The sequence below is a fragment of the Frigoribacterium sp. Leaf44 genome (assembly GCF_001421865.1).
Lineage (GTDB): Bacteria > Actinomycetota > Actinomycetes > Actinomycetales > Microbacteriaceae > Frigoribacterium.
In genome coordinates, this window is record NZ_LMLG01000001.1 from 133652 (window position 1) to 188784 (window position 55133).

The window sequence follows — 55133 nt, forward strand, 5'->3', positions numbered from 1 at the left end:
GGCCTAGCGTCGCAGCGGGGCGATCGTGCCGCGGTCACCGGTCGGTGACCGGCGGTCGTCCCGGAGGGCGGTACCGATGGACGTGTTCGTCACCGTGGTGCTGGTGATCGTGATCGCGCTGGTCTTCGACTTCACGAACGGTTTCCACGACACGGCCAACGCCATGGCGACCTCGGTCGCCACCGGCGCCCTGAAGCCGAAGGTCGCCGTCCTCATCTCGGCCGTCCTCAACCTGGTGGGCGCCTTCCTCTCGACCGAGGTCGCGAGCACCGTCTCGAACGGCATCATCCGCGAGGGAGACGGCGGGGTCCAGGTGACACCGGTCATGATCTTCGCGGGTCTCGTGGGTGCCGTCATCTGGAACCTCGCCACCTGGTACCTCGGGCTGCCCTCCAGCTCGTCGCACGCCCTCTTCGGCGGCCTCATCGGTGCGGCGGTGATCGGTGCCGGCGTGGGCGCCGTCGACTTCGGCGTGGTCCTGTCGAAGGTCGTGCTGCCGGCCCTCATCTCGCCCGTCGTGGCCGGCGTGGTCGCGCTCGTCGCCACGTACGCGGCCTACCGGGTCACCCGGCAGGCCACCCTGCGGGGGTCGACGGCGGGATTCCGGCACGGTCAGACGGTCAGCGCCTCCCTGGTCTCGCTGGCCCACGGCACGAACGACGCCCAGAAGACGATGGGTGTCATCACGCTGACCCTGATCGCCGCGGGCTACCAGGGAGCCGGCACCGCCCCGCCCCTCTGGGTGGTCCTCGCCTGCGGCCTCGCCATCGCACTCGGCACCTATCTCGGAGGCTGGCGCATCATGCGGACCGTGGGCAAGCGGATCACCGACGTCCAGGCTCCCCAGGGGTTCGCGGCCGAGACGAGCTCGGCCGCGACCATCCTGATCTCGTCCCACCTCGGGTTCGCCCTGTCGACGACCCAGGTGACGTCGGGGTCCATCGTCGGGGCAGGGCTGGGCAAGAAGCTCGCCACGGTGCACTGGGGCGTCGTGGGCAAGATCGCCTCGGCCTGGCTGGTGACCCTGCCGGCCGCCGCGCTGGTCGGAGGGGTCTCGGCCTGGCTCGCCAGTTCGAGCACGGCGGGCCTGGTGGTCGTCGCGGTGCTCGCCCTGGCCGGCGGACTCGCCTTCGCCCTTCTCGCCCGGCGGCACCCCGTGACCCACGAGACCGTCAACGACAGCGACGAGGCCCCGGCCGCCGAACAGGTCGGCGCGAGCCGCGGAAGAGGGGAGTGACCATGTTCTTGGGAGTCGACTGGGGCGCCTTCGTGGTGGTGTTCGCGACCGCGCTCGCCGCCACCGCCGTCATCGTCACCTCGTTCGCGCTGGGCATCCGTCTGTTCGCCGACGGCGCCGTCGAGTCCGACGGCGGGTCCGGGGCCGTCGCCGCGGGCGCGAGCGCGAGCGCGAGCGCGAGGCGATCGAGGCCGTTGGCGGCGACGGTCGCCGGCGGGCTGTGTTTCGCCGTGGGGACGGCTGCCGTGCTCTTCGGACTGTGGATGATCGTTCCCCAGTTCCACTGACGGTCCGGACGGCGGGCTCGGCGAGTAGCGTGCGGGCATGACCAACGACAACGGCATCCCCGACGGCTCGACCGACATCACCGAGGACGACAAGAAGTACACCGAAGACCTGGCCGACGGGTCGAAGCAGGGCCTCGTCGACGACTCCGAGCAGAGCGACGACAGCGAGGTCTCGGACGGCAAGGACAGCTAGTCGCCAGGGCTCCGGCCCCGACAGGTCACGACATGCCGCTCACGTGCGAACGTGGGCGGCATGTCGCGTTTCCCCGACACGATCCGTCCCGATCACGACCCTTCCGGCCGGCCCGTGTCAACCCCCCGTCGCGTTTTCACCATGTGCGATCACCGCCCCCCCCGAGAGGGGGACAGAGTGACAGGTCCTACCCCGATCACGACCGTCACCCGGACGGTCGCCGACGATCCGAGAGGCACGACATGAGCGACGACAAGCGGTACGACGGAGATCCGTCCACCCCGGTCTACGACACCACCTCCGAGGGGCAGCCGCTTCGTGGCGCCGCCTCCGGGCACGACCACCTGCGCCGCGACGACGCCGTGACCGACCTGGGCGACCAGGTCGGCGCGTACGCCGACATCACCGACCCCGACGCGACGGCGAGCGACTTCAGCGCGACCGCGGCCCCGGTCGTCGAGGAGCACCTCGGGCACGACCACGCTGGCACCGGCACCGGCACCGGCACCGGCATCGGCTCGGGCGCCGACGCCGGTTCCGGCACCGGCGCGGCCGACACCGCGAAGGCCAAGGCCGGCGCCGCGAAGGACGAGGCGGCAGGCGTCGCGGACGACGCGAAGTCCGCGGCCTCCGACGTCGCCGGCAGCGCCAAGGAGCAGGCCTCGAAGGTCGCCTCCGAGGCCACCGGCCAGGCCAAGCAGCTCTTCGGCCAGGCGACCGGCGAGCTCAAGGAGCAGGCCGGCGCCCAGCAGGAGAAGGCCGCGGCCGGCCTCCGCCAGGTCGGCGAGCAGCTCGGCACGATGGCCGACTCGGCCGACAGCGGTGTCGCGGGCGAGCTCGTCCGCAACCTGCCCGGTCGCGCCCACGGCGTCGCCGGCTGGCTCGAGGGTCGCGACCCGGGCAGCCTGCTCGACGACGTGAAGTCGTACGCCGCCCGCAAACCCGGCACCTCATCGCCATCGCCGCGATCTCGGGCCTGCTCGCCGGACGCGTCGTGAAGTCGCTGACGGCCGAGGCCAAGGACGAGCACGCCGCCACGACCGAGACGGCAGGAGGCGCGGCGAGCCGGCCCGCGCCTCCTGCGTCCGATCCCGTGCCGAGCCGGCCCGCGCCTCCTGCGTCCGATCCCGTGCCGAGCCGTCTCGTCGGTGACGTCATTCCCGTGGCCGGTGAGTACGACGTCGTCACCGAGGGCGACGTCCCCGGCTTCGGCGGGCAGACGCCGGACGCCGGCGTGCCCACCACGTGGCCCGACACCTCGGGGACGCGCGCGTGAGCGACCCGTTCCGCGAGCCCGGGTCGACGCCGCCCGCACCGGAGGAGAAGGCCGCGACGACGTCGCTCGGCGACCTGCTCACCGGCGTGACCGGCGACATCTCGACGCTGTTCCGCCAGGAGGTCGAGCTGGCCAATGCCGAGCTGACCGAGTCGGCCAAGAAGGCCGGCAAGGGTGCGGGCATGTTCGGCGGGGCCGGGCTCACCGCCCTCTTCGCCCTGCTGTTCGTCTCGCTGGCCGCCATGTGGGGCCTCGGCGAGCTGATCGGCCTCGGCTGGTCGTCGTTGATCCTCGCGGTCGTCTACGCGATCGTCGCCCTCGTGCTGTTCCTGCGCGGGCGGAAGGAACTGAAGAGCATCAAGGGGGCGCCGAAGACGGTCGACTCCCTCAAGAAGATCCCCGAGACCGTCACGCCTGGAGGCACCGCATGAGCACCACCGACCAGAACGGCAGCAGCCGCACGCCCGACGAGATCCGCGCCGAGATCGAGCGCACGCGCGCCGGCCTCGGCTACGACGTCGACGCGCTCGCCGACAAGGTGAACCCGTCGAGCATCGCCCACCGCCAGACCGAGAAGGTGAAGAGCCGCTTCTCGGGCGTCAAGGAGTCCGTCATGGGTGCGGCGCACGACGCGGCCTCGAACACCCAGGGTGCCGGCCACGACGCCGCGGGCAGCGTCTCGGACGCCTCGTCGGCGGCCGTGCGGAAGGCGAAGGGCAACCCGCTCGCCGTCGGCCTGATCGCCTTCGGCGCCGGCTGGCTCGTGTCGTCGCTGATCCCCGCCTCGGACAAGGAGAAGGAGCTCGTCGCCGACGCCAAGGACGCGGCGGGCCCGGCACTCGACTCGGTCAAGGGTGCGGCGCAGGACGTGGCGTCGAACCTGAAGGAGCCCGCCCAGGAGGCGTTCGCCTCGGTCAAGGGCACGGCGCAGGACGCCGCCTCGACCGTGAAGGACGACGCCTCGAGCGCCGCGGGCGACGTGAAGGACAGCGCCCAGCAGTCGAAGGAGAACGTGCAGGGGGCCTGACCTCACCCCGCACGCGTCGGCCCGGACGCAGGAAGGCCCGCCCCGACGAGAGTCGGGGCGGGCCTTCGCACGTGACGGGTCGGCGGAGCTCCCTCCCGACGGGGCGATCGTGCGACTCGAACCCCCGCCGACCGGGACCGGCGTGGCCTGGATCGGCTCGAGCAGGTCAGGATGGTCGGATGCCCTCGTCACCCCGCGCCCGTCTCGTGCGTCGATCGGCCGGAACGGCCACGCAGACCGCCACGCCCCCCAGCCCGATGCAGCGCCCCGGCGCCTTCCGGTTCGGCCTCATCGCGACCCTCGGCGGAGGGCTCGGCGTCGGCATCATCGTCGCCCTCATGGCCCTGTCGACGATCCTCGTCTACATCGGCCTGGCGTTCTTCCTCGCACTGGCCTTCGAACCGGTCGTCCGACGCCTCGCACGCGCCGGTGCCCCGCGCTGGGTCGGCGTCATCGTCGCCGTCGTGCTGGTCGTCGGGGTCGTCGTGGGCATCGTCGCCGCCGTGGTGCCCGCGCTGATCGAGCAGATCGGACACGTCGTGCGGACGGCACCCGCCACCCTGCAGGAGCTCTCGCGCCAGCCCTGGGTGCAGCAGGCCGTCGAGACCGTCGGGTTCGACGTCGACGTCGACGACGCGGTCGGTGCCGTCACCTCGTACCTGCTCGACCCCGACCAGCTGCTCGCCCTCGGGGGTGGCCTGCTCGCCGTCGGTCAGGGGATCACCAACGCCATCACCGCGGTGATCGTGGTCGCGATCCTCACCCTCTACTTCGCGATCACCCTCCCGCAGATGCTGCGCTCGCTCAGCCGCGCCGTGCCCCGCAGCCACCGCGAGAACGTCATGAGCATCTCGGACGAGATCTTCCTGGCGGTCGGCCGCTACGTCGCCGGGCAGGTGGCGCTCGCCGCCGTCAACGCCGTGTTCGTCTTCGTCGTGCTGACGATCGCCGGCGGGCCGGTGCCCGTGCTCTTCGCGACCCTCGCCTTCCTGGGCGCACTGATCCCCGTGGTCGGCACGGTCGTGGCCTACGCGATCATCATCGCCGCGACGATCACCGTCTCGCCGGTCACCGCGATCGTCGTCGGCATCGTGCTGCTCGTCTACGCGCAGGTCGAGGCCTACGTGCTGACCCCACGGGTGATGTCCAAGGCCGTGGCGGTGCCCGGCGCCCTCGTCATCGTGGCCGCCTTCGGGGGCGGGGCGCTCGGCGGCGTCCTGGGTGCCCTCGTGGCGATCCCGATCGCGACGGCCGGGGTGGTCGTCTTCGAGCGGGTCGTCGTGCCGCGGCAGCAGCGGGTCTAGACGGTCCGGGTCTAGACCGTCCGGGTCGTCCGGGTCGTCCGGGCCGTCGGGCCGTCAGGTCGTCCGAGCGGCGGCACGCGGGTCTGGGCAACGGCACGGCGGGGCGCTACCGTGGCCGACATGAGCGGCGAACGCGCGGACGTGACCTTGTCGGACGGCACCGCCCTGGCGGCCACCCGGTGGCGGGGCGACGGCCCGACCGTGGTGCTGTTGCACGCCGGCGTCGCCGACCGCCGGAGCTGGACGGGCGTCGCCGACGAACTCGCGGCCGACGGGCTCGACCTGGTGGCCCACGACCGCCGGGGGTTCGGCGAGAGCCCGGCCTCCGCGGCCGACGGCGACGCCACGCACCTGGCCGACCTCGTCGAGCTGCTCGACCGACTGGGCGTCGGGCGGGCGTTCGTCGTCGGGAACTCGATGGGCGGTGCGCTCGCCCTCGACCTGGCCGTGACCGCACCCGAGCGCGTGGCGGGCGTGCTGCTGATCGGTGCCGCGGTCAGCGGCATGACCGACGACGACACTCCGTTCGACTGGACCCCCGACCCGGCGTCGGGCCCGCTGATGGAGGCCCTTGACGAGGCGTCCGGCAGCGGCGACGTCGAGGCGCAGGTCCGTCTGCTGGCCCACCTCTGGCTCGACGGTCCTGCGGCGCGGAGCGGCCGAGTCACGGGTGCCCCCCGCGAACTCTTCGAGCGGATGAACGCCCGCATCCTCGAGGTCGCCGCACCGGACGGGGCCGGAGACGCCGGGCTCGACACGTGGAGCCGCCTCGGCGAGGTCGCGACGCCGGTCCTGGCGACCTGGGGCGAGCTCGACATCCCCGCCGACGAGCCGTTCTACGCCGAGACGGCTCGACGTCTCGGGCAGGGACCGGGCCGGGTGCTGCCGGGCGTCGCCCATCTGCCGGGTCTCGAACGGCCCGGGCTGGTGGCCGACCTCGTCCGCGAGGTCGTCGCGGGCGTCGGGAACTGAACCCGCGCCTCCTGGTCGTCAGATCGCGGGACCGCCGGGTGCCGGCGGGCCTGCCGGGTCGTCGTCACCGGCGAGCAGCAGGTCGATGCGGAGTTCTCGTTCTCGCGTGTAGGCCGCCAGTGCCCGGATCACCCAGAGCAGGGTCCTGATCAGGAGAACGCCCAGCGTGACGGCCAGGGCGAACACGACCACGAAGAAGACGGGGTAGAGGACGCCGACGAGGGAGAAGCCGTTGGAGTACATCCCTCGACGCTAGGTCACGACCGGGGCCGGAGGGCTCCACCTCGCGATGGAGCCCCGGGACTCACTCCTCGGCGTCTGCCGGGCTCTCGTCGGCCTGTGCGGTCTCGTCCATGCGGTCGCGGAGGTGGTCGGCCATCGAGGCCGCGCCCTCGTCGCCGTGGTCGGCCTCGACCTGTTCGATCAGGCCACTCAGCTTCTCGTGGTCGGTCGCCTCGGTGGCCCCGTCCATGACGGGTTCGGTCTGCTTCTCGTCGCTCATGCACCGGACGCTACGCCCACGGGGTCCGCGACGGCTGGACCCGCGCCTCCGCTCGTGACGGGCGGCGCGGGGCCGGTCCGCGGGAGGTGCGACGGGAGGCGCGACGGGAGGCGCGACGGACGGCGCGACGGGCCCACCGAGGGGTACCATGCGCGACCCGCGGCGGGTGGGGTACGCAGGGCCGGGCATCGCCTGGCAGCCCTGCGCGTGTCGCCCCGCACGCGCCTGGGATGGACCTCTGCCCCACCGGAACGAGGACCACATGAGCACGACGACGCGCCCCGCACGCACCCGCACGAGCACCGCCCGCACGAGCACCGCTCGCACCGACGACATCACCCGTGCCGCCGCCGACCTCTTCGGTTGGACCGACCTGCACCCCGCCCAGCTCGGGGCCCTGGAGGCGGTGGTCGCCGGCCGGGACACCCTCGCGGTCATGCCCACCGGCTTCGGCAAGTCCGCGATCTACCAGGTGGCCGGTGCCGTGCTCGACGGGCCGACGGTCGTCGTCTCGCCCCTGATCGCGTTGCAGGCGGACCAGGTCGCGGGACTCGTCGGACGCCCCGACGCCCCGCCCGCCGTCGCGATCAATTCGGGCCACACCGACGCCGAGAACGACGAGGGCTGGGGGCGCCTCGCCGCCGGAGAGGTCACGTACGTCTTCCTCGCCCCCGAGCAGCTCGCCCGGGACGAGACCGTCGACCGCCTGCGCGACGCCGGGGTCGCCCTCGTCGTCGTCGACGAGGCGCACTGCGTGTCGTCGTGGGGGCACGACTTCCGGCCCGACTACCTGCACCTCGGCGAGGTCGTCGAGCGCCTGGGCGGCCCGACCGTGCTGGCGCTGACGGCGACCGGGTCGGGTCCGGTGCGCGACGAGATCGTCGAGCGCCTGCGCCTCGACGACCCGCTCGTCCTGAGCCACGGCTTCGACCGGCCGAACCTCTCCCTCGAGGTCGTGCGGCACGAGGACGACGACGAGAAGGCCCGTGCCGTGGTCGAGCAGGTGGCCGCCTCGACGACCCCCGGCATCGTCTACGTCGCCACCCGCAAGGCGACCGAGGACTACGCCGCCGCGATCGCCGAGCGCTGCCCCGACCGCACCGTCGTCGGCTACCACGGCGGCCAGCGGTCGGCCGAGCGGGGTGAGCTGCACGAGCGGTTCCACGCGGGCGAGGTCGACGTGGTCGTGGCGACGAGCGCGTTCGGCATGGGCATCGACAAGCCCGACGTCCGGTTCGTCGTGCACGCCGACGTGCCCGACTCGCTCGACTCGTACTACCAGGAGATCGGTCGGGCCGGGCGGGACGGCGACCCCGCCACCGCGACCCTGCACTACCGGCCCGAGGATCTCTCCCTGCGGTCGTTCTTCGCGTCGGGCCTGCCCGGGCGAGCAGACCTGCGAGGCGTCTTCACCGCGCTCTCGGCCGCGGGCCGGCCGGTCCGGCGATCGGAGGTGTCGGACCAGCTGGCCCTCGGCGCCCGGACGGTCTCGCGCCTCATCGACCTGCTGCTCGAGGGCGGTGCGCTGTCCGAGTCGTCGAAGGGGTTCGAGCCGGTCGACGGCTTCGACGCCCGCAGCGCGGCCGAGGCGGCGCGCGGGGTCGCCGAGACGCGTGACCGGGTCGAGCGCTCGCGCATCGAGATGATGTGCACCTTCGCCGAGGCTCCCGGCTGCCGACGGCACTTCCTGCTCGGCTACTTCGGCGAGGAGTCGCCCGAACGCTGCGGCAACTGCGACGGCTGCCGGACCGCCGAGAAGGCCGGGGAACCCCAGGAGGCGCGCGAAGGCGCGCAGGACGGCGTCACCGACACCGCGCCTCCTGCGTTCGCGCCCGACGCCCGCGTCGTGCACGCGACCTGGGGTGAGGGCACCGTGATGAGCACGGACGCCGACCGCATGACGGTGTTCTTCGAGAGCGAGGGCTACAAGGTGTTGGCCGTCGCCGACGTGCTCGCGCGCGAACTGCTCACACCGGCCTGACCGGCTCGACGGGCTCGCCCGCGGCGGCGAGCACGGTCGCGATCGTGCGGGGGTGGGCCAGCACCCGGAAGTGCCCGCCCGCGTGGAGGCGGACGTTCACGGCGCCGGGCAGTTCGCTGCCCTCGGGGATGTGCGGATCGAACTCGCCGAAGACCGAGGTGATGCGGCCGTTGACCGATTCGTCGCGGGCGAGCAGCATCGTCGTCGCGTCCCGGGGCGAGAAGGCCCGGAGGGCGGGCAGCACCAGCCAGGTGGCGTAGCGCGACCCCGAGAACGGCGAGCAGACGGCCACCATCGACCGCACGCGGTGGGTCTCGTCGAGCAGCGCCATGACGTACTTGCCGATCAGGCCGCCCTTGCTGTGGGCGACGATCACGACGTCGGTGAGTCCGTGGGTGAGAAGGTACGCGGCGACGTCGCGCGCGGTGGCCTCGACCGGACGGCTGTTCCACCGCAGGTCGTCCAGCACGTGCACGGGATGGCCCTCGGCGTGCAGGCGTTCGATCATCGGTCGCAGGAACGACCAGGTCTCCCATACGCCCGGGATCACCAGCACGGGGCGACCCGTGCCGCCGAGGTAGCGATCGGGGTCTCGCGGACTCGTGACGGCGCGCACCTGCCAGACGGCGGCGTAGGCGTAGTCCTGCACCCACCACACGGCGTGACGGACGAGCCGGCCGGGGGCGAGGTGGGGTCTCACCACTCGACCCTAGGCGTCGCCGTGCGGGACGTCCCGGGTCAGACGCTGTCGGGGTCGAGGACGAGCGTCGTGCCCTCGAACAGGTGCTGCGCGTCGTCGATGACCTGGAGGCCCTGGTTCATGTAGAGGAGCGCCGAGACCGAGATGCCGAAGCGCTGGGCGACGACGTCGATGAGGTCGTCGGGTGCGACGGTGTACCGCTTGGGGGCCCCGGACGCCGTGGTCGCCTCGAGTGCCCCCGAGGCGAAGGCCACCGCACCCGAGTCGACCGGGACGATGTTCGTCTGCCGCGGCGGCACCGACCACGCGACCGGGGCGACGGCGAGCACCTTGCCGGCCGAGATCTCGACGGGGACGTCCGAGGAGGTGCTGGTCGAGTGGACGACGAGCGTCGAGAGGTACGAGGGCTGGCTGATCGAGCCGAAGCTGCCCGAGGCCGCCGTCGGGGTCGTGACGGACGCCCCGAGCTCGACGCCCCCGTCGCCGCCGTACGTCACGCCGTCGCCGACGGACGGGGCCACCTGGTAGAACGCGACGCCCACCGGGACGGGCAGGCTCGAGGTGGCGTCTGTTAGCTCGGTCGCGTAGGTGTCGTCACCCCCGGCCACCACGCGGTAGTGCAGGTGGATGCTGCCCTTGGGCGAGGCGAGGTCGCCCTCGGCGACCACCGTGCCGGCCGCGACCGGGGTGATGAAGGGCGCCGGCACGGCGGCGTCCTGCGGCGGAGGGGTGGCCGCCCGGGGCGAGGGCGTCGCGGGGGCGGTCGGCGTCGGCGACGGGGTCGCGCTGGGGGTGGGCGTCGAGGTGCGGGTGACCGTGGTCGGGCTCGCGGACTCGGTCGGGGCACCGGCCGCGAGCGGGGCCGAACCGCTCGTGAAGAGGACCGCGCTCACGACGACGGAGACGAGGGCCGTGGCGGCGACGACGCCACCGACGATCGCGAGGCGGCGACGGCCGGACCGGGGTGCGGGTTCGTCGTCGGCCTCGTCGGCCTCGGTCGCGCTCGCCGGGTCGGCCGATGCCGCGGCACCGGCCGTGCCTGCGGCGCCGCGGTGCGACCACGCGACGAGCCGGGGCTCGGTGCCGTCGGGCGCGACCTCCGCCGCGGGGGCGTCGCCGGTGTCGGACGCGCGGGGCGCGAAGGGTTCGTGACCGGGCGTGACGTCGTCGCCGCCCGCCCCTGGTGCGTGTCGTGCCATGGTGCCCCCTCGGCGTTGATCCTAGGGGACGGCGTGGGTCGGGTCGAGACCGATCGGTCCGGTCCCGGTCCGGGTACGAACCTGGAACAGCCTGTGAACCCCGGCGGCCCGCCGACACCCGGCCTACCGTCACAGACGTACCGGGTCAGTCCGGTCGACCCACAACCAGGAGGTACGTCATGTCCGTTGGTGACAAGGCAAAAGATTTCGTCCAGAAGGCTGCAGGCAAGGCCGAAGAGGCCGTCGGCAAGCGCACGGACGACGAAGAGCTCACGAAGCAGGGCCACAAGGACCAGCACATGAGCGAAGAGCGTCTCGAGACCGAGAAGGCCAAGGACGACCTCGGCCAGAGCTGATCGTCCCGTCGACCTCGGTCGGCACCCCGGAGGGCCCGGCATCCGCGGATGTCGGGCCCTTCGTCGTCCGGTCGGAGGCCGCGGAACGAGCGACCAACGGTGCAGACTGTGCAAAAACCTAGCCGGGCGTGATTCGGTGGAGGCGTGAAGCGTCCGTTCCGTTCCCTCGTCCCCGCCGCGGTCGTCGTGGCGTCCTTCGCCGTCGTGCTCTCGGGCTGTTCGGCCTCGGACGGCCCCGAGACGACGGCGGCCCCCACCGTCACCGTCACGGCCTCACCGACGTCCGGCTCGTCGGTGACCGACTCGCCGACCAGCGCCTCCTCTGCCACGGCGACGCCGGGTCCCGACGGGGCGTCCGGCGGCGGTGGCGACCTGGGCGACGGTGCCCCGGGCGACGCCTCCTCGCGGTGCACGGTGGGCGAGCTCACCGCCGAGATCGCCGACGGAGGCGGGGGTGCGGCCGGCAGCTACGGCGTCGCCATCATCCTGACCAACGGCGGTCAGCGCTCGTGCACCCTCCAGGGCTGGCCCGGCGTCTCGTTCGTCGGCGACGGGAACGGAACCCAGATCGGCGCCTCGGCCGCGCTCGATCGCTCGTCGCCGCACGAGGCCCACACGCTCGCCCCCGGTGCCGAGGTGCAGACGATCGTTCAGATCGCCCAGACGGGGAACTACGACGCCGCCGAGTGCCGGCCGCAGGCGACCGACGGGTTCCGCGTCTACCCGCCCGGCTCGCTCGAGTCGATCTTCGTGCCCGCCTCGGGGTCCAGCTTCGAGGCGTGTGCGAACGCCCGGGTGCAGCAGATGACGGTCAGCGCGCTCGCCACCTTCTGACGGCGCGCGGGTCCGGCCGGCGTCCCGGTTCGACGGGCGAGGTGGGCGAGGTCATCCTCGGGGGGCACGGGCTGCGACCCGCGGAGGACGCGTGACGACGCCGGTCGTTCGTACGCTGGCACCTCCTCGAAGGAGAGCTGCCATGACCGAGACCCGACTCGACCGCCCCACCACGCCGGCCGCCCGACGGCAGGGGTCCCGGGCCGTGACGATCGTCCTCGGCGCCGGTCGGGTCGCCGTGGTGGCTGCCGGAGCACTGGTGCTCGGCGGCCTGACGAGCCCGGCGCAAGGCTTCCTGCCCGAGTGGCTCGGAGGGTTCGCGAACTCGTCCGGTGGCTGGTCGGTCCTCGTCTTCGCGCTCGTCCTGGCCGTGCGCGCCCGCCCGGCCCTGTCGGCCGTCCTGGGCGCCGTGGCGTTCGTGCTGCTGGTCGAGGGCTACCGGATCGTGTCGGGGTGGCGCGGCTTCCCCTACGACGAGCCGTTCCAGAACGTCTTCACGATCCTCGGGCTCCTCGTGGGGCCGGTCATCGGTGTCAGCGCCGCACTCCTCCGTGCGTCGTCGCCGACCTGGCGGACCCTGGCGGTCGTGCCGCTCTCGACGGTGCTCGTGGGGGAGGGGCTCTACGGGCTCGTCGTCCTCGACCAGGGACCGGGCGACGTCTACTGGGTGCTCCAGATGGTCCTCGGCGCGGCGTTCCTCGCCTGGGGCACGATGCGCACCCGGTCGTCCGCCCGGACATGGGTGCCCGTCGTCACGGCGGGGTCGGTGGTCGCCCTGTCGATCGTGTTCGTCGTCGCGTACACGGCCCTCCCTGGCCTGCTGATGTGACCGGCCGGGTCGTTCCTCCGCCGGGACTCGATCCGCCCGTCCGGGCCGGCCGACGACGCCGAGGCCCGGGTTCCATGCCGATGCCGATGCCGATGCCGGTGCCGAGGCCGACGCCGGTGCGGATGCCGGTCTCGTTCCGTGTTCGGTGCCGGTGCCGGCAATTCCTGGCCGGTGCGGCGGTGGGGTGCCGTGATCGGCGTGGGACGGGTGCGGCGGTGACGGGAGTCAGGACTTGCCGACAGGGGGTGACGCCGACCCCGGGGCGGGGCGGGGCGGCGCGGGGCGGGGTGGGCTCGCGACCACGCTGCGCCACGTGGTCCGACCGGCACGGCCCGCGGCCTAGAGGCGGGCCTCGGTGCGTCTCGGCTTCAGCCGGGCCGGCGCGTCGGATGCGGCGACCCACTCGCAGGTGAAGGTGCCGCGGTAGCCGAAGAGGAACCCGAAGCGCTGGTTGTGCACCTCGAGGTCGACGTGGAACGACTCGTCGTCGTCGGACCACCACTCGTGCAGCTCGGCCCGACCGCTGAACAGCATCGGGAAGCGGAACGAGACGGGGCCCTCGTGGAAGCGCTGCGCCTCCGAGCGGAGCACGAGGCCGCCGCGGTCGTCGACCGTCAGGTCGAGGTCGACCGCGAGGTGCTGGTGGGTGCCGAGGTAGTCGAGCACCCGCCCGCGGTCGAGCACCATCGTCGCGTCGAAGCGGACCGGGCGTCGGCCCACCCGGCGGTGTCGCACGGTGTACGAGCGGACGAAGGTGACGGTCTCGCGTCCGAGCCCGTCGCGGTACGGATAGTTCTCGATGACGAAGGGCACGTCGTCACCGACGTCGGGCACCAGGATGTTGCGCAACCGCCCGATCTGCAAGAACGGCACGGTCCACCACGGGCCCCGCCGGATCGACGACATGACGCCCCGGCCCACGCAGGCCTCGCCCGAGTCCAGACCGACGCCGAAGCGGCGCTGCATCATCGGGTGCAGGCGGACGAACTCGTCGCCGAGGGCCTGCTCGAAGATCGACGTCATCGGGGTGACCGCCTCGCGGGGTCGGGCAGCGCGGCCAGGGTGACCGGCGCCTCCTGCAGGTGGTCGCCCGCCCGCGTGCCGCCCGCGGGCGCGCGGAGGGTGCGGGAGGCGCGGGGCCGGTCCGGACGCCAGAACGCGAGGGCGCTGGTGAGCGGCCACCGCTCGGGTTCGCGGCCGGTCTCGAGCCAGAGGCGCAGGCGGTCGAAGCTGAACGCCGTCGCCCACCCGAGCAGCGGACGCACGACCAGGTCGAGCGGACCCCAGCCCGAGACGTAGTCGTAGCCGGTCACGAAGCGCGTCCGTCCGTCGGCGGTGGGCAGGTAGCGCCAGTACCCGCGCCCGGCCCGGATCGGTGAGAGGGCGTCGTCGGTCGCGAAGCGCAGGGCGGACGTGCGCGAACCGTCCTGGCCGTGGCGCTCGCCGATGCTGACGCCCGTGCCCTCGACGGTGTGGACGGGCGTGCGACGGACGTAGCGGAACGGTGTCGACCCGTCGGCGTCCGGCGGCCCGGGGGTGATGCGCGAGAAGCGGACGTCCCAGCGGACGTGCTGGGCGGGGTCCTGCGTGGCGGCCCACACCCGATCGAGGTCGGCGTCGATGACGGTCTCGACGTAGATCTGACGTTTCCCCACGACGGCGAGGCTAGGGCATGGTGGCGGCCGACGGAACGCCCCGGAACGCGGGTCGTCGCCGGATCTAGGCTCACCCCATGGACGAGAACTTCCGGACGGTCCGCGACGCGTTCGGGGCCGCGGCGCGGTGGTTCGCCGAGACGGTGCACGAGCTCGACCGGCCGCCGGCCCCCTGGGAGGCCCCGGCGCTCGGCGAGTGGAGCCGTCGTGACCTCGTCGGCCACACGTCGAGGGCCCTGCTCACGGTCGAGCAGTACCTGCGGCCGGGGCCGTCGGATTCTGACCGCCGCACCGTCGACTACTACCGGGCGGTCAGGGGCGGCCGCGCCGATCCGGACGAGGTCGCCGAGCGGGGGCGGCAAGCGGGACGGGACCTCGGTGCCGACCTGCCCGAGAGCGTCGACATCGTCGTGCGACGGGTGACCGGCATGGTGGCCGGACGGACCGCGGACGCACGGGTGGAGACTCCGGTCGGCGAGTGGCGGCTCGAGGCGTACCTGCCGACGCGCGTCGTCGAGCTCGTCGTCCACACCGGCGACCTGCGGACGGCCGGCGGGCTCGACGGGCAGGCGCCCGAGACCGCGGTTCGTCAGGCGCTGGTCGTGCTCGGCGCCCTCGTGGCCGACGCTCCGTCGGATGATGCGCCGCACCTCCTGACGGCCCTGACGGGGCGCTCGGCGCTCGACGCCGGGTACACGGTGCTCTGACGGGGTTGCCGGTCTGCCGCGGGTGCCTGTCATCCCTTCCGACCACGCCCCCGGGCCCCGCCGGCTCTGGCTCTGGCTCTGCCTCTGGCTCTGGCTCTGGTGTCGGCAATTCCGGGCTGGTGCTGCGGCGGGGTGCCGGGATCACTGGGGGAGGAGAGCGACCACGGCAGGAGTCAGGACTTGCCGACGGGGGTCGGCGCCGGTGCCGGTGTCGGCAACTGCGGGCCGGTGTCGCGGCGGGTGTCCGGATCGACGGGATGGCGGGGTCACACCCTCGAAGGGACCGGCTCGGCCAGACCTGGACGGATCACCGTCCGGTCGAGTCGTCGATCCGCTGGAAGAGGACGTGGTCCTGCCAGCGGCCCGCGATCTCGAGGTAGGACGGGGCGATGCCGTACTGCTCGAAGCCGGCCTTCACGAGAACCCGTTGCGAGGCGACGTTGTGGCGGAGCGTCCCCGCCTGGACGCGGTGGAGGCCGGCCTCGCCGAACGCCCAGTCGACGGCCTCGCCGACGGCCGACGTCATGATGCCGCGCCCGTTGCGGTCCTCCGACAGCCAGTAGCCGAGGTCGCAGGACCGGAAGGGGCCACGGGCGATCCCGCTGAGGGTCAGCCGGCCCACCACGGCACCCTCGTCGACGATGACGAACGGCTGCGCCTCGCCGCGTGACCGTTGTGCCAGCAGCGACGAGATCACCGACAGCTGCCCCTCGGGCGTGAAGTAGGCGTCACCGCGCACGGGGTCCCAGGGAGCCAGGAACTCGCGGTTCCGCGTCAACGCCCGTGCCAGCTCGGGGGCGTCTCGCGGCTCGATCAGGCGGAGATGGGAGGACACGGGTTCACGGTACCGCCGGAGATGCCCCTCGAAGCCGTCGTGGTCGTCGCGCTACGAGCGTTCGTCAGGCCACGGCCCCACGGCATCCAGTCGGGCGAGGAACTCCTCGAACCGGGCCGGCTCCGTGCGACCGCTCAGCGTCTCGCCGAACCACGCGGTCCAGATCGCGTCGACCTGGTCGCCGGTGATGCCCCCGGCCCGGATCAGTTCACGCACCATCGGGACGGCTTCGAGTTCGTACTCGTCCCAGGGGGCGCCGTCCTCGGTGCCGGGCTCCAGTCCATAGGGGTCGAGGGCGTTGAGCTCGACCAGCACCCGGTCGACGAGATCCCGCCAGGCCTGGCTGCGGCGTGGTTCGCCGACGTTCGCCTCTCGTCGACGGAGGAATCCGCCGACGTGCCTCACCGTGCCTCCGGACGCCCGGCCTCGTCGAGCGCGCGCAGCAGCGCCTCGCCGTCGCGCACGTCCACGAAGGTCATCGGCAGCGGGGCCATGACGCCGTCGAGGCCCGTGTTGGTCAGGCCACGCTGCCGTGCGCCGAACGGGGTGTTCCCCGTGATCGAGTCGGTCCAGTCGACGCTGACGTGGGTGCGGTCCCGGGACCACGACACCTCTTGGTTCTGCTGCTTCGCCGGCGCCTGGTGGACGGTCGACCCGACGACCAGGAACGACCGCTGGTCGGTGACCGCGTAACCCGTCTTCGCCTTCCGTGCCCGCTTGAGCAGGAATCGGCCGACCACGAAGAAGAGGCCGATCGCCACGAAGACCCCACCGAAGGCGACGAAGAACCACGATGCCCCGTCGCGCAGGGCGGAGACCTCCCAGAAGATCGCGAACCCGCACCACAGCAGGCTGAACGGCACGAGGAACAGGTCGTTGCGACCGAAGGTCACGCTCTCGTCCGGGCCGCCCGACCAGAGCAGGCGCTCGCCGGGGCGTAGCTCCGGCTGGACGAGGGCACGTCGGTCGTCGGGCACGCGGGCGTCGGGAGCGCTCATGGTCGAGAAACTACCGTGACGCGTCCGCCGCCGTCACCGCGTTCGGACTGGTGTGCCGTCACGCCCTCGGTCGGTCGAAGCGGGCACCGCCGGGCTTCGGGCCGAGCAGCGACAGGATGAAGATGACGAATGCGCCGAGGTACGGGAACAGGTTGATCAGCAGCAACCACCCGCTGAGGTCGATGTCGTGGAGTCGCCGCGCTCCGAGGGAGAGGAACGGGACGATCGTCCCGAAGAGCAAGACCGCGAGAACGAAGCCGAAGGGGATGAAGCCCGGTCCGGGCTCGAGGGTGCCGTCGTAGTCCGTCGTACTCCCCGGGAGGCCCGCGAGGAACCCGACGATGCTGAGCACGAACCAGACCACCGTGTTCGCGAGGACCACCCACCAGTACTCGCTGCGGCTCGCGCGCCCCGTGAAGTCGGCGTACTTGAGGAAGAACCGCTTCACCGCGACGACCGGACCCGCCCCGTACAGAGGCGCCCAGAGGGGGACCGGTCCACCTGGGGCGAAGGGCGACCCCTGCGGCGGCTGGCCGTACGAGGGCTGTGCATACGAGGGCTGTGCATACGAGGGTTGCCCGAACGAGGGCTGTCCGTACGAGGGCTGCCCGTACCCGGGCTGCGGCTGCGGGTGGCCGGAGGGCTGCTGCCCGTACGGCGGCGGCATGGGCGACCCGTACGGCGCCTGCTGCCCGTACGGCGAAGGCGTCGGCTGCCCGGCGGACGGCTGCTGGGGCTGCCCACCCTGGGGCTGTCCGCCCTGGGGCTGCCCACCCTGGGGCTGTCCGCCCTGCGCCTGCTGCCCGTACGGTGGCACCGCCCCGCCCTGCTGGTCCGCCCCGTCGTTCCGGTCTGTCATGAGATCCCCCTCGTCCGCGCCGCCCACCGCGACCCCGCCACCCTACCGAGGCACCACCAGGCCCCGCCCTCCGGACGACGACGGCATGCCAGAGGACCAGGAGGCGCGGTCCGGCACCGAGGACGGCCCCCGTCGTACGATCGGACCGTGCAGACCCCGGCCGTCCTCCGCGACCACTCGCCCGAGGCCGCCGCGCTCCTCGGTGAGGGGTGGACCGTCGCCGCTCGGTCGTTCGGTGCCCGGCTCCACACCGGTGACGTCGACCGCGATCGCCTCCGCGCCCTCGCCACCGGCAAGGCCGCCGACGTCACGATCCGCGAGCTCGGTCCGCACGACGTCGACGCCGTCCTCGCCCTCGACGCGCAGACCCTCGACGACTACCCGGGCAGCGTGGCCACACGGCACGAGCCCTTCGACCGGTCGTCGGCGACACTCGGACCGACCCGCAGGGCCTGGGGTGCCTTCACCCCGACGGGTCGCCTCGTCGGCCTGACCGTCGTCGACCTCGACGGTCCCGCCGCCGAGACGGACGTCACCGTCGTCCACTCCGATCACCGCGGTCGAGGTCTCGCCGCAGCGATCAAGGCGGCGTCGGTGCTGGCCCTCCTCGATGCCGGCGTCCTCCGCTTCCGCACGGGAGGTTCCGCCGACAACCCCGCGATCGTCGCCACGAACGCCTCCCTCGGCTACGTCGTCGACGAGGGCTGGCTCACCCTGGTCGCACCCGCCCCCTGAGCGACGGTCGAGTGGTCCCGAACCGTCCCTCGTCGGTCGACGAACGACGGAACGGGACCACTCGACGCGGCACGCGGCACGCGGCACGCGGACGGGTGCGAGCCCGCGGTCAGCCCCAGCCGCCGAGGTAGGCGGCGACGCTGGGCTCGCCCGTCACGGGCGTGAGCCAGTCCACGGAGGCGCGGTGCGAGACGAACGCGACGCCCGCCCCCCAGCGTCGGGCGCGCAGGGCGGCGCGACGCGACTCGACCGTCACGAGCACCCGGCCCGACGGGTCCACCAACTCGAGGGTGCCGAGCGACCCCACGCCGACCGCGTCCGTCGCCGTCCGCAGGTCGCGTGCGACGTCGTCCCCGAGGCCTGCCGCAGCGGCCAGCGCCTGCACCCGGGCGTCGTCCGAGCCACCGGCCTCCACCGCCGGCAGCACCCGCACGGCACCGTCGAGCGTCACGACCACCCGGGCACCGCCCCGCGCCGCGGCGGCAGCCGCCGACGAGCGGCCCAGCACCCGCTGGTCCGCCTCGAAGACCGGGGCCACGTCGTCCGGCACCACGACCGTCACGTCCGGCATCGCCGCCAGCACGCTGTCCACCGCCACGAACGCCGCACCGGCCGAGATCGACGTCCCGACGGCGGCGGCCAGTTCGACGCAGACGTCCACGGCGCGACTCCGCACTCCGAACCCCCGGGAGCCGCGCACGGCGATCAGGTCGGCGAGGCGCAGGGTCTCGCCGTTCTTCTCGGCCTGGCGCCGCGCCTCCTCGACCTCGCGAGCAGCCTCCGAGGCCTCCGAGGCCGCCGAGCCCGCCGAGCCCGCCGAGCCCGCCGAGGCCACTGAGCCCGCCGATCCCGCCGACCCCGCCGAACCGACGCCCGCACCCGTCGCCCGCCCCGCCCAGTCCGGCCCGTCGTGCCACGCCACGGCGCCCGGCACGTGGGCGAACACGCCGCCGGCGAGCCACGCGCGGTGTGCCCACTCCCAGTCCTCGCCGCCGTAGCTGGTGAACGACTCGTCGAAGCCGCCGACCTGGTCGAAGAACCAGCGGGTGCAGCAGGTGACCGCCCCGATCAGGTGGCGGTACGACCGGTCGTCGGCGTGCAGCAGGTCGGCCGACCAGCCGTACGCCTGCTGCAGCCAGCGCGGCTGCTCGAGTTCGTGGGCCGGCCCGGCCACCTCGACCGGCTCCGACACCGGCACGGCGCCGCCGTCACCACCCAGCACGCCCGCGAAGTCCGCGTGCTTCCGCTGTCCGACCGTCACCGCCTCGGGGACGAGCGCCGGCAACCGCGTCAGCCGCAGGACGTAGTCCGGCTCGGGTGACGTGTCGGCGTCGACGAAGCACAGCACCGACCCCGACGACGCGGCGACGCCGACGTTGCGGGCGGCCGAGAGCCGGAACCCGAGGTCCTCCTGCACGATCAGCCGCACTCCTTCGGGCACGGTGGGTGGCGTCGGCGATCCGTCGTCGACGACGATCACCTCGAGCCGTTCGGCCGGGTAGCTCTGACGCGCGAGCGCCGCCAGCGTCCGGTCGAGCTCGGCCTGCTGCCGGTAGTGGACGACGACCACCGACACGAGCGGCGGCAGGTCGGGCCACGTCCCGTCGAGGGCGTCCCACGCGTTGCCGACGACGAACCGCCCGCCCGCAGGAGGCGCGGTGTCGGTCGCGTCGGACACCGGCGACCCGGCGTCGCGGCTCACCAGCGCACCCCCTCGGCCCACCACGCCGCGTAGGCGTCGGCGACCTCGTCGAGGCCGGGCAGGGTGCGGGCGTCGTCGTCGAGCCAGGTCGACTCCGGGTCGGCCAGGGCCGTGGCGATCGCGGCCGCCAGCCCGCCGTCGGGGTAGAGCGTGAGCGTGCCCGGCCGCAGCGCCGCCATCTCGCGCGAGTACCTCGTGTCGGGGACGAGCGGTCGTCGCCCGGCCGCGATCCAGGTCGCGATCGATCCGGAGGCCGACACGTGTTGGTGCGCCGCCACGGGCACCGATGCGCGTCGCGCCCGGTCGAGCAGCGTCGCGTCGTCGAGGTAGCCCGTCGCGCCGAACGGCACGCCGAGGGCGGCGGCCTCGTCGACCAGCTGCTGCAGCTCGGCCTCGTGACCCGAGGAGGCGCGGCCCAGCGCCACGACGCCCGTCGCCCGCGCGTCCGGTCGCGTCGCCCCGCTTCCGTCCCGGTCACCGTCGACGCGATGCCGTGCGGCCGTGAGTCCGGCCACGGCCGCCACGACCTCGGCGTGCCCCTTGCCCGGGTAGAAGAACCCGATGATCGCCACGTCGCCGTCGGGCTCCGGCCGGGTGCCCGTCAGCGGATGCCGTTCGACCGGCAGGGGGATGACCTCGACCGGGCCGTCGAAGCCGACCCACTCGTGCAGGAGGGCGCGCTCGTGCTCGCTGTTGACGACGACGCCCCGTGCGGCGGCGACCACGCGACCGTAGGCCTCCCCGCGCCTCCTCAGGTTGCGCTCGCCGTCCGACGGCTGGGGCAGGTCGTGCAGGGTGACGGTGAGCGCCGTCGTGTCGGCCAGGTGCTCGACGACGTCGGCCGCGGCCGACGGAGAAGGGCCCCACAGCCGGTCGGTGAACTGCAGGTGCGCCCGGGGCAGGGTGACGTCGACGGAGTCGTCGTCCGGCACGTCGAGCAGGTCGGCGACGTCGAGGGCGAGGTGCCGCCCGGTGCGGGCCTCGACCGTCGCGGCGATCTGGGCCGCGTAGGTCGCGACGCCGTGTTGCGGATCGTGGTGCGTGACCACCACGGGCAGCTCGGCGAGGTCGATCGTCGCCGCCGCACCGTCCCGCGCGCTCGAGCGGGCCGAGTCGCGCGCGGTCGCCTCGCGGGCCGAGGGGTCGACCGCCGCCCCGTTCACGCCGCGCCCCACAGGGCGAACGTGTCGGCGTGCCGGGCCAGCGCGGCCTCGACCGCGTCCGGGTGCTCGGCGTACCAGGCGAGGTGCGCACGACGGACCTCGTCGGCGTCGACGCGCTCGCCGCCGACGACCCAGTGGTCGGTCGGCTCGGCGTCGAGGCCCCAGGCGTCGATCACCGCCTGCTCGCGCGGAGCGTGCACGCTCGACAGCACGGGTCGGCCCGGGTCGACGACGTGCTCGGGCAGGCCGAGGCGATCGCGGACGCGCGAGGCGAGGGCCGTCCAGACCGGGTTGCCGGGGTGGTTCAGGGTGCGCATCTGGTCGAAGCGCGGCGTGCCGGCCCCGTCGGTACCCGCACCGACCTCGAACAGGTCCGAGGCGACGACCGTGTCGTGGGCGACCTCTCGCCTGCGCAGTTCGGCCAGCGACAGCTCGGCGACGGACCGCACGACGGCGGGTGTCAGGGCGTCGGCCGGGAGCGGCCGTCCGGCGGCCTCGGCGATCAGTCGGACGTCGTGGTACTCGACCACGGGCGGCACGAGCGAGACCTCGCTCGGCGGGCGCACGATGACGTGCGCGGGGTAGAGGCCCGCGAACCGGACGACGGGCACCCGGACGACCCGCGCCTCCCGGGGCAGCATCGCGGCCAGCTGGGCCGTGCCGAGCGGGAGGTCGTGGTAGTCGTCGCGCACCGGCTGCGAGACGAGCAGGCCGGCCCGGCCGATCCACCGCTCGAGCTGCGGCAGGTCGGCGGCCGTGAGCTCGTGCACCGGTGGCATGCGGACGGCCGTGAGCCCCGCGCCGTCGAGGAAGATGCGCAGCGACTCGGCCTGGCAATTGCCCACCACGAGGGCGATCGCGCCGTCGCCCTCCGGCTCGCTCAGACCGTAGAAGTCGCCGTAGTGACGGGTGCGGCCGTCGGGTTCGGTTCGCTGTTCGGACATGCTTCCCTCCGGCCCGCGCTCGGAACGGACAAAGGGGGTCGCGCGGGCCTATGTTGAGTCAACAGCGACTTCCCCGGTCGCGTCATCCTTTCCCGCCGCCAGCCCCGGCACACCTCACCCGCATCGTCGCGGGTGCTCGTCGTCCCGCGAGACAGGCCCCGCGCCGGTCCGGCACGGCGAGCGACCTGATCACGCCGAGGAGGCCCCGATGACCCATCACGCCCCGACGTCGCCGTCGACCCTGGCCCGCGCCGTCGTCGCCCCGGTCGCCCCGATCCGCGTCGCGTCGGTCCCGGCCGGCCACCCGTACGTCCGTTCGCTGCTCGACCCCCTCGACACGTCGGGACGCGTCGTGCACCTCGCCGACCCGCTTCCCGACCCCGCGGAGCCGGCCCGCTGGTGGCCCCCGGTCGTGCTCGACGCCGCCTGGCTGCGGGCGCACGCCCACGAGGTCGACCTCCTGCACGTGCACTTCGGCACGGAGTCGTACCCGACCGAGCACCTCGTCGCCGTCGTCGAGACCCTGCGCGACCTGCGCCTGCCGCTCGTGTACACGGTGCACGACCTGACCAACCCGCAGCTCGTCGACCAGGCGCCCCACCTCGAACACCTCGACGTGCTGGTCCCGGCCGCCGACGAGTTGATCACCCTCACCGACGCGGCCGCCGACGAGGTCGAGGCCCGGTGGGGGCGTCGCCCGACCGTCGTCGCGCACCCCGCCATCGCCGACCCCGAGGCCGAGCTGCCCGTCGGCACGCCGGGTGACACGGTCGTCGTCGGGGTCCACCTCCGCGACCTGCGCCCGAACGTCGCGGGCGTCGAGACCGTCCGCACCCTGCTGGCGGCGGTCGACGCCCTGCGCGCCACCGGCGCCGCCGTGGAGGCGCGGGTCGACCTGAACGAGCGCGTGCGCGACCCCGAGCAGGCCGAGCGCATCCGCGAGCTCGTCCGCGCCGCCGGCCCGTCGGCGACCCTCGCCGAGCACCCGCGCCTGACCGATCCCCAGCTCGAACGGTCGCTCGCCGACCTGGACGTGTCGGTGCTGCCCTACCGCCACGGCACGCACTCCGGCTGGGTCGAGCTGTGCTGGGACCTCGCCGTCCCGGTCGCCGCGCCCCGCGTCGGCCACGTCGCAGCGCAGCACCCCGAGGCCGGCACGACCGCCTCGTTCGACCTCGACGACCCCGCGTCGCTCGCCGCCGCCGTGATCGCCCTGGTCAGCCCGCACGCCGTCGACGGGACCGCCGACGCGCACGACGACGCGACCCGCGTGCCGGCCTCGCGCCGCGGCACCCCGCAGCGCGCCGCCCTGCAGCGGCAGCGTCGGTCCGTGCGGCGACGACAACGCCACGACGTGGCCGCCGCCCATCTCGCGGTGTACGAGCGCGCCCTCGCGACGGTCGCGGCGGTGACGGCGTGATCCGCGCCTCCCGGCCCCTGCGCATCGTCGTCGTGGCGCCGTTGCGCTACCCGATCCGCGAGCCGTTCGCCGGCGGCCTCGAGTCGTCGGTCCACCACCAGGTGCGCACCCTGCGCGAGCGCGGTCACCGCGTCTCGCTGATCGCGACCGAGGGGTCCGACCACCTCGACCAGAGCCCGCCCGAGTTCGTCCTGCCCGCCGTGGTGTTCGACGACCCGGCCGAGGCGACGGACACGACCTACCCGGACGGCTACCTCGAGCGCGCGCTGCCGGCCCTCGAACGCGCTCTGCAGTTCGTCGCCGACCACGCCGACGACTACGACCTCGTCGACAACCACAGCCTGCACGGCGTCCCGCTCGCCCGGGCCGACCGCATCGGCGTGCCGATGGTCAGCACGCTGCACACGCCGACCCTGCCCGACATGCTCGCCGCGCATCGCTCGTCCACCGGGCCGCGCAGCCGCTTCGTCGCCGTCAGCGGTCACACCGCCGCCGCCTGGGCGCGGGAAGGCGTCGAGGCGGGCGTCCTGCCGAACGGCGTCGACACCGAGCGCTGGGGCTTCGGACCCGGGGGCGACGACCTCGTCTGGTCGGGACGCATCGTCCCCGAGAAGGGGTTGCACCTCGCCCTCGAGGTGGCCCGTCGCGCCGGGCGCCGCCTCGTCATCGCCGGTCGCATCGGCGACGTCGACTACTTCGAGACCGAGGTCGCCCCGCACCTCGGCGTCACCGCCCATTACGTCGGCGAGCTGCGCCAGCCCGAGCTCGCGGCCCTCGTCGGCCACAGCGGCTGCGCCCTCGTCACGCCCGTGTGGGAGGAGCCCTTCGGTCTCGTCATCGCGGAGGCGCTGGTCACCGGCACGCCGGTCGTCTCGTTCGCCGTCGGGGGAGTCCCCGAGGTCGTGGCGGGTTCGGTCGGGGCCGCCCTGGTCCCCGCCGGCGACCTCGACGGCATGGCGCGCGCCGCCGACGACCTGCTGCGCCGGGTCGGGACGGACGCCGACGCCCGTCGCACGGTGCGGCAGGACGCCGTCGACCGGTTCTCGCTGCGAGCCCGGGCCGCCGTGCTCGAGCGGCTGTACTCCGACGTCGTCGCCTCCGACGAGCGCGTGCCGGGCACGTCCGCCGGCGCCGCGACGAAGGCGACCGGCGTGGGTGGCCGGCACCGTGCCTCCTCGTCCCTCACCGGCGGCCTGTCGGCCGTCCGCCCGGCCGGCACCGGCCGACGGGTCGTGACGGCGTGACCTCGACGGTCGCCCGCCCACTCGTCGGCTGGTACGTGCACCACCACGGTGCCGGGCACCGCACCCGCTTCTCGGCCGTCCGGCCGCACCTCGACGCCGACGTCGTCGTCTTCAGTTCGCTGAGCGCTCCCGTCGACCTGCCGGCCGACACCACCTGGATCGAACTCGAGCGGGACGACGCCCCGACCACGGGATCGGACGGCGTGGTCCGGCACCCCGCCGACGCGTCGCCGACCGTGGGCGGTCTGCTGCACTGGGCTCCGGTGGGGCACCCCGGGCACACCTCCCGCCTGGGCCGCATCGCCCGGGAGATCGCCGGGGCCGCGGCCGACGGGCGTCCGTTCGACGCGATGGTCGTCGACGTCTCGGTCGAGGTGACGCTGTTCGTCCGGTTGCTCGGCGTCGAGGTCGTCGTGGTCTCGCAACCCGGCGACCGCACCGACGAACCCCATCGACTCGCCTACGACGCCGCCTCGCGCGTGATCGCCCCGTGGCCCGCCGGGACCCACGACTCGTCGGCGCTCGACCGGGTGGCCGAGAAGGTGCGCTGGGTCGGTGGGATCTCGCGACAGGACGGGCGTCGGGTCCCGGTGCCCACGCCGACCGTCGTGCCCGGCAACGTCCTCTTCGTCGGCGGTGCCGGCGGCAGCGACCACGACGACCTCGCTGCCGCGGTCGCCCGTGCCGACCGGGCCACACCCGGCACGAGCTGGTCGGCCCTCGGCCTCGACACCTGGGTCGACGACCCGTGGGCGGCCATGACCGCGGCCGAGGTGGTCGTGACCTGGGCCGGTCAGAACACCGTCGCCGACCTGGCCGCCCTCGGTGCCCGTGCCGTGGTCGTGCCGCAGACCCGACCCTTCGAGGAGCAGCTGACGACCGCCCGGGCGCTCGACCGGGCCGGCCTCGCCGTCGTCGCGTCGTCCTGGCCGGAGGACGACGAGTGGCCGGCGCTGATCGAGCGGGCACGCGGTCTGCGGCCCGACTGGTCGGCGTGGCAGGTCGAGGGGGCTGCCGCCCGCGCCGCCGCGGTGGTCGCCGAGGTCGCCGTGCCGACAGCCGGGGCAGGAGCCGCGTCGTGACCGTCGTCGTCGTGACCCTCGCGTCCGCCACCCGCATGAAGCACGTCGCGAACCAGCTGCGGTTCGTCCGGCAGGTCGCGCCCGACGCCGGCCACGTGGTCGTCTGGCTCGACGAGACCCCGGCCCCCGACGTGCCCGCCCTGGCCGGCGTGACGACCCTGCACGTCCCGCCCGGCCCCGACGGCCTGCGCCTCGCCGCGGGGCGCAACCGCGGAGCCGACGCGGCCGTCGGTCACGGCGCGACGCTGATCGTGTTCCTCGACGCCGACTGCGTCCCGGGTGCCGACCTCTTCCGTCACTACGAGCAGGCGGCGCTCGACCACCCGGGGGCCCTCTTGAGCGGACCCGTCACCTACCTGCCCGACGGGTTCGTGCTCGGTGGCGGCGAGGGACTCGAGGCGGCGACCGCTCCGCACGCGGCGCGACCCGCGCCTCCCGCCGGGACGACGCTCGTCGCGGGCGCCGCGGACTACCCGCTGTTCTGGTCGCTCTCGTTCGCGGTGACGCCGGACACCTGGGCGCGGCTCGGCGGCTTCGACGAACGGTACGAGGGCTACGGCGGCGAGGACACCGACTTCGCGTTCACCGCGCGCTCGCTCGACGTCCCGCTCGTCTGGGTCGGCGGCGCCCACGCATACCACCAGTACCACCCGACCTCGTCCCCGCCGTGGCGGCACCTGGCCGACGTCGTGCGCAACGGTGGCTTGTTCGCCGAACGCTGGGGTGAGTGGCCGATGGGTGGCTGGCTCGACGCGTTCGAGCGGGCCGGGGCGGTGCGCCGCACGACCGACGGCGGCTGGGCGCTCGTCGAGGGTGCGGCCGTCCCGAGCTGAGCCGCCCCGGCCTGACCCGCCCCGAGTCGACGGGCCGGAATCGCACCGCCGACTGAGCATCGCACCGTCGATGTGGGCGGTGCGACGCCCGGTCGGCGGTGCGACACCACCCCGAGGAGGCGCGGCGCGGCCGGGTCAGTCGAGCGTGCCCTGGTCGGACGACTTCTTGTGGGCGATGGCGTCGCGTTCGGCGGCGAGCGACGCGACGGTGGCCGGGTCGAGGGCGTCGTAGTCGACGAACGGGTCGGGCTGGCCCGTCTTGTCGGCGACGACCGCCGAGTAGGCCGAGACGGCGAGTCGCAGCTTGGCGGTCGCCCGCCCGGCGCGCTTGCTCGACAGCGGTTTCTCCTGCATGACCTTGCGGTGGTGGTCGAGCGCCTCGACGAGGTCGCGGTGGGCCGTCTTGAGCTTTTTCGCCATGTGACGATCATGCCCACCCGGGGCCGATCTGCCAACACGGTCGTGCCCGCGGGGGACCCGACGGGGGACAAGGCGCCGCAGGGGACGAGGCGAGGCCCGGGTGCTTTCACAGCGGGTGGCCACACTGCCGTAACCTCCCGGGCGGACCATCAGGCATGATCTCGCTGACCGGAGTGATCCACCCCACCGACGAAGTGGCCGTGCTGCACGTCGTCGAGCAGAAGCTCCGGCGGCACTTCCCGGCGTTGAGCGCCGCGTCCGAGGTGCTCGTGCTGCAGGCCTGGGGCCTCCCCGTCCGCGTCACCGAGCAGTTGGCGCGGCTGCGGCTCGACGTCGTCGTGGGCGACCGCGACGAGGCGGCCACCTTCCGGGACACGGTCGGTGCCGAGTTGCGTGGCTGGTCGGGGTCCGGGTCCCTGCGGGTCGACTGGACCGAGGACGTCCTGCCCGCCGTCGCGCCGGCCACGCTCGGCGAGAGCGCCTGACCGGGACGGCCGGGGACGCCGACGGGGCGACCTCCGGGGTTTCCCGGCCCGCGCCTCCTATGCTTCGTCCCGACGAGGGCCGCCCGAGCCCTCTCTCGCCGAGGGGGCGCGCATGAGCGACGACGGACGCACCGAGCGAGCACTCGACGACGCCGACGGCTCGACGAGCCGAGGAGGCGCGGTGCGCGAAGGCGGGATCGCCCGCCACGGTCGCCTCCGCCGTGGCCACCCCGTGGCGTTCGCGGCGAAGATCACGGCGGCCGCGCTGGCCGTCGTGCTCGTCAGCACGACCTCGGTCGCGGCCATCGCCACGTGGCAGGTGCTGCAGGGCGCGAGGCCCACGGTGCCGCTCGCCGGACCCGACGGGTCGTCCGCCTCGCCCGTACCGCAGCTGACGGCACAGACCGGCGAGGTGAACCTGCTGCTGATCGGCACCGACACCCGCGAGGGGTTGGGCACCGGGTTCGACGACGCCGCCAACCAGCAGGCCAGCTCGGGGGCGGGCAAGAACGACTCGACGGTGCTCGTGCACATCTCCGAGGACCACACGAACATGGCGGTCGTCAGCTTCCCGCGCGACCTGATCGTGCCGATGCCCGCGTGCCCGAACGACGACGGCACGGTCAGCCCGGCGACCTCGGGCGCGATGCTGAACACCGCGCTGGGTCGTGGCGGACCGAAGAACGGGCTCTCGTGCGTGGCGCAGACGATCGGCCAGCTGACCGGGCTGCAGATCGACTACGCCGGGTCGATCACCTTCGAGGGGGTCGTGTCGATGGCCGACGCCATCGGCGGCGTCGACGTGTGCCTGGCGACGCCGATCCGCGACACCGAGGTCCAGCCCGCCCTCGACCTGCCCGCCGGCACGCGGACGTTGTCGGGGGCCGAGGCCGGGGCGTTCCTCCGGTCGCGCTACGGGGTCGGCGACTCGAGTGACCTCGGGCGCATCAGCAACCAGCAGACGTTCCTCTCGGCGCTCGCCCGGCAGACGGTGTCGGCGGGGACGCTGACCGACCCGACCAAGGTGCTGGCCATCGCGCGGGTGGCGTTCGCGAACATGACGCTGAGCGACACGCTGGCCGACGCGTCGACCCTCGCCAAGCTCGCCCTCGCCGTGAACACGGTCGGGCTGTCGAACATGGTCTTCGTGCAGTACCCGGCGGTGGACGACCCCGCGGACCGCAACCGCGTCCTGGTCGACGAGGCGTCGGCGTCGGTCCTGGACGAGGCGCTGCAGCGCGACCTGCCGCTGACCCTGTCGACGGACAGCCTCGGGCGGTCGGCGGTGCTCGACCCGGACGCACCGGCGCCGAGCACGTCGACCGACCCGTCCGCCGAGGCGACGGGCGAGCCGTCCGCGCCCGCGCCCGACGTCGCTCCGGCCGACGGGTCGACGACCGGTGTGGCGCCGACGCCCGAGCCGGCGCCGACGTCGGCCGAGCTCCCGAGCAGCGTGACGGGCCAGTCCGCCGATCAGGTCACCTGCGCCAAGCGCGACTGACGATCGGGTCGCACCGTCGGCTTTTCGCGGGTTCCGCCCGGGGTCGACCGCGCCCTAGGATGACAGCCGACATGTGATCTCGAACATGTCACCTTCCGGGTGACCTGTCGCGATCCAGGAGAGGCGCACACGATGAACACGACCACAGGCATCCGAGGGGTCGGTGCGACGGTGGCCCTGGCGATGGTGACCGCGGTCCTCGCGGCGACACCTGCTGCGGCGACGCCCGCCGCCACCGCTCCGGCCTCCGCTTCGCCCACCGCACCGGCCCCCGGCTCCACCGCGCCCGCCGTACCGGCCTCGGCCGCGACCGTCGACCTCGAGATCGAGCGCCGTGCCGACGGCAGCGGCCCCTTCACGCCTGCCGACGGGCCCGGTGCCGACGCCGGCGCCTCCAACGGCATCGTCCGCACCTTCGACGCCATCACCTACCGTGTCACCGTCAGTGCCAACGGCGGTTCGGTGACGAACGAGCGGTTCACCGTCACCGCACCCGCCGGCACCACCTGGGCCGGTCTGCCGAACACCTGCCAGGCCGACGGCTCCGCGATCGTCGGCGCCGAGCTCACCTGCAACGTCGGCATGGTCGGCGAGGGGCAGGTCCTCGCCACCCCGGTCGTCCTGACCGTCGACTCGCAGGCGGGCGGTGGCACCGTCGCGATCACGGGCACCGTGACCGGTGACGACGTCGCCGCCCCGGCCGGCCCCGTCACCTCGGTGTCGACGACCGTGTCCGCCGCGCCTCGCTTCGATCTCAGCAAATCCGTCGCGAACTCCAACTTCCACCCCGGCGTCGTCGGTCCCGACGGCACCGAGGGCACGGTCGTCCAGTACCCCGTGGCCGTCGCCTGGGAGCCCGTCGTCCCCGGGCAGGGGCTCCTCGGCTACGAACGTTCGGCGGGCACCTTCACCTTCCAGGACGACGTCTCCCGCATGTTCGGCGATCTCCCGTCCCCGGCGGTCCTCTTCGGTCACGACGGAAGGGCGGCCTGCGGGCTGAACGACGGACGCACGTTCCCGGTCCTCCCCGGCGGCAGCGGTGGCAGGTCCACGGCGGTCCTGCACTCGGGCCGGTTCGACTGCACCCAATCCGCCCCGGGGCAGCCCGTCGACGTCACGATCACGGGCACCGACACCGACATCACGCCGTCGCGGGGCATCCCTTCGCAGAGCGCCACCGGCCAGCCGATCCAGGGGGGCGTCAAGCCCTACGTGATCAGCGGCTACATCAGCATCTGGGTTCCCGGCCTCGACGCCGGCCAGTCCCTGATCGCGACCAACACCTACACGCCCCTGCAGACCACGGGCATCAGCGGTGCCTCCAACTTCCCGGGTTCGACCGAGCCGCTGACGAACAACTCCGTCGACCGCAACCTGTCGTACTTCGTCCCGGGAGGGGGCTTCAAGCACCTCGGCCAGACCCGGGACGACGGCTCCACCGCCGTCGGTTCGGCCAAGTCCGGTGACCCCTACGTCACACCCGGGACGCGCATCCGGTCCCAGGTGAACCTCGCGAACAAGGGTGTCTCGGACTACGTCGGGGCGATCGCCTGCGACGTCTACGACAACCGATTCCAGAAACTGACGACCCTGTTCGGCAACCACGCCGCCACCAACGGGTGGAACGACGGCGTCCGCGTCGAGTACGCGGCGTTCTCCTTCACCGACCCCTCCGTCGGTCGTGACGCCACGTGCGACGACTCCGACGGGCCCTGGTACGACAGCCCCGAGGACGTCCCCGGCGGTGTCGACGCGATCGGCAAGATCCGCGCCGTCGGGACGGTCGCCGGCGGGAGGGCGGGCAACCTCTTCAGCTACTTCGAGGTGCAGGCCGCGCCGAACGACACCCGCCTCTACGACTTCGGCTCGATCTTCGACGGCACGAGTGCCTGGGTCCACGACACGGCGCCTGCGGTCAACGGCGCGGGGCCCCTGGCCGACAGCGTCATCGTCACCCAGGTCAGGGCCAGGATCGTGAAGAAGATCGTCGACCCCGGCACCAGCGCCGCGACCACTCCCGACAAGACCGCGTTCGTCGTCGCCGGGACGAGCGTCGACTACGCCCTCTACCCGACCCTCACGAACGCCACGGAGGGGGGCCGCCCCCAGGTCCTCACGGTGACCGACGTCCTGCCCCCGCACACCACGTACCAGCGTGGTTCGAGTTCCCTCGAACCGACGAGCGTCGAGACCACGACGATCGACGGTGAGGTCCACGAGACCATCGTCTGGACCCTCGAGGACGTCGTCCCCAACCGTCCGATCGCTGCCCTCACCTACCGGCTCGACGTGTCCGGCACCGCCCCGGCGGGGTCGGTGAACAACACCGCCCGCGTCTTCTCCGAGGACGACCTGTCGCCCGAGGAACGGCGTACCGCGCTCCGTGGTGTCCGAGTCGAGTCCTCGAGCGGCATCGGGGTCCAGAAGACCGCCGAGGAGCCCACCGTGGTCGTCGGCGACCCGCTCGTCTGGGCCCTCGAGTACCGGAACACCGACGCCGTCCCCATCGCGGCCGTCGACCTGATCGACGTCCTGCCGTTCGTCGGCCCCGGCGGTGGACAGGTCGACCTCGCCGCCCCGGTCGCCGTCGACCCCGCCGCCGGTGAACGCGTCAGCTACACCACGGCCACCCCGGGCAGCATCTCCCTGGACGGTGACGATCCGAGCAACGCACCCGGTGGAGACACCGCCTGGTTCGACGGGTCCCGCATCGGAACGGGGGGCGACGGGGTGGCGCTCGAGGACGTCACCGCCGTCCGCATCCAGCGGACCACGGCCGTCGACGTCGGCGAGGTCGTCACCCACGACCTGACCGCGACGACGACGGAGGCGCGTGACGGAGACGTCGTCACGAACCGGTTCGGCCTGCGCGCGACGAACCTCGCGCTCCCCGCTTTCTCGAACAGGGCCTCCATCACCGTCGTCGCCGGCGCCGTCGGTGACCTCGTGTGGGACGACGCGGACGCCGACGGGCTCCAGGGACCTGCCGAGAGCGGCACTCCGTCCCTCCCGGTGACCCTCGTCGGCGCCGACGACCGGGGCCGTCCGGTCGAACGCCACACCACGACCGACATCGGGGGCACGTACGTCTTCGACGGGCTCCGCCCGGGGGCCTACACCGTCGCGTTCTCCTCGCTGCCCGACAGGGCCTGGACCGCACGCCATCAGGGTGATGACGAGACCGTCGACTCCGACGTCGCGGCCGACGGCACCGCGTCGGTGGTGCTCTCGACCGTCCTCGAGGGAGACGAGCTCGTCGGGGTCGACAGGGACCGAAGCATCGACGCGGGCCTGCTGGCGGCCGTCGATCCCGGGGCGCCCGTCGACCCGGGGGCTCCCGTCGACCCGGGGACTCCCGTCGACCCGGGGGCGCCCTTCGACCCTGAGGCACCCGTCGGCGCCGAGGACACGCTTTCGAATCCGTCGGCCGGTCCCGGTGCGCCACGGGTGGATCGTCTGCTCGCTTTCACGGGCACCGAACCGGCCGTCATCGGCATCGCCGCGCTCGGCCTCCTCGTCCTCGGAGCGCTTCTCGCTCTCGCGGCGCACCGCCGACGGAACTCCTGACCGTGTCCCGCCGCTGCCGCAGGCCGCCGATCGTGACCGGCCCAGGCCCAGGCCCAGGCTCGGGCCTGGGCCTGGGCCTGGGCCTCGGTCAGGCGGCAGAGCCGAGGAGGCGCCCGGTCCAGTCCCGCAGGGCCGCGACGGCCCGTCGCGAGAGGGTCGCCTGCGGCAGCATGCTGGCCGAGCCGTGGAAGGCCCCCGGCCACACGTGTAGTTCGGCCTGCACGCCGGCCGCCCAGAGCGCGCCGGCGTAGGCGACGGCCTCGTCACGGAACACCTCGGCGCTGCCGCAGTCGACGTACGCCGGCGGCAGACCGGCCAGGTCGGTCGCGCGGCCGGGGGCCGCGTGGATCGACACGCCGTCGCCGCCTCGACGGTCGCCGAGGTAGGCGTCCCAGCCGAACCGGGTCATCTCGCGGTCGGCGACGCCCACCCCGTCGAACTGCCGGGCGGAGAGGGTCGCGTCGCGGTCGTCGAGCATGGGGCTGACGAGCACCTGGCCGGCGACGGCCGGACCCTGTCGGTCCCGGGCGAGGAGCGCCGTGCCCGCGGCGAGTCCGGCTCCGGCGCTCTGGCCGACGAGGACGATCCGCGCGGGGTCGACGCCGAGCTCGTCGACGTGCTCGGCGACCCAGGCCAGGCCGGCGTAGCAGTCTTCGACCGGGTACGGGTCGGGGTGCTCCGGGGCGAGACGGTAGTCAGGGCTGACGAGGACGACGTCGTGCACGAGCAGCCAGTCGTCGTACGAGTCGAGGTTGCCGAGGTGGTGGCCGAACATCATGCCGCCCCCGTGGATCGCGTAAGCGCAGGCCGCCGTCCCGGTGCGGCCGATCCGCTGGACGACCGCGAGGGCGATCGGGGCGCCGAGGTGCCCGGGGACGGTGATGCTGCGCCTCTCGAGACCGCGGGCGTGCAGTCCTTCGTCGAGCTGCGCCTCCGTCATCTCGAGCTGTCGCATCCGCGGCAGCATCTCGGTCTCGAGACGGAAGCGGCCGCGGGCGTCCATCGCCTCCAGGAAGGGGACGAACTCGGGGTCGAACGGCGGGCGGGGCAGGGTGGTGGTGTCAGGCACGGGTGGTCTCCTCGGTGGGGGTGGTCGAACGGGCAGGGGTCGAGAGGTGTGTGGGAGGGGGTTCCGTACGGCCGCGGTCGGCACCGCCGTCGTCGGCCCGGGCCCGGAGCATCCCGAGCACGACGAGCGCGGCGGCCACGACGCAGAGTCCGAGGCCCGCGACCGTCAGAGCGTCCTGGAACGTGGCCAGACGCGCGGCCGTCCAGGTGGTCGTGGTGATGCTGCCGTCGACGAGGACGGCGACGACCGTCCCGGCCGCCGTGACGGCGGCACCGCTCGCGAGCTCGCTCGACGCGTCGACGAGGGCGGCGCCGACCGAGGTGCGGTCGGCGGGCAGGCCGGTGAGCACCGAGGCGCCCGCGACGACCCCGACCACGCGCATCCCCGCCGCGACCAGCACGAGCGCGACGAGCACCCAGACGTACCCGTGGCGACTCAGGGCGCCGAAGACCGCGAGACCCGCGACGACGGCCGCCGCGCTGATCCCGGCCGCGCGGCCCAGGCCCACCCGCCGGACGAACGGCCCGACGAGTCGGCCGCCGGCGAGCAGCACGACGACCTGCGGAAGCGTGCCCACGGCGGCCAGGGCCGGAGGCCAGCCCCAGGCGAACTGCAGTTGCAGCGTCACCAGGTACGAGAGCCCGGCGACGGCGAGGCCCGACGCCGCCTTGAACGCCAGGCCGCTCGACACCAGCGGACGGGCGAGCAGCGGGAGATCGACCACCGGGTGTCGGGCCGACCGCTCCCGGGCCACGAACCCGACGGCGCCGACGACGGTCACGGCGACGCCGAGCCACCCCCACCCGGAGGCGCCACCCGACTCCACGAGGACGGTCGGCGTCACGAGGGCCGCGGACACGGTCACCGTGCCGAGAAGCGCCCCGACGACGTCGACCGGGTCGCGTCGGAGCCCTGCGGGGTCGTCCCGGGCGATGCCCGACCGGATGCCGACCAGGGCCAGCACGGCGATCGGCGCGTCGGCGAGCAGCAGCACCTGCCAGGGTGCGACCGCCAGCACGAACCCGCCGAGCGTCGGTCCGACGGCGAGGCCGACGAGGCCCGCGGTCGAGACGACGGTGAGCGCACGGACGCGCAGGCGCTCGTCGTCGAAGAGGCGGAACGCCAGCGCCATCGACCCCGGTGTGGTCATCGCGGCGGCGGCCCCCATGAGCACGCGGACGGCGACGAGTTCTCCGGTCGTCGTGACCGCCGCGGTGGCGAGGCTCGCCGCGGCCAGCAGGACGAGGCCCGTCAGCATCACGCGGCGGCGGCCGACGCGGTCGGCGACGGCGCCGAACAGCAGCATGAGCCCGCCGAAGGCGACCGAGTAGGCAGCGGACACCCACTGCAGGCCCGTCGTCGACGCGTCCAGCTCGCGGCCGATCGTCGGCAGCGCGACGTTCAGCACCGAGTTGTCGAGCATCTCGAACAGGAACACCGCGGACAACCCGGCGAGGGCGATCCAGGCGTCCGAGAGGCGAGGAGGCGCGTCGCCGGTACGCAGACCGGCGCGGCGGATGAGGTGGGGGCTGGGCGACACGAGGGCGCACTCCTTCGAGGGAAGAAGTGGCGGATCGTCCGATGCCGCGTGCGGGTGCGTCGCGGATCGCGACGCCTTTTACCTCAGTGAGGGAGACGATACACGGACCGGAGGCGACGACGGAACCCTGGCCGTCGTCCGCTCAGCGCGCGAGGGTGTCCTTCGGGTGCTCGCCGAAGCGGGCCAGGTACGCAGCCGAGAACCGGCCCATGTTCCCGAAGCCCCAGCGGCCGGCGACCTCCGAGACGAGGGTCGTCCCCGGGTCGCCCGCGACGAGGTCCTGGCGCACCCGGTCGAGGCGGACGTGTCTGAGGTACTTCGACGGACTGGAACCCAGGTGCTCGTTCATCAGTTGCTGCAGGGTCCGGGTGTGCATGCCGGCGGCCGTGGCGATGTCCGCCGACGAGATCGCCTGGTCGGCGTAGGCGTGCACGTACTCGGCGGCCAGTCGCAGGCGTTTCGTCCGTTCGGTGCGCAGGGTGTCGGGGACGTCGACCGCTCGCCAGGGGAACACGTCCAGCAGCGTCCTGACGATCGCCGTCTGGGCACTGTGTCGGGCGAGGGGAGGGGTCCGCGGGTCGACGATCGTCGGGGTGGCCGTGCCGAGGGTGCGCTGCCAGGCGGCGAGGGCGACGTCGCTCGGGACGGCGGCGTAGTCGAAGACGATCCGTTGCGCCGGCCCGGCGTGGCGTTCGGTGGCGACCTCCTCGAAGAAGGCTCCGTCGATCTGGACGATGCCGTGCCGGTGGGGGGTCATGACGAAGGAGAAGGACGTCTCGGTCGGGGTCAGGAACGGCCGGGTGCCCACGCTGGTGAGTTGCCCGGTGGGGTGGTCGATGGTCACGGAGCCCTGCTGGAACCAGGACACGACGTAGTCACGGGACCACGGGATCGTGCCCTGCAGGTGACCGGTGAAGGTGCCGGTCTGCAGCGCCAGACGGGCGTCACCGGCGGAGGCGAAGCGGAACGCGAACGGCTCCGGGCCGACGCGAGCACGGAAGTCCCGGCCGGCGAGGACCGTCTGCAGACTGTCGCGCGCCTCCTCGATGTCGTCGCTCGACCAGGCGTCCCGACGGAACTCGTCCGGTGCGCGCTCGTCGGGTGCGCGCTCGTCGGGTGCCGGTCCGGTCGCGGGCATGTAGGTGCTGGGCATGGTGATCTCCTGGTCCTCCTCTCGTCCGGGGCGCACGTTGGTGGGACGTGGCCTCAGCAATGGGGACGAGGGTCGAGCAGGTTTCGTCACGAATCGCCGACGGGAGGTCTGACGGACACGATGCCGCATCCACCGGCAGCTGTCCCTACCCCAGAAGACGTGTCCCGCCCCGGGGCGGCGTCCCGTCGCGGGTCGGGAGGCCGCCGGCGGGTCGACGGGATGCCGCGGCCACGGCTCAGACGTCGCGGGCGAAGCAGACCGACTCGGCCGATCCGACGTACGAGCCGAAGGGCGGGATGCTCTCGTAGCCCTCCCGTTCGTAGAAGCGGATGGCGTCCGGCTGGAGGATGCCCGTCTCGAGCACGATGCGGCGGGTGCCCAGGTCGCGAGCGGCGTCCTCGAGGGCTCGGAGGACGGCGGTCGCCACCCCCGACCCTCTCGCCTCGGGCGAGACGTACATGCGTTTGACCTCGACCGTGGCCGGGCCGAGCACCGTGTCGGCCAGGGGGCGCAGCCCACCGCAGGCGATCGGCCGGCCGTCGTCCGCGCGGGCGACGAGGAACACGGGGACGTCGGCCGCCGACGGCGGCGTGCCGGGCTCGTGGTCGTCGCTGCCGTACCGGGCGTCGAGTTCGACTCGTTGCGCGCGGCGGAGTCCGCCGGCGTCGGGGTGGTCGAAGGGGGTCCGGGTGATCGTCCAGCTCATGGGGGTCCTTTCGTGACGACCGTTACGGTAACAGACGTTACGATATCGGGATGAGCAGGACGCGAGATGTGACCGACACCCGGAGGCGCCTCTCGGACGCCGTGTTCACGACCCTCGCCGAGCGGGGGGCGACGGGACTCACCCTCCGCGCGGTCGCCGAACGGGCGGGATGCACGACGGGCCTCGTCCTGCACACCTTCCCGGACAAGCAGGCCCTGCTGCTCCACGCTCGAGACGTGCTCCACGAGCGCACCCGCGAGCGATCGGACGCGCTCGAGCGCGATGCCGGCGACGCGATCGCCGCCGTACGTGCCGTCGTCCTGGGCACCCTGCCGACCGACGACGAGCGTCTCGCCGAGGCCCGCGTGTGGGTCGGCTTCCTGGCGGCGGCGCTCGACGATCCCGTCCTGGCCGAGCGGCACGCGCGCAACGGTCGCGCCTTCGCCGATCGTCTGACCCGGTTGCTCGAGGCCGGTGATCCCGGGGTCCGAGACGAGGCGGCCACCCGGGCGGCGGCCCTCGTCGCGGCCGTGGAAGGGGTCTCGAGCCTCGCGGCGGGCGACCCTGGCCGATGGACCACGGCGCGTCAGCTGCAGGCGCTCGAGTTCGTCCTCGCCGCCGCCCTGCCGTCGAGCCCGCCGCGATGACCGGTCAGCGTCGTCGGTACCGGCTGCCGTCGGAGGTGTGGACGGCCGAATCGTCCGAGAGCATGCGCAGATTGTAGGTCGCGCAGTCGACGAACGTCCCGATGCTGATGATCGAGGACGAGCGGTGCAGCTCTCCCTTGGAGGGGCCGTCGGAGCCGATGCCCGCCCGGTGGACCATCCACTCGACGTCACGGGCGTCCTCGTCGAGGTAGCGCATGACGGCCTCGTTGTCCTCGTGCTGCCCGATGTACTCGCGGGCGATCGTGCGGCGGACGATCCGCAACGCCGGCGCGAGGGGCTTGCCCGGTGCCGCGCTCAGGCCTCCGGCCTGGTAGAGGAGTCGTCGCGTGCCGCTGCGGCGCATGGCGGGGACGAGCGATCGGACGAAGATCGTGTTCACCTGCCGATCGCGCTGGGCGGCCGCGTCCCCGAGCATCATCACGACGGCGTCGACGCCGTCGAGCAGGGCGTCGAGGTCGAGGTCGTCGTCGAGGGAGCCCTGGACGACCTCGAGGTCGTCGTGCTCGATCGCGAGCTTGCCGGGCGTCCGCGCGAGGGCGCGGAGCCGATGCCCGGCGTCGAGGGCCAGTCGCGTGAAGTGTTGCCCGGTCTGGCCCGTGGCGCCGAGCACGAGGAGGGTTCGTGGAGTGGTCATGGTTTTAATCTAGGCGGTGTCTAGTATCTAGTCAATGACTAGTCGGGGATTAGGATCGAGGCATGACGCAGCGGCCCTTCCACCACGGGAACCTCCGCGCGGTGCTGCTGGACGAGGCGATCGAGGTCGTGCGCGAGTCCGGTGTCGACGGCCTCTCGCTCCGCGACCTCGCCCGGCGGGCCGGGGTCAGTCACGGTGCCCCCCGGAGCCACTTCGTCGACCGTCAGGCGCTGCTCGACGCGCTCGCCGGAGCCGGGTTCGAGCGGCTCACCACCGCGATCCGGCGCGCACTCGACGGCGGGGGAGGTCGGACGGAACGCCTGCACCGCGTCGCCCGCGCCTACGTCGACTTCGCCGTCGACGACGCCGCGCTCATGGAGCTGATGTTCCAGGCCAAGGTCACGACGAAGCCCGAGGCCGTGCACGAGGCGGCCGGCACCCTCTTCGCCGTGCTCGACGGAGCCCTGGGGCCGGCGGAGTCCGAGGCGTCCGGCGACGAGTCGCGCGACCACTTCAAGATGCTCTTCGCGGCGACGATGCAGGGGATCGCGGCGCTCGTCGCCTCGGGCCGCGTCGAACGACCCCTCGGGGACCGCCTGGTGGGCACGGCCATGGACACGATGCTCGACTCCGACCTTGGACGGCGCGTGGTCACGGCCCGTTGATCGGCGGGGGAGTCCTCCTCCTCGGGCGGTGCCCGGCGGGAGGCACCGTCTACGCTCGGCGGCATGCTGTCGTTGACCCGCGTGCGGGAGTCGTTCTGGTTCCTGCCCGCCGTGTTCGGGCTCGTCGCCGTCGTCCTCGCCGAGGTGCTGGTGACGGTCGACCGGTCCCTGCCGACGACGGTGACCGAGGGGCTGCCGCTGCTGGGTGCCCTCAGCGCCTCCGGGGGACGGTCGTTGCTGTCGGGCATCGGGACGTCCATGCTGACCGTGGCCGGCACGTCGTTCTCGATCACGATCTCGGTGCTCGCCACGACGTCGTCGACCTACGGCCCGCGACTCGTCCGCAACTTCATGGCCGACCGTGCGAACCAGTTCGTGCTGGCGACCTTCACCTCGACCTTCCTCTACTGCATCGTCGTCATGCGCACCGTCCACACCGAGGTCGACGACACCAGCGCCTTCGTCCCGGTGATCGCCGTCCACGTCGCGGTCCTGCTCAGCGTGTTCGACGTCGGGGTGCTGGTCTTCTTCATCCACCACATCGCCGGCTCGGTGCAGATCACCTCGTTGCAGGCACGCGTGCTCGACGACCTCCGGGCCGTGACCGACGTCGTCTACCCCACGAGCCCGGCCGACGACGTCAGTCAGGAGGCGCGGGTGGGGTCCTCGGCGGACGGTCCGCTCCCGGCCGACGCGGCCGTCGTCCGGGCCGACGCCGACGGCTACGTGCAGACCGTCGCGTGGGAGGCGCTCCGCCGCGTCGCCGTGCGCGAAGGCCTCGTCGTCGAGGTCGTGGCGATGCCCGGCCGGTACGTGATCGTGGGGGACCCGCTCGTGGTGACCAGCGCCTCCCCGGGGTCCGACACGTTCCGTGAGCTGCGACGGGCGGCCACCCTGGGACCCGCCCGGACCCCTCACCAGGACGTCGGGTTCGCCCTGCAACAACTCGTCGAGATCGCCGTGCGCGGTCTCGCCTCGGGGAGCAACGACCCGTACACCGCGGTGAGTGCGCTCGACATGTCGGCCGGGGTGCTCGTCCCGCTCTGGCGTCGGGGCGAGCCCGTCACGGCCCTGCTGGACGACCGGGGTGAGCCGGTCGTCCTCGTCACGTGGCCGACGGTGGACGCGCTCGTCGACTCGCTCTTCCACACCGTCCGCACCTACGCCCTCGACCAACCGGCCGTGCTGGCAGCGGCGCTGCACCTCGCCGAGCGGCTCGACGAGGTGGCGTCGTCGGCCCGCGCCGGTCGACTGGTCGATCACGAGACCGCCCTGCGGGACGCCCTCGCCGGCTGAGGCGTCCGCTGCCGCCGACCGCACGCGTCCGCAGGCAGCCGGGTGGATCGAGGGGCAGGGTCCGGCATCGCCGAGGTGCACGTCGCGCCGGGAACGTGCCGCGCGCGACGTCGCCCCCGGCCCCGGCCCCGGCCTCGACCCCGGCCTCGACCTCGACCCCGGCCTCGACCCCGGCCCCGAGTTCGTGGGTGCCGTGCGTTCGTGTCGGCAACTCCGGGCTGGTGCCGCAGCGCCGGATGCCGGGCCCGGAAACCCCGGGGCCCGTGCCGGTCGGTGCACCCGGGAGGCAGGAATTACCCGCATCGGGAGTCCACGCGCAGGGCGGGGTGGCGGGGTGGCGGGGTGGCGGGGTGGCGTGCCGGGGGTGCGCGTCGAATCGGATCGGGTCCGGTCGTGACGGCGCATCGCCACGGTGCCCGTCGGCAACTCCGGACCGGTGCAGCCTCGCGAACCCCCGGGCCCGGAAGCTCAGGGGCGCCGCGGAACGACTCCGCACGAAGCAGGAGTTGCCGACCACGCGGCGGGGCGGGCGGTCGGGCGGCGGGGCGGCCTTCCGGAGAGGGGCGCGGTGTCGGTGGTCTGTCGTAACGTCCTCGGTGGGAGGCGTGATGAGAGACCACGGGCAGCCGACCGCGCGAACCGGCGCGCGCCTCTTCGACGACCCTCGGGCCGGGCGCGAGGGCGCACGGTGACCGCCGTCATCGGTCCCGTCGGCGGCGACGAACGTCCCGACCACCTGCTGCCGCAGCAAGCCGCCGAAGCCGTCCACGCCGGATTCCCCTCGCCGGCACAGGGGTACTACAACGGGCCGGTCGACCTCAACCGGCACCTGATGCGCGACCCGACCGCGACGTTCCTGGTCCGCGTCAGCGGCGACAGCATGACCGGCGCCGGCATCTTCGACGGTGACGAGCTCGTCGTCGACCGGGGCCTCGACGCGCACGACGGGCACGTGGTCGTCGCCGTCGTCAACGCCGAGCTGACGGTCAAGCGCCTCTCGTACCGGCAGGGGCAGATGGTGCTCAGCCCCGAGAACCCGGCCTACCCAGAGATCGTGCTGTCCGAGCTCGACGAGGCGACGATCTGGGGCGTCGTGACGAGGTGCCTGCACCGTGTCTGAGTCCGTCACGACCTCCAGGTCCGCCACGTCCGAGCGCAGCGTCGCCATCGTCGACGCCAACAACTTCTACGTGTCGTGCGAGCGCGTGTTCAACCCGGCCCTCGAGGGCCGACCGGTGGTCGTGCTGTCGAACAACGACGGCTGCGTCATCGCGCGCTCGCAAGAGGCGAAGGCGCTGAACGTCGACATGGCCGCACCGTGGCACAGCATCGCGCCGATCGCGGCGATGCAGGGCGTGGTCGCGGTGTCGAGCAACTACGAGCTCTACGGCGACATGTCGGCGCGGTCGGCCGAGATCCTCAGCCGGTACACCAGCGACCAAGAGGTGTACTCGATCGACGAGTCGTTCATCGAGTTGACGGGTTCGCTCGACGACACGATCGCGCAGGCCCGCGAGATCCGCCGGGCCCTGCGCAAACTCATCGGTCTGCCGGTCAGCATCGGCATCGCGCCGACCAAGACCCTGGCCAAGTTGGCCAACCGCGGCTCCAAGCAGAACGCCGCCCTCGCCGGCGTCTGCCACCTGGGCAGCTACGCCCCCGAGCAGCAGACCGCCATCCTCGCGAGCGTCGACGTCGGCGACGTCTGGGGCATCGGCCGACGTACGGCGAAGAAGCTCGCGCTGCTCGGCATCCACACCGCGGCCGACCTCCGCGACGCCGACGCGGCCCGCATCCGCTCGCGCTTCGGCGTCGTGCAGGCCCGGGTGGTGCACGAGCTGCGCGGCGTCGACTGCCTGCCGATCGAGCAGGTGCAGCCCGAGCGCGAGCAGATCTACCACTCGCGGTCGTTCGCAGTGCCCATCACGACCGTCACCGAACTCGAAGAGGTGCTGTCGGTGTACACGCAGCGCGCGGCGGCCCGGTTGCGACAGCAGGGCTCGTTGACGCGCATGATGCGGTGCTTCACCGCGACCTCGCCGTTCTCCGACAGCGCCGCCCACACGAACCACTCGGTGTCGGTGGCGTTCCCCGAGCCGACCGACGACGCCGCCCTGTTGTACCGCTCGGCCATCGCCGCCCTCGGCCCGCAGCTCGAACCCGGCAAGCGTTACGTCCGAGCCGGCGTCACCCTGATGGAGCTCACCCCGCGCGACGAACACGCGAGCCTCGACGTCTTCGGAGAGGCCGACGCGGCACCGCCCGCCTACGGGGCCGTCATCGACCGGATCGCCGGCAAGTTCGGCGAAGACACCCTGGGGCTCGGCATCGCGGGTCTCCGGCACCGCCGCGGGTGGTCGATGAAGCGCGACATGGTCTCGCCGCGCGCGACCACCCACTGGGACGAACTCGCGACCGTCACGGCCCGATAGCCCGGTAGGTCGTGGCTCCGGTCGTCACCTCGGTCGTCAGTCGGCGGACGCCCGGCGTCGCCACGGCCGCCAGGGTCGCCGTGACGATGATCGCGGCACAGACGAGCAGCGTCGGTCGCGTGCCGAAATGGTGTGCCGCCGGCCCGGCGAACACCTCGCCGAGCGGCACGGCCACGAACGAGCCGACCATGTCGTACGAGTAGACCCGGGCCAGGGAGGCGCGGGGAACGTTGCCCTGCAACGACTGGTCCCACGAGATGGCGAAGACTTCGAGGGCGACGCCGCCCAGCAGGAACGCCACCACCAGCGTGGGCACCGCCGGCGCCAGTCCGAGCGTCGCCACCGGCATCGCCGTCACGGCCATCAGCCCCACGCCCACGGCGAGGCCGTGCCGGGGTCGCCAGCGCAGGGCGACGACGGCCCCGAGGCCGAGGCCGACGGTCTGGGCCGCGACGACGAGTCCCCAGGCCGCCCGCCCGAACGTCCCGTCCGCCACGACGGGCCCGAGCACCGTCGTCGCCCCCACGAACGCGGCGTTCAGCACCGCGAACTGCGCCACCACGATCCAGACCCACGAGCGCCGGGTGAACTCCTGCCACCCCTCGCGCAGGTCGGCGAGCACCGACGAGCTCGCGCCTGTGCCCGAGCCCGTGCCCGCGCCCGTGCCCGTGCCCGTGCCCGTGCCCGTGCCCGAGCCCGAGCCCGAGCCCGCGTCTGCCTCGCCGGTCGCCGGGGTTCCCGGCCGGACGGGCAGCCGCAGCCGCGAGTACAGCACGCCCGCGAGCGCGAACCCCGCGGCGTCGATCACCAGACCCCACCCCGGCCCGACCACCGCCACGATGCCCGCCCCGGCCGAGGCCCCGACGACGCTGCCTCCGTTCAGGCCGAGGCGCAGCAGCGCGTTGGCGGGCCGCAGCAGGCCGTCGGGCACCGTCTCGGGCACGAGGGCCGCCGCCGCGGGCAGGCTCACCGCGGCGACCGCCCCGTTCAGCACGCCCAACACGACGAGCAGCGGGATCGTCGCCGACCCCGTGACGACGAGCGTCGCGACCACGGCCTGCGTCCCGGCCGCGGCCAGCGACGTCCCGACGAGCACGACGTCGCGCCGCAGCCGGTCGGCGATCACGCCTCCGAAGAGCAGCACCGCGACGTTGGCGATCGATCGGGCGGCCACCACGAGTCCGAGGTCCGCCGCCGACCTGGTCAGGTCGAGCACGGCGAACGCGAGCGCGATCGGGGCGACGGCGTTGCCGAGCACGCCCGTCGTGCGCGCCGCGAGCAGCCAGCGGAACGTGCCGTGCGCGAGGGGGCCGCGGTGGTCGCGAGGTGCCCGGGGGGCCGAGGAGGCGCCTCCTGCGTCCCCGGTCACGGTCGCCTCATCGGGAACAGCGCGGCCGTCATCGACACCGGGTTCGTGCCCGGTGTCCGGGGGCGCTGCGCGGCCGCGTGCAGGAGGGCGGAGGCGTGACCCACGTGGCGCACGACCCGCTGCCAGGTCTCGGGGTCGACCCAGAGCTCGGCGTCGGTCGAGATCTGGGGGCCGTCCGCCCGCCGGGGGGAGCGGCGACGGAGCTCGTCGGCCAGGGCGTCGACGTAGCGGGCGCGCTCGGCGTCGGTGTCGGCGTCGGTCCCGTCGGCGGTGGGCGGGACGACGGGGAACGGCTGCGCCGACGACAGGTGCCGGTAGCGCTTGGCCTCGCCGCCGCGGATGGTGACGACCTCGACGACCTCGACGAGACCCACGCGCTCGAGCACGCGCAGGTGGTAGCTCGCGGTGGCCTGCGACAGCCCGAGCTCGCGACCGGCCTCGGCGGCGCTCATCGCGACGCCGGTCAGGAGCGACAGGAGGCGCAGACGGATCGGGTGGGCCGTGGCGCGGAGTTCGTCGAGTGCGGACATGTGGCCATGGTGCAGGCCACCCGGGCCGACCGTCAAACGGGTCTTTGGGGGTCGTCTCCGCACCCCCTGCGGAGGTCGCGAGCCCGCGCGAGCAGGGGCTAGCGGTCGAGGTCCCAGACCTGCTCGGCGTAGGACTGCGACCATCCGGCCCGGAGGCGCGTGACGGCCCGGTCGTACGAGGCCAGGAGGTCCATGCGCGGCCGGACCATGGACTGCATCTGCAGGCCCTCGTAGAGGGCGATGAGTTGCTCGGCCCCGCGGTCCGGTTGCATGGTCGCCGGTTCACGACCGACGGCGACGTCCTGGGTGAGGCCTCGCAGGACGAGAGCGTGGAACTTCTGCCATTCGTGCTGCAGGGTCGGGGCCATCGGGTGGCCCGGTGTCGCCGCCACGTTCAGCAGCGACGTGAGGAGGCGCATGAGAGAGGGGTCGAGGACGTTCTGCTCGACGATGCCCCGGAGGAACCTCACGGTGCCGTGACTCTGCAGGAGGGGGATCACCGGCTCCATGCGCTCGGCGTTCCAACGGTCGACCGCGGCCATGACGAGGCCGTCCCACCGGGGGAAGTGGCGCTCGACCGTGTCGACCGGCAGGTCGGCGATCTCGGCGACGACGGCGTACGTGGTCTCGTGGAAGGCCCGCGTACGGAACGCCGTGACGACGGCCCTCACGATGCGGACCCGGGTCTCGGTGTCGTGGCTCGGGCGGACGGTGTCGTGCGGGGCGTCGGGTGTTTCCATCACTGCCTCATCCGACCATCCCCGGGGTCGGGTCGTCCAGACCCCGTTCGGGCGGTACCGGCGGTGGTTACTTCGAGGTGGCGAGGCCCACGAGCGCGGCCGAGATCAGGCCGGCGCCGACGACCGAGATGGCGATGATGAGGACGTGGAAGAACAGGACCATGGGGGCGTCGGTCTCTCTGTGAGCAGGTGGGGCGGGGTCTGGGCGGAACAGGTGTCCATCGTACCGAGGGCCCCTGGGCGCGGCACGTCCGGCGGAGCGTGGGTGTCGGCGTCGCGGCCTACGCTCGGACGATGACGACCCACCGCCTCGACCCCAGCACCGACACCGCCCACGAGGTCTTCTCGCGCGACCACGCCCCCGTGCTGACGATCGACCCCGGCGACACCGTCGTCGTGCGCTCGCTCGACGCCTCGGGTCACCTCGAGCCGCAGACCGTGCCCGGCGAGGTCACGCCGTACCTCTTCCCGACGCGGCGGGGTCACGCCCTGACCGGTCCGATCGCCGTCCGCGGGGCCCGTCCGGGCGACATGCTCCAGCTCGACCTGCTCTCGCTCACCCCCGACGACTGGGGATTCACGGTCGCCGCGGCCGCCGACACCCCGATCACCCGCCACCTCGGCCTGGTCGACGCCGAGGCCGCCTGGCTGCTCTGGAGCATCGACCGCGAGGCGGGCACCGCCACCGAGAGCCGGGGTCTGCGTCGACCGATCGCGCCCTTCCTCGGCGTCATGGGACTCGCCCCCGCCGAGGCCGGAGAACACTCGACCATCCCGCCCCGCACCTCCGTGGGCGGCAACATCGACTGCCGTGACCTCGTCGCGGGCACGACGCTCTGGTTGCCGGTGGCGGTCGACGACGCCCTGCTCTACCTCGGCGACGGGCACGCGGCCCAGGGCGACGGCGAGGTCGGTGGCACCGCGATCGAGACCGGCATGACGACGGAGGCGCGGGTCGGTCTCGCCACGGACCGCCCGCTCACGACGATCCACGCCGAGACCCCCGAGGCGCGCATCACCTTCGGCTTCGACGCCGATCTCAACGTCGCCAGCGGCGACGCGCTCGCCGCGATGGTCGAGTGGATGCGTCAGCTCTACTCGCTCGACGCGGCCACGGCGCTGGCCTTCGCCAGCACGGTAGTCGACCTGCGCGTCACCCAGGTCGCCAACCGCACCTGGGGCGTGCACGCCGTGCTGCCCCGTGACGTGCTCGTCCCCGCCTGAGCGGCGCCGCGCCTCCTGACCGTCGACCGGCGGAGGCGTTCGGCGCACGACGCCCCGCGCGACGGTTCGCCGACACCGCGGATTCGGTGTGCCGAATACCTCTGATCAGCACTTTTCCGGTCGAGGAGGCGCGCTCGGCATGCCAGGATCGTCAGGTTCCGAGACACCGGCGTCTCCACCCGACCGTCTCGAAAGGCGCTGCCCCCATGTCGTTCTGGGCCCTCTTCCTCATCGCGCTCGGCGTCTCCGCGGACGCCTTCGCCGTCGCCCTCGGCAAGGGGCTGCACATGACGCGCTTCAACGCGCGCCACGCGGTCGTCATCGCGATCACCTTCGGGGCGTTCCAGGCGCTGATGCCGCTCCTGGGCTGGCTGCTCGGTTCGACCTTCGCGCAGTACATCGCGCCCTTCGACCACTGGGTCGCCCTCGGCCTGCTCGCCCTGATCGGCGGCAAGATGCTCTACGAGGCGTTCTCGGCGGGCGAGGACGACGAGAAGGACACCGACCGGCTCGACCTCCGCGAGCTCGCCGTGCTCGCGATCGCCACGAGCATCGACGCCCTCGCGGTCGGCGTGACCCTGGCGTTCCTGCCGGTGTCGATCGGCTGGGCGATCCTGCTGATCGGTGTGACGACCGCCGTGCTGACCTTCGTCGGCGTGCTCGTCGGGCGCCGGGTGGGTGCGAGGTTCGGCAAGCCGGCCGAGATCGCCGGTGGCGTGATCCTGATCCTGATCGGCGTGAACGTCGTGTTCGAGCACACCGGCGTCCTCGGCTGAGGCGCGCGCCGCGTCAGTCGCGCGGCATGCGCAGCTGCGTCAGCGCGGGCGCGTGCAGTGGCTGGGTCTCCCACAGGGCCGTGAAGGTCGCGTCCGCCTCGTCGAGCGTGAGGTGCAGGCGGTGCGGCGTCTCGACGAAGACGAGGTCGACGTGCAGCAGGTCGGCCGACCGGGTGGCGCTCGCGGCGACCGGAGCCGCGACGGAACCGGTGCCGGTGCCGGTGCCGGTGCCGGAGCCGGGGTCGGCGCCGGCACCGTCGCCGGAGCCGTCGGTGACGACCCAGTCCTCGGCCTCGACGCGGGCCACGAGGCGGGAGTCGCCCTCGACGAGGGTGAGCGTGGTCGCGGCGTCGGCCGAGGCGCGCAGTTCGACGAGGGTGAGGCCGGGCTGGTCGTTGCCCTCGGCCGCGGTGAACGAGACGAGGCGCTCGGTGCCGGGGGAGTGCCGGTCGCCGACCCGTGCCTCCTCGTCCGCCGGTCGGACCGGTGCGGCGTCGTGCTCGGTCGGACCGGCCACCCCGGGCAGCGTCAGGTCGGCGAGGCGGGCCGCCAGCGAGTCGTCGGCCGCGGCGTCACCGACGCGGATCGTGTCCGTGCCGAACGCGGGCAGCAGGTGCGTCCACGCGGCGTCGAGCACGGCCTGCATGTCGAGCGACTGGCCGGTCAGGGCGAGCACGACGTCGTGCTCGGGCAACACGACGGAGAACTGCCCGTAGGCGCCGTCGCCGCGGTAGCCGTGGCGGGCCATCCAGAACTGGAAGCCGTAGCCCTGGGCCCAGTCGGGGTTCGACTCGCCCGCGTTCGAGACGTGCGAGCGCGTGGCCTCGGCGACCCACTCGCGCGGCAGCAGCTGCACGCCGTCCCACTCGCCCTGCTGCAGGTACAGCTGACCGAGGGCGGCGATCGCGTGGGTGGTGGCGTGCAACCCGCTGAAGCCGAGCTCACGGCCGGACGCGTCACGCTGCCACCCGACCTCGCCGATGCCGAGCGGGTCGAGCAGGCGCGGGCGCAGGTACTCGCTCAGCGACTGGCCCGTGACGCGTTGCACGATCGCGCCGGCGGCGAAGGTGCAGGGCTGGTTGTAGGCGAAGACGGTGCCGGGCTCGTCGTCGGGCGGCGTGAGCAGGAAGCCCCGGACGACGTCGACCGGGTCGACGGCGAGCGCACGGTCGAGGGTCTCGGCGCGGTGCCCGCTGGCCATCGCGAGCACGTGGCGCACGAGCATCGAGCGGCTGCGCGGGTCGGTGACCTCGTCGTCGAGTTCGGGGAAGTGGCCGAGCACGGTGTCGTCGAGCCCCATCAGCCCCCCGGCGACGGCGAACCCGACCGCGGACGAGGTGAAGCTCTTGCTGAGCGAGTAGAGGAGGTGGGCGCGGTCGGCCGAGTACGGAGCCCACCAGCCCTCGGCGACGACCTGCCCGTGGCGCAGCAGCATGATGCTGTGCGGCTCGACGCCGGCGGTGGTCTCGAGGGCGTCGACGAACGCGGCGATGCCCGCCGCGTCGACGTTCTGGGCGGAGGGCGTGCTGCGCGGCAGCGTCGTCGGAGTCACCCCCCGACCCTATGCCCGCCCCCGGTTCGCTCGGCCTCGCCCAGCCCCCGTGTGCAATTCGCGACGACTGCCGGCGCGAGCCTCGTCGTGGACGGTCGTGAGCGGCGTGTCGCACGGGTTCTGTCGGGTTCGGTACGCCGTTCGGACTCTGGCAGGTCGGGTTCGGCCCGCCGAGCGCCCCCCGGGTAGGTCGAACCCGACGCCCTGCCGTCGAGCGCCCGCGGGTGGCGGTGGGGGAGGGAAGCCGAGGAGGCGCGGGTCAGGTCGCGAGGGACGCCAACCGCAGGTCGACCAGCGGCACGAGGTCCCGCGGCAGCACCACGAGCACGATCGAGCCGTCGACCTCGGTGCCCCAGCCGACCAGGTCGGGATCGGTGTCGATCAGCACGGCGTCGTGTTCGACCCCGTCGACGACGAGCACCGCTCCCGGCTGCGCATGCCGGACGGTCACGGGGGCGTCCACCACGGGCACGGCGCCGTCGGGGCGGGTGCTCCGCCCCTCGGCCGTGTTGATCAGCACGTGGTTCACGTGCCGAGCGAGATGCTCCGCCACGGGATCGCGTCCGCCCGACCGTTCCGGTTCGTCGGGTACGACCGTGGTGGCCACCGCCTCCCACAGCATCGGGTACCGGAACGCCCGCAGTCCGGCCAGGAACCACTCGGGCTGTCCGGCGTCCACCGCGTTCGCCAGGTGATGGTCGATCTCGGCGACGTTCTCGACCAGGTTGGACGGGGCACCGGGGTCGGACGGGTCGGCGACGAACACGTAGTTCAGGGCAACGGTGTCCAGCACGTCGTCGTGCGCGATCGTGCTGGGCTGCGTGAGGTCCAGGCGGGGCTGCTCGACGAACGTGTACACGGGGCGACCGAACGTCGCCGCGATCTCGGAAGCCGTGCCCGGGCGGGGGAGGTCGTGCAGGCTGGCGTTCTCGACGGGGTCCATCACCTCATGGTCGCACCCCGGCCCTCGGCCACCGCGTCGGCGAGGGGCGTCTCGGCCACCGCGTCGGCCACGACCTCGGCCTCGCGGGTGCGCTCGGCCCGCACGAAGCCGATGCCGACGACGATCAGCAGGCCGCCGCCGAGTTGCAGCGGGGTGAGGGCCTCGCCGAGCAGCAGCCAGGCGTAGAGCGCGGCGGCCGCGACCTCGAGCAGGCCGACGAACGACGCCAGGCGCGAGCCGAGCATGCTGCTGGCCGTGATGCTCGTGGCGTAGGCGACCGCCGTGGCGACGACGCCGACCACGAGCATCGGCACCCACCACGGCACGATCGCGTCGAACAGGGGCACGTCGGCCGCGGAGGTCGTGAACGGCACCAGACCGGTCAGGCCGAGCAGGCCGAGCAGTCCGGCGCCGACGAGCAGGCCCGACGCCGCCAGCGCGACCGGGGGCAGGTCGCCGCTCGGTCGGGCGGCGATCACGAAGTAAGCCGCACAGCAGACCATGGCCGCCCCGGCCAGGGCGAGCCCGACGGGGTCGAGCGCCACGCCGCCACTCGGGGCGACGACCAGCAGGAGGCCCGCGAAGGCGATCGCGGAGCCCACGAGCACCACGACCTGCGGCACACGCCGCGTGGTCGCCCAGGCCACCCCGACGAGCAGCAGCGGGGCGAGGTACTCGACGAGGATCGCGGTGCCGACCGGGATGCGCACCACCGCCGCGAAGTAGAAGACCTGCGTGCCGGCGACGCCGATCACGGCCATGCCGAGCACGCGCCGGCGGGCCCGCCAGATCGGGCCGAGCCGACCGCGGAGGGCGACCAGGGCGACGGGTGCGAGGACCACCCCGCCGATCAGGGCGCGGACGGTGACGGCCGCCACGGGGCTCCACCCCGACTCGAGCAGCGGCTTGACGAAGGGCCCCGAGAAGCCGAACGAGGCCGCGGCGAGCAGCGCGACGAGCAGGCCTGCGGTCGTCGAGGCGGGGCGCCCGGCGGCGAGGGGCGTCGTCGTGGGCGGGGTCGTGGTCGCACCGGTGCTCACGGGGACTCCTTCTGTCAGGGCCGTCGTGCACAATGGGTGATGACGCGCCGCTTCTGTCGCGAGCGTACGACCGCCTCTCACAAGGAGTCAACTTGCATTTCGCCCCTGACACCGAAGACGTCCTCGAGTTCAACGTCGCCCTGGTCAACACCGGCGCCGGCGCGAGTCGGTCCGGTGACGACGAGCTCTCGAGCCGCGCCGAGCTGAAGGACCTGCTCGACTCGTTCGCCTTCTCGGGCCGCTTCGACCGGGACGACGCGGAACTGGCCTCGGTGCAGGGCGTCCGGGCCGAACTGCGACGGATCTGGACGCTCGAGCGCGATCTGCTCGCCGCCGAGGTCAACCGCATGCTGGCCGACAGCGTCTCGTCGCCCCGGCTCGTGCGACACGACGCCCTCGACTGGCACCTGCACGCGACGAGCGACGACGCGCCCCTCGCCGACCGCATCCGAGTCGAGTCCGCGCTCGCCCTGGTCGACGTGATCCGCACCGACGAGACCGGCCGGCTGCGAGCCTGTGCCGCGGACTACTGCGACGGGGTCTTCGTCGACCTGTCGCGCAACGGCTCGAAGCGGTTCTGCAGCGTCCGCTGCGGCAACCGCGTGAACATGATCGCCTTCCGCGAGCGCCGGGCCGACGTCGACTGAGGCGGGTTCGTCGCCGCCCGCCCCGCGTCACGCTCGGTGCGACTCGGTTGTGCACAACCAAATGGTGCACGACGTGCTACAGTCGACGACATGACGACAGCAGCCGAGACGACGACTCCGGGCCCGGCGCCCGTGCTCGACGAGCAGATCTGCTTCGCGCTCTACAACGCCTCGCGTGCCGTCACGGCGCGGTACCGCGACCTGCTCGCCCCGCTCGGCCTCACCTACCCGCAGTACCTCGTGCTGCTGGTCCTCTGGCAGGGCGGCCCGACGACCGTCTCCGAGCTCGGCCACCAGCTGCAGCTCGAGTCGGGCACGTTGTCGCCCCTGCTCAAGCGGCTCGAGGCCCACGGCCTGGTCACGCGCACGCGCTCGGCCGCCGACGAGCGCACCGTCGACGTCGCCTTGACCGACGCCGGGGTCGCGCTCCGCGAGCAGGCCGTCGGCTTCGCCGACCAGATCTGCGGCGCCACCGGTCTCGAGCTGACCGACCTGCAGACGCTGCGAGCCGACATCGCCGCGCTCGCCGCCGCCGTCCGGGCGAACACGGCCGCCCTCACCGACCAGCACCTCTGACCCGCCTCACCGACCGACCAGAACACCCCGAACACCCCATCCCGGGCCGACCCCGACGTCGGCCCCCTCCACGAAAGAAGGCACCACATGCCCACTCGCACCTCACGCACCGCCTGGAACGGCAGCCTCGAGACCGGCGAAGGCCAGGTCGAACTGTCGAGCTCCAAGCTCGGCACCTACGACGTCTCGTTCCCCAAGCGTGCGGCCGACGACGCCAACGGCGCGACCAGCCCCGAAGAGCTGCTCGCCGCCGCCCACTCGGCCTGCTACGCCATGCAGTTCTCGGCCGTCCTCGGCCAGGCCGGCGGCACCGTCGAGGCGCTCGACGTCAAGGCCGACGTCTCGCTCGGCCCGGACTCGGCCGGCGGCTTCAAGCTCACCGGCATCGCCCTCACCGTCCGCGGCGAGGTCTCCGGCATCGACGAGGCCGGCTTCCTCGAGGCCGCCCAGAACGCCAAAGAGACGTGCCCCGTCTCGAAGGCCCTCACCGGCGTCGAGATCACGCTCGACGCCGCGCTCGAGGCCTAGGCCCCGACCGCAGCACCGCACCGCCTCGTGGACGCAGGAGGCGCGGGTCACCCAACCCGCGCCTCCTGCGTTCTCCGCGTCACCGGCCCGACCGCGTCAGAGCCACTTCTTCCACTTGAAGACGCCCCAGATGCTCGCGCCGACCGCGACCATCGCGGCGACCGCCATCGGGTAGCCGAACTGCCAGTGCAGCTCGGGCATGTGGTCGAAGTTCATGCCGTAGACGCCGCCGACCAGGGTCGGGGCGAACAGGATGGCCGCCCAGCCCGAGATCTTCTTGACCTCGTCGTTCTGCTGCAGGCCGACCTCCGACAGTCGCCGGGTCTCCTCGTTCTGGGCGAGCCCGGCCTCGGACAGGCGGCGCATCTCGTCGTTCTGCGCCTGGGTGACGAGCGTCGAGTGCACCGTCAGCGCGTTCTCGAGCAGCGCGCGGAAGGTGTCGGCGCGCTCGCCGATGCGCAGCACGTGGTCGAGCACGTCGCGCAGCGAGCGCTGCAGTTCGACGTCGACGCCGTACTTGTCGGACCCGCGCAGCAGGTTCTCGAGCATGCCGCGCAGCGGGCTCGTCGCGCGCTGGAAGCTGATGACCTCGCGCAGCAGCTCGTAGATGCGTCGGGAGACCTCGGGGTCGCCGCCGAAGAGCTCGTCCTCGATCTCGTCGATGTCCTTCTCGATGCCGGCGACGACCGGGCCGTAGCCGTCGACCACCTGGTCGAGCACGGCGTAGAGCACCGCTTCGGGACCGAGTGCGAGCAGCTCGGGGTTCGACTCGAGGCGACGGCGCACCCGGCCGAGGTCGGGGTTCTCGGCGTGCCGGATCGTGATGACGAAGCCCGGGCCGACGAACACGTGGACCTCGCCGAACTCGACCGTCTCCTCGGCGTCGAGGTAGCGGGCCGAGCGCAGCACGACGAAGAGGGTCTCGCCGAAGCGCTCGAGCTTCGCGCGCTGGTGCCCCTTGAGCGCGTCCTCGACGGCGAGCGGGTGCAGCTCGAACTCCTGGGCGATCGCGCGCACCTCGTCGGGGTCGGCGCGGTACAGGCCGATCCAGGCCATGCCCTGGTGCTCGTGCAGCAACTCGAACGTCTCGTCGAGGTTCGCCGGGCTGTCGGTGCGGTGCCCCGCGACGTAGATGCCGTTGTCGATGAGTGCCACGGTCTGCGCTCCTGCCGTTCGGGGTGCGACGACCGCCCGTCGAGGGGCGATGTCGTACCGGTGGTGGTCACGACAGCCGTGCGGACGACGGGTGTGCGGTGGGGGCCGGGGCGACGCACACGGGCGACGAGACGACACCGGGGTGTCGGGTCGTCGACGACGTGCGTCGACAGGAGACGTCGGTGCCCGTGGGCATCGCTCGTGGTCGGTCGGGCCCGCAGCTCAGACGAGCGGGGCGGACGGCGCGATCACGGAGCGATGCCGCGGGGCGCCAGTACTGTCACCAGCCATCGCCGCTCACCTGCCTTCCGTCGTGCTGCCGCCGGGCCCGGTGGGGCCGTGGGCCCGCCTGGGCCGTGGGACAGCGTACCCCTGCCCGCAGGGGCGGTCGACCGTCGCCGGGCGAGGTCGGAGGGAAGGAGGCGCGTGTCGCCGTTGACCCGTGCCTCCCGCGTCCACGATCGGGTTTCGCGACCGGCAGACGGCGTCACTCTGCCACCGGTCCGACCAAGACACGAGCCTGAGTCGCTTTCGTGACCTGATCGATACGGTGGACGGATGAGCACCGTCGCCGTCACCGTCCTCCCCGCCGCCTCCGCCACCGCCGACTCCGAGGGGTCGTCGGGCGACACGTGGGGCGTCGCGCCCGCGAAGCGGGCGGTGGACGCGACCGACGCCCGCCTCGTCGAGCTCGGCGACGAGACCGAGATGATCGTCGTCGGCGGCCGCATCGACCAGGGCGAGTTGCGATCCGCGATCGAGCAGCACCCCGGCGTCCGCATCGTGCAGCTCCCGAGCGCGGGCGTCGACGCCCACGTCGAGACCATGCAGGCCACCGCCCGGGACGGTCTCGTCTTCACGAGCGCCAAGGGGGCCTACAGCGCACCCGTGGCCGAGCACGCCCTGGCGCTGACGCTGGCGACCCTGCGCTCCTTGCAGATCAGGGCCCGCGCCTCCTCGTGGGAACGCGAGCAGCGGGGCATCTCGCTGAACGGGGCGAGCGTCACCATCGTCGGCGCCGGCGGCATCGGGACCGAGCTGCT

The 55133-nt window shown here is 73.3% G+C and carries 59 protein-coding genes (1 of these 59 cut by a window edge); 33 read left to right on the forward strand and 26 right to left on the reverse strand.

The annotated features are described in order from the left end of the window. Positions 1-76: 76 nt before the first annotated feature. The 9 genes from ASE87_RS00665 to ASE87_RS00700 all read left to right on the forward strand — a co-directional run bounded on the left by ASE87_RS00665 (position 77) and on the right by ASE87_RS00700 (position 6296). Complete coding sequence (locus ASE87_RS00665) at positions 77-1237, forward strand: inorganic phosphate transporter (RefSeq protein WP_056225104.1); 1161 nt, start codon at positions 77-79, stop codon at positions 1235-1237. A gap of 2 nt (positions 1238-1239) precedes the next feature. Further along, entirely contained in the window at positions 1240-1524 is a 285-nt protein-coding gene (locus ASE87_RS00670; protein ID WP_056225108.1) for a hypothetical protein, read from the forward strand. A gap of 37 nt (positions 1525-1561) precedes the next feature. Beyond that, positions 1562-1717, forward strand: coding sequence for a hypothetical protein (locus ASE87_RS15960; RefSeq protein WP_157489621.1), 156 nt, complete (start codon positions 1562-1564; stop codon positions 1715-1717). Positions 1718-1959: 242 nt separating this feature from the next. Further along, positions 1960-2715, forward strand: coding sequence for a hypothetical protein (locus ASE87_RS00675; RefSeq protein ID WP_056225111.1), 756 nt, complete (start codon positions 1960-1962; stop codon positions 2713-2715). Then, entirely contained in the window at positions 2712-2993 is a 282-nt protein-coding gene (locus ASE87_RS00680) for a hypothetical protein (protein WP_056225113.1), read from the forward strand. The genes ASE87_RS00675 and ASE87_RS00680 overlap by 4 nt, the downstream gene beginning before the upstream one ends. Continuing rightward, positions 2990-3424, forward strand: coding sequence for a phage holin family protein (locus ASE87_RS00685; protein ID WP_056226701.1), 435 nt, complete (start codon positions 2990-2992; stop codon positions 3422-3424). Before ASE87_RS00680 ends, ASE87_RS00685 begins: the two co-directional genes overlap by 4 nt. Further along, positions 3421-4020, forward strand: a complete 600-nt coding sequence (locus ASE87_RS00690; RefSeq protein WP_056225116.1) for a DUF3618 domain-containing protein — start codon at positions 3421-3423, stop codon at positions 4018-4020. Before ASE87_RS00685 ends, ASE87_RS00690 begins: the two co-directional genes overlap by 4 nt. Positions 4021-4199: 179 nt before the next feature. Beyond that, a complete protein-coding gene (locus ASE87_RS00695) occupies positions 4200-5324 on the forward strand; it encodes an AI-2E family transporter (protein ID WP_056225119.1) in 1125 nt (374 codons plus the stop codon). Between the two features lie 120 nt (positions 5325-5444). Further along, entirely contained in the window at positions 5445-6296 is an 852-nt protein-coding gene (locus tag ASE87_RS00700; RefSeq protein ID WP_056225122.1) for an alpha/beta fold hydrolase, read from the forward strand. Positions 6297-6314: 18 nt separating this feature from the next. Here the strand turns inward: ASE87_RS00700 and ASE87_RS00705 are convergent, their stop codons facing one another. Together ASE87_RS00705 and ASE87_RS00710 are read right to left on the reverse strand one after the other, a co-directional pair. Further along, positions 6315-6539: a hypothetical protein gene (locus ASE87_RS00705; protein ID WP_056225125.1), complete on the reverse strand. Its 225-nt coding sequence runs from the start codon at positions 6537-6539 to the stop codon at positions 6315-6317. Between the two features lie 61 nt (positions 6540-6600). Beyond that, a complete protein-coding gene (locus tag ASE87_RS00710) occupies positions 6601-6798 on the reverse strand; it encodes a hypothetical protein (RefSeq protein WP_054146271.1) in 198 nt (65 codons plus the stop codon). Between the two features lie 262 nt (positions 6799-7060). Between ASE87_RS00710 and ASE87_RS00715 the strand changes: the two genes are divergently transcribed. Then, positions 7061-8779: a RecQ family ATP-dependent DNA helicase gene (locus ASE87_RS00715; protein ID WP_082452212.1), complete on the forward strand. Its 1719-nt coding sequence runs from the start codon at positions 7061-7063 to the stop codon at positions 8777-8779. Here the strand turns inward: ASE87_RS00715 and ASE87_RS00720 are convergent. Continuing rightward, the gene (locus ASE87_RS00720) at positions 8766-9479 is read right to left on the reverse strand and encodes an alpha/beta fold hydrolase (protein WP_056226705.1); all 714 of its coding nucleotides are present in this window, start codon (positions 9477-9479) and stop codon (positions 8766-8768) included. The genes ASE87_RS00715 and ASE87_RS00720 overlap by 14 nt on opposite strands. Positions 9480-9517: 38 nt before the next feature. After that, positions 9518-10678 carry a LysM domain-containing protein gene (locus tag ASE87_RS00725; protein ID WP_056225128.1) on the reverse strand — a complete coding sequence of 387 codons (1161 nt, stop codon included), beginning with the start codon at positions 10676-10678 and terminating at the stop codon, positions 9518-9520. Between the two features lie 179 nt (positions 10679-10857). Between ASE87_RS00725 and ASE87_RS15965 the strand changes: the two genes are divergently transcribed. The 3 genes from ASE87_RS15965 (at position 10858) to ASE87_RS00735 (ending at position 12697) form a co-directional block, all read left to right on the forward strand. Beyond that, positions 10858-11034, forward strand: a complete 177-nt coding sequence (locus ASE87_RS15965) for a CsbD family protein (protein WP_123518567.1) — start codon at positions 10858-10860, stop codon at positions 11032-11034. A gap of 144 nt (positions 11035-11178) precedes the next feature. Further along, the gene (locus tag ASE87_RS00730) at positions 11179-11868 is read left to right on the forward strand and encodes a DUF4232 domain-containing protein (protein WP_056225129.1); all 690 of its coding nucleotides are present in this window, start codon (positions 11179-11181) and stop codon (positions 11866-11868) included. 142 nt (positions 11869-12010) lie between these two features. Further along, on the forward strand, positions 12011-12697 hold the full coding sequence (locus ASE87_RS00735; protein ID WP_056225134.1) for a DUF6518 family protein: 687 nt from the start codon (positions 12011-12013) through the stop codon (positions 12695-12697). A gap of 339 nt (positions 12698-13036) precedes the next feature. Here ASE87_RS00735 and ASE87_RS00740 read toward each other — a convergent pair whose 3' ends face one another. Then, positions 13037-13720 carry a DUF4166 domain-containing protein gene (locus tag ASE87_RS00740; RefSeq protein ID WP_056225137.1) on the reverse strand — a complete coding sequence of 228 codons (684 nt, stop codon included), beginning with the start codon at positions 13718-13720 and terminating at the stop codon, positions 13037-13039. After that, entirely contained in the window at positions 13717-14352 is a 636-nt protein-coding gene (locus ASE87_RS00745; protein ID WP_200925431.1) for an SRPBCC family protein, read from the reverse strand. The genes ASE87_RS00740 and ASE87_RS00745 overlap by 4 nt, the downstream gene beginning before the upstream one ends. A 77-nt stretch (positions 14353-14429) precedes the next feature. Here ASE87_RS00745 and ASE87_RS00750 point away from each other — a divergent pair, with 77 nt between their 5' ends. After that, complete coding sequence (locus ASE87_RS00750) at positions 14430-15059, forward strand: maleylpyruvate isomerase N-terminal domain-containing protein (RefSeq protein WP_056225140.1); 630 nt, start codon at positions 14430-14432, stop codon at positions 15057-15059. A gap of 307 nt (positions 15060-15366) precedes the next feature. Here ASE87_RS00750 and ASE87_RS00755 read toward each other — a convergent pair whose 3' ends face one another. From ASE87_RS00755 to ASE87_RS16545, 4 genes are read right to left on the reverse strand one after another with little or no spacing between them, the layout of a single operon-like run. Beyond that, positions 15367-15894 (reverse strand): GNAT family N-acetyltransferase, encoded by a 528-nt coding sequence (locus ASE87_RS00755; RefSeq protein WP_056225142.1) that lies wholly within the window; start codon positions 15892-15894, stop codon positions 15367-15369. 51 nt (positions 15895-15945) lie between these two features. Further along, a complete protein-coding gene (locus ASE87_RS00760) occupies positions 15946-16299 on the reverse strand; it encodes a hypothetical protein (RefSeq protein WP_056225144.1) in 354 nt (117 codons plus the stop codon). Further along, positions 16296-16892, reverse strand: coding sequence for a hypothetical protein (locus ASE87_RS00765; RefSeq protein WP_056225147.1), 597 nt, complete (start codon positions 16890-16892; stop codon positions 16296-16298). The genes ASE87_RS00760 and ASE87_RS00765 overlap by 4 nt, the downstream gene beginning before the upstream one ends. Positions 16893-16950: 58 nt before the next feature. Beyond that, positions 16951-17340: a DUF805 domain-containing protein gene (locus ASE87_RS16545; RefSeq protein ID WP_235472154.1), complete on the reverse strand. Its 390-nt coding sequence runs from the start codon at positions 17338-17340 to the stop codon at positions 16951-16953. Between the two features lie 558 nt (positions 17341-17898). Between ASE87_RS16545 and ASE87_RS00775 the strand changes: the two genes are divergently transcribed. Continuing rightward, positions 17899-18486 (forward strand): N-acetyltransferase, encoded by a 588-nt coding sequence (locus ASE87_RS00775; RefSeq protein WP_056225150.1) that lies wholly within the window; start codon positions 17899-17901, stop codon positions 18484-18486. A gap of 109 nt (positions 18487-18595) precedes the next feature. Here the strand turns inward: ASE87_RS00775 and ASE87_RS16865 are convergent, their stop codons facing one another. From ASE87_RS16865 to ASE87_RS00790, 3 genes are read right to left on the reverse strand one after another with little or no spacing between them, the layout of a single operon-like run. Continuing rightward, positions 18596-20188: a glycosyltransferase family 2 protein gene (locus ASE87_RS16865; RefSeq protein ID WP_304437687.1), complete on the reverse strand. Its 1593-nt coding sequence runs from the start codon at positions 20186-20188 to the stop codon at positions 18596-18598. Beyond that, complete coding sequence (locus ASE87_RS00785) at positions 20185-21351, reverse strand: hypothetical protein (protein WP_157489622.1); 1167 nt, start codon at positions 21349-21351, stop codon at positions 20185-20187. Before ASE87_RS00785 ends, ASE87_RS16865 begins: the two co-directional genes overlap by 4 nt. After that, the gene (locus ASE87_RS00790) at positions 21348-22295 is read right to left on the reverse strand and encodes a WcbI family polysaccharide biosynthesis putative acetyltransferase (protein WP_056225158.1); all 948 of its coding nucleotides are present in this window, start codon (positions 22293-22295) and stop codon (positions 21348-21350) included. Before ASE87_RS00790 ends, ASE87_RS00785 begins: the two co-directional genes overlap by 4 nt. A gap of 208 nt (positions 22296-22503) precedes the next feature. Here ASE87_RS00790 and ASE87_RS00795 point away from each other — a divergent pair, with 208 nt between their 5' ends. The 4 genes from ASE87_RS00795 to ASE87_RS00810 are packed head-to-tail and all read left to right on the forward strand — an operon-like array spanning position 22504 to position 26874. Beyond that, positions 22504-23715, forward strand: coding sequence for a glycosyltransferase (locus tag ASE87_RS00795; RefSeq protein ID WP_056225161.1), 1212 nt, complete (start codon positions 22504-22506; stop codon positions 23713-23715). Further along, a complete protein-coding gene (locus tag ASE87_RS00800; RefSeq protein ID WP_235472155.1) occupies positions 23712-24959 on the forward strand; it encodes a glycosyltransferase in 1248 nt (415 codons plus the stop codon). Before ASE87_RS00795 ends, ASE87_RS00800 begins: the two co-directional genes overlap by 4 nt. Then, complete coding sequence (locus ASE87_RS00805; protein WP_056225164.1) at positions 24956-26041, forward strand: glycosyltransferase; 1086 nt, start codon at positions 24956-24958, stop codon at positions 26039-26041. Before ASE87_RS00800 ends, ASE87_RS00805 begins: the two co-directional genes overlap by 4 nt. After that, a complete protein-coding gene (locus ASE87_RS00810; RefSeq protein WP_157489623.1) occupies positions 26038-26874 on the forward strand; it encodes a glycosyltransferase family 2 protein in 837 nt (278 codons plus the stop codon). The genes ASE87_RS00805 and ASE87_RS00810 overlap by 4 nt, the downstream gene beginning before the upstream one ends. A 135-nt stretch (positions 26875-27009) precedes the next feature. On the opposite strand, the gene ASE87_RS00815 is transcribed toward ASE87_RS00810, so the two are convergent. Then, entirely contained in the window at positions 27010-27294 is a 285-nt protein-coding gene (locus ASE87_RS00815) for a hypothetical protein (protein WP_043595140.1), read from the reverse strand. A gap of 155 nt (positions 27295-27449) precedes the next feature. On the opposite strand from ASE87_RS00815, the gene ASE87_RS00820 reads away from it, so the two are divergent. From ASE87_RS00820 to ASE87_RS00830, 3 genes are all read left to right on the forward strand, one after another. Further along, on the forward strand, positions 27450-27779 hold the full coding sequence (locus tag ASE87_RS00820; RefSeq protein ID WP_043595139.1) for a hypothetical protein: 330 nt from the start codon (positions 27450-27452) through the stop codon (positions 27777-27779). Between the two features lie 112 nt (positions 27780-27891). Beyond that, positions 27892-29280 (forward strand): LCP family protein, encoded by a 1389-nt coding sequence (locus tag ASE87_RS00825; protein WP_082452214.1) that lies wholly within the window; start codon positions 27892-27894, stop codon positions 29278-29280. 132 nt (positions 29281-29412) lie between these two features. Then, complete coding sequence (locus ASE87_RS00830; protein WP_056225167.1) at positions 29413-32847, forward strand: SdrD B-like domain-containing protein; 3435 nt, start codon at positions 29413-29415, stop codon at positions 32845-32847. 88 nt (positions 32848-32935) lie between these two features. Here ASE87_RS00830 and ASE87_RS00835 read toward each other — a convergent pair whose 3' ends face one another. The 4 genes from ASE87_RS00835 to ASE87_RS00850 all read right to left on the reverse strand — a co-directional run bounded on the left by ASE87_RS00835 (position 32936) and on the right by ASE87_RS00850 (position 37315). Further along, on the reverse strand, positions 32936-33916 hold the full coding sequence (locus tag ASE87_RS00835; RefSeq protein WP_056225170.1) for an alpha/beta hydrolase: 981 nt from the start codon (positions 33914-33916) through the stop codon (positions 32936-32938). Further along, complete coding sequence (locus tag ASE87_RS00840; protein ID WP_369813983.1) at positions 33909-35456, reverse strand: MFS transporter; 1548 nt, start codon at positions 35454-35456, stop codon at positions 33909-33911. Before ASE87_RS00840 ends, ASE87_RS00835 begins: the two co-directional genes overlap by 8 nt. A 142-nt stretch (positions 35457-35598) precedes the next feature. Continuing rightward, a complete protein-coding gene (locus ASE87_RS00845; RefSeq protein ID WP_162235842.1) occupies positions 35599-36609 on the reverse strand; it encodes a helix-turn-helix domain-containing protein in 1011 nt (336 codons plus the stop codon). A gap of 235 nt (positions 36610-36844) precedes the next feature. Then, positions 36845-37315: a GNAT family N-acetyltransferase gene (locus ASE87_RS00850; RefSeq protein ID WP_056225175.1), complete on the reverse strand. Its 471-nt coding sequence runs from the start codon at positions 37313-37315 to the stop codon at positions 36845-36847. A 50-nt stretch (positions 37316-37365) separates the two neighbouring features. On the opposite strand from ASE87_RS00850, the gene ASE87_RS00855 reads away from it, so the two are divergent. Then, positions 37366-37962, forward strand: a complete 597-nt coding sequence (locus ASE87_RS00855; RefSeq protein ID WP_056225179.1) for a TetR/AcrR family transcriptional regulator — start codon at positions 37366-37368, stop codon at positions 37960-37962. A 4-nt stretch (positions 37963-37966) separates the two neighbouring features. Here ASE87_RS00855 and ASE87_RS00860 read toward each other — a convergent pair whose 3' ends face one another. Further along, complete coding sequence (locus tag ASE87_RS00860; protein WP_056225181.1) at positions 37967-38617, reverse strand: NAD(P)-dependent oxidoreductase; 651 nt, start codon at positions 38615-38617, stop codon at positions 37967-37969. 62 nt (positions 38618-38679) lie between these two features. Here ASE87_RS00860 and ASE87_RS00865 point away from each other — a divergent pair, with 62 nt between their 5' ends. From ASE87_RS00865 to ASE87_RS00880, 4 genes are all read left to right on the forward strand, one after another. Continuing rightward, entirely contained in the window at positions 38680-39282 is a 603-nt protein-coding gene (locus ASE87_RS00865) for a TetR/AcrR family transcriptional regulator (protein WP_043595133.1), read from the forward strand. Positions 39283-39345: 63 nt separating this feature from the next. Continuing rightward, on the forward strand, positions 39346-40578 hold the full coding sequence (locus ASE87_RS00870; RefSeq protein ID WP_056225184.1) for a DUF2254 domain-containing protein: 1233 nt from the start codon (positions 39346-39348) through the stop codon (positions 40576-40578). A 688-nt stretch (positions 40579-41266) separates the two neighbouring features. After that, positions 41267-41698: a LexA family transcriptional regulator gene (locus tag ASE87_RS00875; RefSeq protein WP_148076764.1), complete on the forward strand. Its 432-nt coding sequence runs from the start codon at positions 41267-41269 to the stop codon at positions 41696-41698. Next, entirely contained in the window at positions 41691-43010 is a 1320-nt protein-coding gene (locus ASE87_RS00880; RefSeq protein ID WP_056225187.1) for a Y-family DNA polymerase, read from the forward strand. The genes ASE87_RS00875 and ASE87_RS00880 overlap by 8 nt, the downstream gene beginning before the upstream one ends. On the opposite strand, the gene ASE87_RS00885 is transcribed toward ASE87_RS00880, so the two are convergent. From ASE87_RS00885 to ASE87_RS00895, 3 genes are all read right to left on the reverse strand, one after another. Then, complete coding sequence (locus tag ASE87_RS00885; protein WP_056225191.1) at positions 42997-44379, reverse strand: MFS transporter; 1383 nt, start codon at positions 44377-44379, stop codon at positions 42997-42999. The genes ASE87_RS00880 and ASE87_RS00885 overlap by 14 nt on opposite strands. Further along, the gene (locus tag ASE87_RS00890; RefSeq protein ID WP_056225194.1) at positions 44376-44909 is read right to left on the reverse strand and encodes a transcriptional regulator; all 534 of its coding nucleotides are present in this window, start codon (positions 44907-44909) and stop codon (positions 44376-44378) included. Before ASE87_RS00890 ends, ASE87_RS00885 begins: the two co-directional genes overlap by 4 nt. A 98-nt stretch (positions 44910-45007) precedes the next feature. Next, positions 45008-45649, reverse strand: a complete 642-nt coding sequence (locus tag ASE87_RS00895; protein WP_043595129.1) for a TetR/AcrR family transcriptional regulator — start codon at positions 45647-45649, stop codon at positions 45008-45010. Positions 45650-45943: 294 nt separating this feature from the next. Between ASE87_RS00895 and ASE87_RS00900 the strand changes: the two genes are divergently transcribed. Continuing rightward, entirely contained in the window at positions 45944-46873 is a 930-nt protein-coding gene (locus tag ASE87_RS00900) for an acetamidase/formamidase family protein (RefSeq protein WP_056226716.1), read from the forward strand. 206 nt (positions 46874-47079) lie between these two features. Next, the gene (locus tag ASE87_RS00905) at positions 47080-47649 is read left to right on the forward strand and encodes a manganese efflux pump MntP family protein (RefSeq protein ID WP_056225197.1); all 570 of its coding nucleotides are present in this window, start codon (positions 47080-47082) and stop codon (positions 47647-47649) included. Positions 47650-47662: 13 nt separating this feature from the next. Here ASE87_RS00905 and ASE87_RS00910 read toward each other — a convergent pair whose 3' ends face one another. The 3 genes from ASE87_RS00910 to ASE87_RS00920 all read right to left on the reverse strand — a co-directional run bounded on the left by ASE87_RS00910 (position 47663) and on the right by ASE87_RS00920 (position 51184). Beyond that, positions 47663-49201, reverse strand: coding sequence for a serine hydrolase (locus tag ASE87_RS00910; RefSeq protein WP_056225200.1), 1539 nt, complete (start codon positions 49199-49201; stop codon positions 47663-47665). Positions 49202-49460: 259 nt separating this feature from the next. After that, on the reverse strand, positions 49461-50144 hold the full coding sequence (locus tag ASE87_RS00915) for a hypothetical protein (RefSeq protein ID WP_056225203.1): 684 nt from the start codon (positions 50142-50144) through the stop codon (positions 49461-49463). Beyond that, positions 50144-51184 carry a DMT family transporter gene (locus ASE87_RS00920; protein ID WP_082452217.1) on the reverse strand — a complete coding sequence of 347 codons (1041 nt, stop codon included), beginning with the start codon at positions 51182-51184 and terminating at the stop codon, positions 50144-50146. Before ASE87_RS00920 ends, ASE87_RS00915 begins: the two co-directional genes overlap by 1 nt. A 92-nt stretch (positions 51185-51276) precedes the next feature. Between ASE87_RS00920 and ASE87_RS00925 the strand changes: the two genes are divergently transcribed. The 3 genes from ASE87_RS00925 (at position 51277) to ASE87_RS00935 (ending at position 52935) form a co-directional block, all read left to right on the forward strand. Beyond that, a complete protein-coding gene (locus ASE87_RS00925; RefSeq protein WP_235472156.1) occupies positions 51277-51831 on the forward strand; it encodes a CGNR zinc finger domain-containing protein in 555 nt (184 codons plus the stop codon). A gap of 90 nt (positions 51832-51921) precedes the next feature. Then, on the forward strand, positions 51922-52407 hold the full coding sequence (locus ASE87_RS00930) for a MarR family winged helix-turn-helix transcriptional regulator (protein ID WP_056225207.1): 486 nt from the start codon (positions 51922-51924) through the stop codon (positions 52405-52407). Positions 52408-52494: 87 nt separating this feature from the next. Next, a complete protein-coding gene (locus ASE87_RS00935) occupies positions 52495-52935 on the forward strand; it encodes an OsmC family peroxiredoxin (RefSeq protein WP_043595124.1) in 441 nt (146 codons plus the stop codon). A 96-nt stretch (positions 52936-53031) separates the two neighbouring features. Here the strand turns inward: ASE87_RS00935 and ASE87_RS00940 are convergent, their stop codons facing one another. Beyond that, positions 53032-54090: a magnesium and cobalt transport protein CorA gene (locus tag ASE87_RS00940; RefSeq protein ID WP_043595123.1), complete on the reverse strand. Its 1059-nt coding sequence runs from the start codon at positions 54088-54090 to the stop codon at positions 53032-53034. A 558-nt stretch (positions 54091-54648) separates the two neighbouring features. On the opposite strand from ASE87_RS00940, the gene ASE87_RS00945 reads away from it, so the two are divergent. Continuing rightward, positions 54649-55133: the start of a D-isomer specific 2-hydroxyacid dehydrogenase family protein gene (locus tag ASE87_RS00945; RefSeq protein WP_137848227.1), read on the forward strand. Its footprint extends 490 nt past the window's final position; 485 of the gene's 975 nt are visible here — the first part of the coding sequence; it begins with the start codon at positions 54649-54651; its stop codon lies beyond the right edge, outside the window.

What these genes read in the sequence shown, in the direction of transcription:
- ASE87_RS00665 (WP_056225104.1), top strand. Translation starts at nt 77, where the DNA reads ATGGACGTGTTCGTCACCGTGGTGCTGGTGATCGTGATCGCGCTGGTC.
- ASE87_RS00670 (WP_056225108.1), top strand. Translation starts at nt 1,240, where the DNA reads ATGTTCTTGGGAGTCGACTGGGGCGCCTTCGTGGTGGTGTTCGCGACC.
- ASE87_RS15960 (WP_157489621.1), top strand. Translation starts at nt 1,562, where the DNA reads ATGACCAACGACAACGGCATCCCCGACGGCTCGACCGACATCACCGAG.
- ASE87_RS00675 (WP_056225111.1), top strand. Translation starts at nt 1,960, where the DNA reads ATGAGCGACGACAAGCGGTACGACGGAGATCCGTCCACCCCGGTCTAC.
- ASE87_RS00690 (WP_056225116.1), top strand. Translation starts at nt 3,421, where the DNA reads ATGAGCACCACCGACCAGAACGGCAGCAGCCGCACGCCCGACGAGATC.
- ASE87_RS00695 (WP_056225119.1), top strand. Translation starts at nt 4,200, where the DNA reads ATGCCCTCGTCACCCCGCGCCCGTCTCGTGCGTCGATCGGCCGGAACG.
- ASE87_RS00700 (WP_056225122.1), top strand. Translation starts at nt 5,445, where the DNA reads ATGAGCGGCGAACGCGCGGACGTGACCTTGTCGGACGGCACCGCCCTG.
- ASE87_RS00705 (WP_056225125.1), bottom strand. Translation starts at nt 6,539, where the DNA reads ATGTACTCCAACGGCTTCTCCCTCGTCGGCGTCCTCTACCCCGTCTTC.
- ASE87_RS00710 (WP_054146271.1), bottom strand. Translation starts at nt 6,798, where the DNA reads ATGAGCGACGAGAAGCAGACCGAACCCGTCATGGACGGGGCCACCGAG.
- ASE87_RS00715 (WP_082452212.1), top strand. Translation starts at nt 7,061, where the DNA reads ATGAGCACGACGACGCGCCCCGCACGCACCCGCACGAGCACCGCCCGC.
- ASE87_RS00725 (WP_056225128.1), bottom strand. Translation starts at nt 10,678, where the DNA reads ATGGCACGACACGCACCAGGGGCGGGCGGCGACGACGTCACGCCCGGT.
- ASE87_RS15965 (WP_123518567.1), top strand. Translation starts at nt 10,858, where the DNA reads ATGTCCGTTGGTGACAAGGCAAAAGATTTCGTCCAGAAGGCTGCAGGC.
- ASE87_RS00735 (WP_056225134.1), top strand. Translation starts at nt 12,011, where the DNA reads ATGACCGAGACCCGACTCGACCGCCCCACCACGCCGGCCGCCCGACGG.
- ASE87_RS00740 (WP_056225137.1), bottom strand. Translation starts at nt 13,720, where the DNA reads ATGACGTCGATCTTCGAGCAGGCCCTCGGCGACGAGTTCGTCCGCCTG.
- ASE87_RS00750 (WP_056225140.1), top strand. Translation starts at nt 14,430, where the DNA reads ATGGACGAGAACTTCCGGACGGTCCGCGACGCGTTCGGGGCCGCGGCG.
- ASE87_RS00765 (WP_056225147.1), bottom strand. Translation starts at nt 16,892, where the DNA reads ATGAGCGCTCCCGACGCCCGCGTGCCCGACGACCGACGTGCCCTCGTC.
- ASE87_RS00790 (WP_056225158.1), bottom strand. Translation starts at nt 22,295, where the DNA reads ATGTCCGAACAGCGAACCGAACCCGACGGCCGCACCCGTCACTACGGC.
- ASE87_RS00795 (WP_056225161.1), top strand. Translation starts at nt 22,504, where the DNA reads ATGACCCATCACGCCCCGACGTCGCCGTCGACCCTGGCCCGCGCCGTC.
- ASE87_RS00815 (WP_043595140.1), bottom strand. Translation starts at nt 27,294, where the DNA reads ATGGCGAAAAAGCTCAAGACGGCCCACCGCGACCTCGTCGAGGCGCTC.
- ASE87_RS00820 (WP_043595139.1), top strand. Translation starts at nt 27,450, where the DNA reads ATGATCTCGCTGACCGGAGTGATCCACCCCACCGACGAAGTGGCCGTG.
- ASE87_RS00825 (WP_082452214.1), top strand. Translation starts at nt 27,892, where the DNA reads ATGAGCGACGACGGACGCACCGAGCGAGCACTCGACGACGCCGACGGC.
- ASE87_RS00830 (WP_056225167.1), top strand. Translation starts at nt 29,413, where the DNA reads ATGAACACGACCACAGGCATCCGAGGGGTCGGTGCGACGGTGGCCCTG.
- ASE87_RS00845 (WP_162235842.1), bottom strand. Translation starts at nt 36,609, where the DNA reads ATGCCCAGCACCTACATGCCCGCGACCGGACCGGCACCCGACGAGCGC.
- ASE87_RS00850 (WP_056225175.1), bottom strand. Translation starts at nt 37,315, where the DNA reads ATGAGCTGGACGATCACCCGGACCCCCTTCGACCACCCCGACGCCGGC.
- ASE87_RS00855 (WP_056225179.1), top strand. Translation starts at nt 37,366, where the DNA reads ATGAGCAGGACGCGAGATGTGACCGACACCCGGAGGCGCCTCTCGGAC.
- ASE87_RS00860 (WP_056225181.1), bottom strand. Translation starts at nt 38,617, where the DNA reads ATGACCACTCCACGAACCCTCCTCGTGCTCGGCGCCACGGGCCAGACC.
- ASE87_RS00865 (WP_043595133.1), top strand. Translation starts at nt 38,680, where the DNA reads ATGACGCAGCGGCCCTTCCACCACGGGAACCTCCGCGCGGTGCTGCTG.
- ASE87_RS00870 (WP_056225184.1), top strand. Translation starts at nt 39,346, where the DNA reads ATGCTGTCGTTGACCCGCGTGCGGGAGTCGTTCTGGTTCCTGCCCGCC.
- ASE87_RS00890 (WP_056225194.1), bottom strand. Translation starts at nt 44,909, where the DNA reads ATGTCCGCACTCGACGAACTCCGCGCCACGGCCCACCCGATCCGTCTG.
- ASE87_RS00895 (WP_043595129.1), bottom strand. Translation starts at nt 45,649, where the DNA reads ATGGAAACACCCGACGCCCCGCACGACACCGTCCGCCCGAGCCACGAC.
- ASE87_RS00900 (WP_056226716.1), top strand. Translation starts at nt 45,944, where the DNA reads ATGACGACCCACCGCCTCGACCCCAGCACCGACACCGCCCACGAGGTC.
- ASE87_RS00905 (WP_056225197.1), top strand. Translation starts at nt 47,080, where the DNA reads ATGTCGTTCTGGGCCCTCTTCCTCATCGCGCTCGGCGTCTCCGCGGAC.
- ASE87_RS00915 (WP_056225203.1), bottom strand. Translation starts at nt 50,144, where the DNA reads ATGGACCCCGTCGAGAACGCCAGCCTGCACGACCTCCCCCGCCCGGGC.
- ASE87_RS00930 (WP_056225207.1), top strand. Translation starts at nt 51,922, where the DNA reads ATGACGACAGCAGCCGAGACGACGACTCCGGGCCCGGCGCCCGTGCTC.
- ASE87_RS00935 (WP_043595124.1), top strand. Translation starts at nt 52,495, where the DNA reads ATGCCCACTCGCACCTCACGCACCGCCTGGAACGGCAGCCTCGAGACC.